General features: G+C 59.2%; 46 protein-coding genes, 2 tRNA genes and 2 pseudogenes (1 of these 50 running past the window's edge). 9 read left to right on the top strand and 41 right to left on the bottom strand.

Annotation, left to right across the window (positions count from 1 at the left end):
• From HMPREF1494_RS05965 to HMPREF1494_RS05930, 8 genes are all read right to left on the bottom strand, one after another.
• Window positions 1-359 carry the start of a LacI family DNA-binding transcriptional regulator gene (locus tag HMPREF1494_RS05965; RefSeq protein ID WP_034520890.1) on the bottom strand. The gene continues 703 nt to the left of window position 1, outside the view, so only the first 359 of its 1,062 coding nucleotides appear in the window; the start codon lies at window positions 357-359; its stop codon lies off the left edge, out of view.
• A gap of 248 nt (window positions 360-607) precedes the next feature.
• On the bottom strand, window positions 608-2,710 hold the full coding sequence (locus HMPREF1494_RS05960; protein WP_034520888.1) for a beta-galactosidase: 2,103 nt from the start codon (window positions 2,708-2,710) through the stop codon (window positions 608-610).
• Between the two features lie 140 nt (window positions 2,711-2,850).
• Window positions 2,851-3,843 (bottom strand): carbohydrate ABC transporter permease, encoded by a 993-nt coding sequence (locus HMPREF1494_RS05955; RefSeq protein WP_034520878.1) that lies wholly within the window; start codon window positions 3,841-3,843, stop codon window positions 2,851-2,853.
• A gap of 49 nt (window positions 3,844-3,892) precedes the next feature.
• Window positions 3,893-4,828: a carbohydrate ABC transporter permease gene (locus tag HMPREF1494_RS05950; protein ID WP_171843666.1), complete on the bottom strand. Its 936-nt coding sequence runs from the start codon at window positions 4,826-4,828 to the stop codon at window positions 3,893-3,895.
• A gap of 187 nt (window positions 4,829-5,015) precedes the next feature.
• A complete protein-coding gene (locus HMPREF1494_RS05945; RefSeq protein WP_034520937.1) occupies window positions 5,016-6,368 on the bottom strand; it encodes an ABC transporter substrate-binding protein in 1,353 nt (450 codons plus the stop codon).
• A 631-nt stretch (window positions 6,369-6,999) separates the two neighbouring features.
• Window positions 7,000-7,704 carry a pyridoxal 5'-phosphate synthase glutaminase subunit PdxT gene (pdxT, locus tag HMPREF1494_RS05940; protein WP_003838782.1) on the bottom strand — a complete coding sequence of 235 codons (705 nt, stop codon included), beginning with the start codon at window positions 7,702-7,704 and terminating at the stop codon, window positions 7,000-7,002.
• Window positions 7,705-7,856: 152 nt separating this feature from the next.
• Entirely contained in the window at window positions 7,857-8,732 is an 876-nt protein-coding gene (pdxS, locus tag HMPREF1494_RS05935) for a pyridoxal 5'-phosphate synthase lyase subunit PdxS (RefSeq protein WP_003840954.1), read from the bottom strand.
• A 287-nt stretch (window positions 8,733-9,019) separates the two neighbouring features.
• Window positions 9,020-12,934 (bottom strand): ABC transporter ATP-binding protein/permease, encoded by a 3,915-nt coding sequence (locus HMPREF1494_RS05930; RefSeq protein WP_034520876.1) that lies wholly within the window; start codon window positions 12,932-12,934, stop codon window positions 9,020-9,022.
• A 735-nt stretch (window positions 12,935-13,669) separates the two neighbouring features.
• Between HMPREF1494_RS05930 and HMPREF1494_RS05925 the strand changes: the two genes are divergently transcribed.
• Window positions 13,670-15,493, top strand: coding sequence for an AMP-dependent synthetase/ligase (locus tag HMPREF1494_RS05925; RefSeq protein ID WP_012902497.1), 1,824 nt, complete (start codon window positions 13,670-13,672; stop codon window positions 15,491-15,493).
• A gap of 245 nt (window positions 15,494-15,738) precedes the next feature.
• Here the strand turns inward: HMPREF1494_RS05925 and uriT are convergent, their stop codons facing one another.
• A complete protein-coding gene (gene uriT / locus HMPREF1494_RS05920) occupies window positions 15,739-17,172 on the bottom strand; it encodes a uridine transporter UriT (protein ID WP_034520873.1) in 1,434 nt (477 codons plus the stop codon).
• A gap of 288 nt (window positions 17,173-17,460) precedes the next feature.
• Complete coding sequence (locus tag HMPREF1494_RS05915; protein WP_034520869.1) at window positions 17,461-18,471, bottom strand: LacI family DNA-binding transcriptional regulator; 1,011 nt, start codon at window positions 18,469-18,471, stop codon at window positions 17,461-17,463.
• Window positions 18,472-18,589: 118 nt separating this feature from the next.
• On the opposite strand from HMPREF1494_RS05915, the gene HMPREF1494_RS05910 reads away from it, so the two are divergent.
• Window positions 18,590-19,525: a nucleoside hydrolase gene (locus tag HMPREF1494_RS05910; protein WP_012902498.1), complete on the top strand. Its 936-nt coding sequence runs from the start codon at window positions 18,590-18,592 to the stop codon at window positions 19,523-19,525.
• 447 nt (window positions 19,526-19,972) lie between these two features.
• On the opposite strand, the gene araA is transcribed toward HMPREF1494_RS05910, so the two are convergent.
• The 8 genes and pseudogenes from araA to HMPREF1494_RS05875 all read right to left on the bottom strand — a co-directional run bounded on the left by araA (window position 19,973) and on the right by HMPREF1494_RS05875 (window position 29,407).
• Window positions 19,973-21,490 (bottom strand): L-arabinose isomerase, encoded by a 1,518-nt coding sequence (araA, locus tag HMPREF1494_RS05905; RefSeq protein ID WP_034520865.1) that lies wholly within the window; start codon window positions 21,488-21,490, stop codon window positions 19,973-19,975.
• Window positions 21,491-21,577: 87 nt separating this feature from the next.
• Window positions 21,578-22,270 (bottom strand): L-ribulose-5-phosphate 4-epimerase, encoded by a 693-nt coding sequence (locus HMPREF1494_RS05900; protein WP_003838764.1) that lies wholly within the window; start codon window positions 22,268-22,270, stop codon window positions 21,578-21,580.
• 40 nt (window positions 22,271-22,310) lie between these two features.
• Window positions 22,311-23,933, bottom strand: a complete 1,623-nt coding sequence (locus tag HMPREF1494_RS05895) for a xylulokinase (protein WP_034520863.1) — start codon at window positions 23,931-23,933, stop codon at window positions 22,311-22,313.
• Window positions 23,934-24,230: 297 nt separating this feature from the next.
• Window positions 24,231-25,349 (bottom strand): LacI family DNA-binding transcriptional regulator, encoded by a 1,119-nt coding sequence (locus tag HMPREF1494_RS05890; RefSeq protein WP_003838761.1) that lies wholly within the window; start codon window positions 25,347-25,349, stop codon window positions 24,231-24,233.
• A 135-nt stretch (window positions 25,350-25,484) separates the two neighbouring features.
• Window positions 25,485-26,552, bottom strand: a pseudogene (locus HMPREF1494_RS05885) (Maf family protein); the annotation flags it as partial.
• 92 nt (window positions 26,553-26,644) lie between these two features.
• A pseudogene (locus HMPREF1494_RS11975) lies at window positions 26,645-26,945 on the bottom strand (Maf family protein); the annotation flags it as partial.
• Complete coding sequence (gene thrB / locus HMPREF1494_RS05880; protein WP_034520858.1) at window positions 26,942-27,946, bottom strand: homoserine kinase; 1,005 nt, start codon at window positions 27,944-27,946, stop codon at window positions 26,942-26,944. The gene thrB and the pseudogene HMPREF1494_RS11975, both read right to left, overlap by 4 nt.
• Window positions 27,947-28,090: 144 nt before the next feature.
• Window positions 28,091-29,407: a homoserine dehydrogenase gene (locus HMPREF1494_RS05875; protein ID WP_034520855.1), complete on the bottom strand. Its 1,317-nt coding sequence runs from the start codon at window positions 29,405-29,407 to the stop codon at window positions 28,091-28,093.
• Window positions 29,408-29,633: 226 nt separating this feature from the next.
• Here HMPREF1494_RS05875 and HMPREF1494_RS05870 point away from each other — a divergent pair, with 226 nt between their 5' ends.
• Entirely contained in the window at window positions 29,634-30,224 is a 591-nt protein-coding gene (locus HMPREF1494_RS05870; RefSeq protein WP_003840941.1) for a PTS sugar transporter subunit IIA, read from the top strand.
• A 20-nt stretch (window positions 30,225-30,244) separates the two neighbouring features.
• Here the strand turns inward: HMPREF1494_RS05870 and HMPREF1494_RS05865 are convergent, their stop codons facing one another.
• The 5 genes from HMPREF1494_RS05865 to HMPREF1494_RS05845 form a co-directional block, all read right to left on the bottom strand.
• On the bottom strand, window positions 30,245-31,819 hold the full coding sequence (locus HMPREF1494_RS05865; protein ID WP_034520853.1) for a diaminopimelate decarboxylase family protein: 1,575 nt from the start codon (window positions 31,817-31,819) through the stop codon (window positions 30,245-30,247).
• Between the two features lie 8 nt (window positions 31,820-31,827).
• Entirely contained in the window at window positions 31,828-33,618 is a 1,791-nt protein-coding gene (gene argS, locus HMPREF1494_RS05860; protein ID WP_034520851.1) for an arginine--tRNA ligase, read from the bottom strand.
• Between the two features lie 63 nt (window positions 33,619-33,681).
• The gene (locus HMPREF1494_RS05855) at window positions 33,682-35,100 is read right to left on the bottom strand and encodes an amino acid permease (RefSeq protein ID WP_192917643.1); all 1,419 of its coding nucleotides are present in this window, start codon (window positions 35,098-35,100) and stop codon (window positions 33,682-33,684) included.
• Between the two features lie 237 nt (window positions 35,101-35,337).
• Window positions 35,338-35,727, bottom strand: a complete 390-nt coding sequence (locus HMPREF1494_RS05850) for a Rid family detoxifying hydrolase (protein WP_003838747.1) — start codon at window positions 35,725-35,727, stop codon at window positions 35,338-35,340.
• Window positions 35,728-35,771: 44 nt separating this feature from the next.
• Window positions 35,772-35,844: transfer RNA gene (locus HMPREF1494_RS05845), tRNA-Arg, on the bottom strand.
• 137 nt (window positions 35,845-35,981) lie between these two features.
• Between HMPREF1494_RS05845 and HMPREF1494_RS05840 the strand changes: the two genes are divergently transcribed.
• Window positions 35,982-36,608 carry a hypothetical protein gene (locus tag HMPREF1494_RS05840; protein WP_034520846.1) on the top strand — a complete coding sequence of 209 codons (627 nt, stop codon included), beginning with the start codon at window positions 35,982-35,984 and terminating at the stop codon, window positions 36,606-36,608.
• Between the two features lie 40 nt (window positions 36,609-36,648).
• On the opposite strand, the gene HMPREF1494_RS05835 is transcribed toward HMPREF1494_RS05840, so the two are convergent.
• The 3 genes from HMPREF1494_RS05835 to HMPREF1494_RS05825 all read right to left on the bottom strand — a co-directional run bounded on the left by HMPREF1494_RS05835 (window position 36,649) and on the right by HMPREF1494_RS05825 (window position 39,862).
• The gene (locus tag HMPREF1494_RS05835) at window positions 36,649-37,617 is read right to left on the bottom strand and encodes a tetratricopeptide repeat protein (protein ID WP_003838741.1); all 969 of its coding nucleotides are present in this window, start codon (window positions 37,615-37,617) and stop codon (window positions 36,649-36,651) included.
• 104 nt (window positions 37,618-37,721) lie between these two features.
• Window positions 37,722-38,729, bottom strand: a complete 1,008-nt coding sequence (locus tag HMPREF1494_RS05830; protein ID WP_034520843.1) for a hypothetical protein — start codon at window positions 38,727-38,729, stop codon at window positions 37,722-37,724.
• Window positions 38,729-39,862 (bottom strand): hypothetical protein, encoded by a 1,134-nt coding sequence (locus HMPREF1494_RS05825; protein WP_034520840.1) that lies wholly within the window; start codon window positions 39,860-39,862, stop codon window positions 38,729-38,731. The genes HMPREF1494_RS05830 and HMPREF1494_RS05825 overlap by 1 nt, the downstream gene beginning before the upstream one ends.
• Before the next feature lie 68 nt (window positions 39,863-39,930).
• On the opposite strand from HMPREF1494_RS05825, the gene HMPREF1494_RS05815 reads away from it, so the two are divergent.
• Window positions 39,931-40,899 carry an FKBP-type peptidyl-prolyl cis-trans isomerase gene (locus HMPREF1494_RS05815; RefSeq protein WP_192917642.1) on the top strand — a complete coding sequence of 323 codons (969 nt, stop codon included), beginning with the start codon at window positions 39,931-39,933 and terminating at the stop codon, window positions 40,897-40,899.
• Window positions 40,900-41,731: 832 nt separating this feature from the next.
• Here HMPREF1494_RS05815 and HMPREF1494_RS05810 read toward each other — a convergent pair.
• From HMPREF1494_RS05810 to HMPREF1494_RS05790, 5 genes are read right to left on the bottom strand one after another with little or no spacing between them, the layout of a single operon-like run.
• A complete protein-coding gene (locus tag HMPREF1494_RS05810) occupies window positions 41,732-42,367 on the bottom strand; it encodes an ABC transporter ATP-binding protein (protein ID WP_034520833.1) in 636 nt (211 codons plus the stop codon).
• A 27-nt stretch (window positions 42,368-42,394) separates the two neighbouring features.
• Window positions 42,395-43,057 carry a hypothetical protein gene (locus HMPREF1494_RS05805; protein WP_034520829.1) on the bottom strand — a complete coding sequence of 221 codons (663 nt, stop codon included), beginning with the start codon at window positions 43,055-43,057 and terminating at the stop codon, window positions 42,395-42,397.
• Window positions 43,054-43,746, bottom strand: a complete 693-nt coding sequence (locus tag HMPREF1494_RS05800) for a hypothetical protein (RefSeq protein WP_034520826.1) — start codon at window positions 43,744-43,746, stop codon at window positions 43,054-43,056. Before HMPREF1494_RS05800 ends, HMPREF1494_RS05805 begins: the two co-directional genes overlap by 4 nt.
• A complete protein-coding gene (locus HMPREF1494_RS05795; protein ID WP_231495350.1) occupies window positions 43,739-44,665 on the bottom strand; it encodes an ABC transporter permease in 927 nt (308 codons plus the stop codon). The genes HMPREF1494_RS05800 and HMPREF1494_RS05795 overlap by 8 nt, the downstream gene beginning before the upstream one ends.
• A 15-nt stretch (window positions 44,666-44,680) precedes the next feature.
• Complete coding sequence (locus HMPREF1494_RS05790) at window positions 44,681-45,073, bottom strand: hypothetical protein (RefSeq protein ID WP_231495349.1); 393 nt, start codon at window positions 45,071-45,073, stop codon at window positions 44,681-44,683.
• Between the two features lie 215 nt (window positions 45,074-45,288).
• Here HMPREF1494_RS05790 and HMPREF1494_RS05785 point away from each other — a divergent pair, with 215 nt between their 5' ends.
• Together HMPREF1494_RS05785 and HMPREF1494_RS05780 are read left to right on the top strand one after the other, a co-directional pair.
• Window positions 45,289-45,936, top strand: a complete 648-nt coding sequence (locus tag HMPREF1494_RS05785; protein WP_231495348.1) for a response regulator transcription factor — start codon at window positions 45,289-45,291, stop codon at window positions 45,934-45,936.
• 33 nt (window positions 45,937-45,969) lie between these two features.
• Window positions 45,970-47,166, top strand: coding sequence for a hypothetical protein (locus HMPREF1494_RS05780; RefSeq protein WP_034520819.1), 1,197 nt, complete (start codon window positions 45,970-45,972; stop codon window positions 47,164-47,166).
• 149 nt (window positions 47,167-47,315) lie between these two features.
• Here the strand turns inward: HMPREF1494_RS05780 and nucS are convergent, their stop codons facing one another.
• The 10 genes from nucS to HMPREF1494_RS05730 form a co-directional block, all read right to left on the bottom strand.
• Window positions 47,316-48,020, bottom strand: coding sequence for an endonuclease NucS (gene nucS, locus HMPREF1494_RS05775; RefSeq protein WP_034520816.1), 705 nt, complete (start codon window positions 48,018-48,020; stop codon window positions 47,316-47,318).
• A 114-nt stretch (window positions 48,021-48,134) separates the two neighbouring features.
• On the bottom strand, window positions 48,135-48,413 hold the full coding sequence (locus HMPREF1494_RS05770) for a F0F1 ATP synthase subunit epsilon (RefSeq protein ID WP_003838708.1): 279 nt from the start codon (window positions 48,411-48,413) through the stop codon (window positions 48,135-48,137).
• A complete protein-coding gene (atpD, locus tag HMPREF1494_RS05765) occupies window positions 48,413-49,897 on the bottom strand; it encodes a F0F1 ATP synthase subunit beta (protein ID WP_003838706.1) in 1,485 nt (494 codons plus the stop codon). Before atpD ends, HMPREF1494_RS05770 begins: the two co-directional genes overlap by 1 nt.
• Window positions 49,898-49,905: 8 nt before the next feature.
• Window positions 49,906-50,826 (bottom strand): F0F1 ATP synthase subunit gamma, encoded by a 921-nt coding sequence (locus HMPREF1494_RS05760; RefSeq protein WP_003838704.1) that lies wholly within the window; start codon window positions 50,824-50,826, stop codon window positions 49,906-49,908.
• A 3-nt stretch (window positions 50,827-50,829) separates the two neighbouring features.
• Entirely contained in the window at window positions 50,830-52,458 is a 1,629-nt protein-coding gene (atpA, locus tag HMPREF1494_RS05755) for a F0F1 ATP synthase subunit alpha (RefSeq protein WP_003838702.1), read from the bottom strand.
• A gap of 73 nt (window positions 52,459-52,531) precedes the next feature.
• The gene (locus tag HMPREF1494_RS05750) at window positions 52,532-53,359 is read right to left on the bottom strand and encodes a F0F1 ATP synthase subunit delta (protein WP_003838701.1); all 828 of its coding nucleotides are present in this window, start codon (window positions 53,357-53,359) and stop codon (window positions 52,532-52,534) included.
• Between the two features lie 30 nt (window positions 53,360-53,389).
• A complete protein-coding gene (locus HMPREF1494_RS05745; RefSeq protein ID WP_003838699.1) occupies window positions 53,390-53,911 on the bottom strand; it encodes a F0F1 ATP synthase subunit B in 522 nt (173 codons plus the stop codon).
• 56 nt (window positions 53,912-53,967) lie between these two features.
• Entirely contained in the window at window positions 53,968-54,195 is a 228-nt protein-coding gene (atpE, locus tag HMPREF1494_RS05740; protein ID WP_003809874.1) for an ATP synthase F0 subunit C, read from the bottom strand.
• A gap of 54 nt (window positions 54,196-54,249) precedes the next feature.
• Complete coding sequence (gene atpB, locus HMPREF1494_RS05735; protein WP_003838697.1) at window positions 54,250-55,059, bottom strand: F0F1 ATP synthase subunit A; 810 nt, start codon at window positions 55,057-55,059, stop codon at window positions 54,250-54,252.
• Between the two features lie 423 nt (window positions 55,060-55,482).
• The gene (locus tag HMPREF1494_RS05730) at window positions 55,483-56,517 is read right to left on the bottom strand and encodes a homoserine O-succinyltransferase (RefSeq protein WP_034520811.1); all 1,035 of its coding nucleotides are present in this window, start codon (window positions 56,515-56,517) and stop codon (window positions 55,483-55,485) included.
• 180 nt (window positions 56,518-56,697) lie between these two features.
• Between HMPREF1494_RS05730 and HMPREF1494_RS05725 the strand changes: the two genes are divergently transcribed.
• Together HMPREF1494_RS05725 and HMPREF1494_RS10995 are read left to right on the top strand one after the other, a co-directional pair.
• Window positions 56,698-56,774: transfer RNA gene (locus tag HMPREF1494_RS05725), tRNA-Met, on the top strand.
• 77 nt (window positions 56,775-56,851) lie between these two features.
• Window positions 56,852-57,671 (top strand): tyrosine-type recombinase/integrase (locus HMPREF1494_RS10995; protein WP_081724122.1); only part of this gene is annotated, 820 nt, incomplete at its 3' end.

The raw sequence follows: 57,671 nt of genomic DNA, 5'->3' as shown, positions 1-57,671 counted from the left end.
CCTTCGAGCAGTGCACGAGCGCCACTGGCAGAGCCTTCCGCATAAGTGGTGACGTAAACGGAGTAGTCGTGCAGTCGCGCCGCGTCAATCACGCGATTGGCTAATTCGGCCAGGTATGGCGCGGTGAGGCTTGGCACGGCGAGCGTGATGAACCCCGTATTGCCACGATTGAGATTACGGGCGGCCACGTTCACACGATAGCCAAGCCGATCGATAACCCCTTGCACTTTCTCTCGCGTGCTTTCGGTCATGCGGCCGCTGTTGTTGATCACGTTGGAGGCGGTTTTCAGCGAAACGCCGGCCTCTTCGGCCACATCGCGCAGTGTGATGCGCTTCTTGTCCTGCTTCGTTTCGCTCATATCAGGGCTCCTTGCCTGCCTTTTGGCCTATATGTGGCAGATGTATCGGTTCTTCCGCAGTTTTCTGGCTTATGTATAGCAGGTATTCAACGAAAACCGAGATATTACCGTTGCCATGATAAGGCTCGGATTCCGAGATTCACGATTCACCTGCCATATATAGGACGGATAAAGACGAAAGAAACCGGTAATCCGCCACATGTAAGCGAGATGCCCTCGAATCATGCCGGCGTGCCGACTGATTTCGATTATCGTCTGGTAATCAGCATGCCATTGCGATGAATGACGTAGGAACCCGGCCCTTCCGGACCAGCCTCGCTGTGGAATTGGCAGATCGGTTCGCCTTCGATGCCACGCAATGTAACCTCCTGCTTGCCGCGGGGCATGTAGAAGTCGAAGGTCGCATCAGCGGATTTACGCACGGTATGCAGTACGTCGCCGTATCGGGGATCGTCTTCGCCACCTGAAGTAGTGAGATTGGCGCGGACGAACCTGCTTAGATCGGCCACGTTCAGGTCGCAGCCCACAAAATAGGCGGCGCCGGCACCGTACGGGTTACGGGTGATGGCGGCGGTGCCGTCCAATTCCCATTCGTCCGCGGACTTTCCCGAATAGGTGGCGAGCACTTCGGTGTCAGGGCCTTCCACGTTCACATCGTTCTGCCACAGGCGGGTCACGGCACCGTCCATGCCGCCTCCCAATTCGATTTCACATGGCTCGCCTTCCGCTTCGCATCCGAGAATGTTGAACTCTTCGCCACGGATGCCAAGCATCTTGCGGAGCAAACCATTACCGGCACCCGGATATCCGCCGAGCCAAGTGTGGAAATGCTCGTCGATCAGGCCGGTCGCATAGCCGATCACCACCTGACCGCCGGCAGCCGTGAAGTCGGCAAGCCGTTGCGTATCGGCGGCGCTCAGCATCAGCACGCTCGGCAGCACCACCACGGAATATGCGCTCCAATCGTACTTGAGCGGCACTACGTCGGCCCGCTGCCCTGCGTCCAGAAACGCGCGATACCAGTCACGCACGTCATGCCAATGGCTGAGTTTCATGCTCGGCAGGGTTTCACTGCGCGTGGCCCATTCGGATTCGGCACTGAACAGAATCGCCGTATCGGAACGTTCGAGCGTGCTTCCCTGCATGCCTGCGGCGCTCAAATCCTTGAGCACCGACCCGAGTTCGCACACCTGACGGAACACCCTGGTGTCTTCACCGGCGTGTGGCAGCATGGCGGAGTGGAAGGCCTCCGATCCGAATGCGGAAGCCCGCCATTGGAAAAAGTTGATGGCGTCGGCGCCCATGGCCACGTGCGCAAGGGAGTCGCGCACGATTTCACCCTTACGTTTGCGGATATTGAGCGGCTTCCACTGTACCGCCGAAGTGGAGTGCTCCATCACATACCAAGGCCTGCCGAGCGCCAACGAATCCATGAGCGCATCGGAACAGGCGAGCTCGTCGAGATGCGATTCGCCTTCATGGAAGTAATGATCGTTGGAGACGAAATCCACTTCTTCAGCCCAATCGGCATAGTCCATGCAGCACTGGTCGGTGGAGACCATGAAGTTCGTGGTGAATGGCTTGTCGGGGCAGATTTCGGCGATGGCGTCACGCTCGGCCTTGTAGAAGTCGAGCAGCATATCGTTGCCGAATCGCTCGAAATCCAGTTTCTGTCCGGGATTGACCATGCTGTCGGTGCCCATGAAGCGCGGAATGAGCACTTCGTCGAAGCCGTTCATCTCCTGCCCCCAGAAGGTGGTGCCCCAAGCCGCGTTGAGCGCGTCGATGGTGCCGTATTTGCGCTCACACCACTTGCGGAAGGCAGCCAGGGCGTTGTCGGAGTAGTCTTCGCGGTTGTTCCAGCCATATTCGTTGCCCATGTGCCAAGCCGTCACATATGGATTGTCGCCATAGCGTTCGGCGAGTTTACGACACATGGTAAGCGCATATGTTTTGAATACCGGGCTGGTCGGACTCCACGACTGACGCGAGCCGGCGTTGACCTGATGACCGTATTTGTCTCGCGGAAGGACCTCCGGATGGCTTTCGTACAGCCAAAGCGGAGCGGTGGCGGTGGCGGAAGCAAGATCGACCGCGATGCCCGCTTTGCCGAGCTTGTCGATGATGCGGTCGAGCCAGCCGAAGTTCCAGCGGTCCTCGGTGGGCTGGATGCGATCCCAGCTAAAAATCGCCAGGGCCACGGTGTTGACACCGGCCTGCTTCATCAGGCGGATGTCGTCGTCCCAGATTTCCTCAGACCATTGGTCGGGATTGTAGTCGCCACCGAACGCTATGCCACCTCCATTGCGAGTCAGCAGTCTCGGCCAAGAAAAGGTTCTTCTTGTCGTCATTCAAGCCTCCTGAAAAATGCGTTTGCCGCTTTCCGATTCTTTGATATCCCATATGATACAACGGTGTAGCAACGCTTTCTAAATCGATATTTCGCACAGCATGGCGAGCCACGTCTCCGCCAGGCGCGGCCCGCCCCAGCTCATTCCTTGACGGCGCCGGCGGACAGGCCGGACTGCCAATACCTCTGCAAACACAGGAACGCGATCACCAACGGCACGATCGTGACCAACGAACCCGTGATCACCAGGTTCTGGATCGCCTGCCCACCCGCCGTGGAGGCCTGGTCCTTCCACTGGTTCAACCCGATCGTGAGCGGATACCAATCCGAATCCTTGAGCATGATCAACGGCAGGAAATAGTTGTTCCACGTCGCCACGATCGCGAACAGGGCCGTGGTCACGATGCCCGGCGCCAGCAAGGGCAGCGACACCTGGAAGAACGTACGGAACTCGCCCGCCCCGTCCACGCGCGCCGCCTCGAGCAACTCGGTCGGCACGGCCTGGTCCGAGAAGATCCACATCAGGTACAGGCCGAACGTGGACACCAGGCTCGGGATGACCATGGCCCACGGCGTGTTCGTCAGGTTCAGCTTGGCGAACAGCAGGAACTGCGGCACCGCCAACGCGATGCCCGGCACGCTGATCGCGCCGATGACCACCACGAACACGGCCCTGCGCCCCGGGAAACGGAACTTCGCCAGACCGTAGCCGCCCATGATCGCCAGCAGCGTGGCCCCTCCCGCGCCGGCCACCACGTACAGGACGGTGTTGAGGAACCAGCGTCCGAAGATCCCGCCGTCATAGGTGAACACGGTGACGACGTTGTCCCACAGGGCGAACGTCTTGCCGAACCCCAGACCGAAGGTCGACGTGAAGTCCGCCTGCGTCTTGGTCGCGTTGACCAGCAGATAGAAGAACGGGAACAGGCAGTAGACGGCGAAGACCGCGCATACCAGGGTCAGCAGGGCGCTGCGCCTGGGGTTCGCGACGTTCGCGAACCCCGACCTCGCGGCCCTCGCCCGCTCCGCCCTCTCGTCCCTGGCCACACGCCTGCGGCGTGCCCTCTCCGCCTTCCCGGCGGCCTTCTCCCGCCCCTTCGGACCCGCCGCGGCGGCGCTGCTTGCATTGCTCATCTTGATGCTCCTTGAATCCTCGTGCCCGTGAGGCGACGCGCCCGCGCGCCTACCTCATCTGCTCTTTCATGCTCCTGAGCTGCACCGCGTACGCGATCGCCATCGTGATCACCGCCATCGTGATCGCCAGGGCGGCCGCGTAGTTGCTCTGGTTGCCCGCGAAGCTCAGGTTGTACGCGTACATGTTCGGCGTGTAGTACGTGCCGATCGCGTTGCCCGGCACCATGTTCTGCATGATGCTCGGCTCGTTGAACAGCTGGAACGAGCCGATGATCGAGAAGATCACCGTGATCGCCAGGCTGCCGCGCAGCTCGGGCAGCTTGATGGACCTGACGATCTGCCATTCGCTCGCGCCGTCGATCGACGCGGCCTCGTACAGCGAATGCGGGATCGTGGACAGCGAACTGTAGAAGATCAGCATGTTGTAGCCCGTGAACTCCCAGGTCACGATGTTGCCGATCGAGGCGAGCAGCACACCCGGGGCCAGCACGTCCAGATGCGTGCCGAAGAAGCCGTTGAACGAGCCCACCAGCCCGTACTTCGCGCCGTACATGAACCCCCAGATCAGCGTGGAGACCACGGCCGGCACCGCGTACGGCAGGAACGTGGAGATACGGAAGAACCTGGTGCCGTGCAATTTCATGGAATCCAGGGCCAACGCCATCGCCGCGGCCAGGAACAGCATGACCGGCACCTGCACCACCGTGAACAGCGCCACCCGGCCCACCGCGCTCCAGAACTGCCGGTCGTGCAGCAGACGGACGTAATTGTCGAATCCCACGAACCGCGTGCCCCCGATCATCCTGTTCTGGAAGAAACTGATGTACACCGCGTACATGATCGGGATGACGAACACGAACACGAACACCAACGCGAACGGCCACATGAACTTCCAACCACGCCAATCCGCATGATGCCTATTGACACGGACCTGGTCGGGAGGTGTGTGCAACTGCGTCGGAACGTTTGCTGTTGCTTGGGTCATGATTGCTTCTTTCTGTTGCGCTGCAACTGCTGACGCCAACCGCTTCGTCGGCCGTTCAATCGCAGATGGTTGCGATTCGGGCATACGGAAGGCGAGGATCCGCACGGGACGTCTCCCCGCCTTGCCTTACCCTGTGCTTGGTTATGCGGTTGGAAGTATGGACGGTCGGCAGATACCGGACCGGAACTCAACCCTTATTGGTGACGGTGTAGCCCTGCTGGGTGCCATGTTCCGCGAGCACCTTGCCGTAGTTGGCGAAGGCTTCCTTCAAGGTGATCTCCTTGTTGTACGCCTTGGAAATCTGATCGCCGAAAGATGACTGCGCAAACGGATTGTACGGTAGGTAGGAGAACTCGGAGACCTTGCGCTGGGCGGCTTCGGAAAGCACCTCGTTCACATTCTGGCCGCCGAAGTAATCGTTGACCTTCTTGTTGGCCTCGGTGGTCGGGTCGGTGAAGTCCTCGGAGGTGAGAATGCTCTTGAGGCTCGGGAAAGTACCGGTGTCGGCCATGGTCTTGGCGCCCTCGCCGTGGGTCAGGTATTCCACGAACTTGTAGGCGGCGGCCTGCTGCTTGGACTGGGAGACGACGGCGAGCGCAGAGCCACCATCCTCGGCGGAGGCCTCTTCGCCTTCCTCCCACTGCGGCAGCTGGGCCACGCGCCAGTTGCCGGCCTGGTCAGGAGCGCCGTTCATAAGATTGATCGGCATCCAGCCTCCGATGGTCAGCGAGGCGATGGTGCCGTCGTTGAGCTCGCGGTTCCAGTCGTCGGACCAGTTGGCGGTCTTGGTGTCGATAAGGTCTTCGTCGATGAGCTTCTGCTGGAACTCGATGTACTTCTTCATGCCGGAATCCTTGGTCATGTCAATGGTGAGGTTTTCGCCGTCGACCTTCCAAGGCTGGGCGCCGGCCTGCCAGGCTTGCGCGGTGAAGGGCTGGTATTCCATGCTGGAGCCGGAATTGTTGGTCATGTAGGAGCCGATGGCCCTGACCTTCTTGGCCGCCTCGTAGTAGTCGTCCCAGGTCTTGATTTGAGTGCCATCGACACCGGCCTTCTTGAATACCGCATCGTTATAGAAGAACATTTCCGGACCGGAATCGATTGGCAGCGCGTACGGCTTGCCGCCGTACTGCAGCTTGTTCCATGGACCGGCGGAGAAATCGTCGGCGAGCTTATCGGCACCGAATTGGCTCAGATCCGCCAAATCTCCGGTTACCGCGAATTGCGTGACGGTCGGGTCCTCGAGCATGACCACGTCGGGGGCGCCCTTCCCCGCCGCGATGGCATTGCTCAGTGCGGTCTGCGTGTCAGATGCGGTGCCGGTGTTGTTGAACTTCACGGTAATGCCGGGATTTGCCTTCTGGAAGTCTTTGATGAGGTCGCTCATGGTATGGCCGGTATCCCAGCCCCAGAACACGAGTTCCGCCTTGTCGGCGTCACCGGCGTTGCCATTGCTGGCGTTTGCATTGCCACAAGCGGCCAGACCGGTGAGGGTCATCACCGTGGCCAGAGCCGCAAGAACCTTCTGAGAGTTACGCATGTTTCCTCCTTCGAGAGCCAGCATCAGACCGTCTTCGTCCGATACGATCAGGAGCCTCATCCCACTCTGCCGCCCGTTTTGATATACCGCTGTACCAATGATGATGACAGTCGGTACGCCCTCTTACGGACAGCCTTGGGATTGCTTCTGTTTGACTCTGTTTCCTTCCTGATACAGCTGTGTATCATTGACTCTTATGATACACAGCTGTATCAACATGTCAAATCCAGTCGAACATCCCCTTTCCGATATCCGTTCGTCAATCGATTGACTCTTGATTTTCCAGGCGTTTCGCATTCACTTCGTGACAGACGACTTTCCTGCAGTCGTATCCTCAGGCATCTGACCGACCGAAGATTTCAGCTCCACCCTGAGCAAACTCTCATACTTAGAAATCATCAATCAAGGGAAACATCATTCCAATGTGGCGCGTCCGACAGCGCACGATCCCCTAAAAAAACCGGTTCGCCGGCAGAGCGTGCACCAGGGATAAGTCCGAAGTCAAATATTAGGGGGCATCAATCCGAAGTTTCCCCCTCCATCTGAAATCATCCCCGGCAATCCTCCGTATGCAGGCCCTCACCCCGATCGAGCAACCGGAAGTGAAGGCCCAAGCATACGGTCGGTTTCGCTACAAACTCAGGAAAAGCTCGTGAATGCGGGTATCGTCGGTAAGCTCGGGATGGAAGGCCGTGGCGAGCATGTTGCCTTGGCGCAGGCCGACCACATTGCCGTTCACTTCGGTCTCGACCGTCGCCGCCGAACCGACTTCGGCCACGAACGGCCCACGGATGAACACCAGCGGAACATCCTTGAGTATGACATCGGACGAGACGCCTTGGGGAACATGCTCGCCCGGTGCGACCACGACGGCGTTTTCGCCGGGAGCGGAGCCAAAGTCGGCAGTGGCGGCAAAGGAACCGAGCTGACGCCCATAAGCGTTACGGCGCACGATGGCGTCAAGCGCACCGAAGTAGACGTTCGGATCATTATCCAGCCGTCGCGCCAACAGAATCATGCCGGCGCAGGTGCCGAACACCGGCTTGCCCGCGGCGATATGCGCCGCAATCGGATCAAACAGCCCGGTCGACCGCAAAAGCTTGCCCTGCGTGGTGCTTTCACCACCCGGCAGGATTACACGGTCGATGGAGTCATCGAAATCCTCGACGGCACGCAGCAGCTTCCACGGGGCGCCAAGACGGTCCAGCATGGCGGCATGCTCGGCGAATGCACCCTGCACTGCGAGAATGCCGGTCACGCCGTGACGGGCGGATTCGGCACCTGCGGCCACATCGGCCGACTCTTCCTTTGCGATATACTCAACGGCTACAACCATCGGATCTCCTTATGCGACGGCAAGCGGGAGCCGAGAATCCTACGATTCCCGGCTCGCCGCGTTTGTTCAGCATGATGGGCGCACCCATCCGGAACGACGAGGCCGGCATGCGCCCCGTCAGAACGACATGTCAAAACGATATGGGCGAGAAATCACTCACCCCTGGCGGCCATGATGGTCTCGATCTCGTCCTCATTGATGCCGACCATGGCCTCGCCGAGATTCTCGGACAGGCGCGCAAGCAGGTCGGCGTCCTGCCAGTTGGCGGTGGCCTGCACGATGGCGGCGGCGCGCTTGGCCGGGTCGCCGGACTTGAAGATGCCGGAGCCCACGAACACACCTTCCGCGCCAAGCTCCATCATGAGGGCCGCGTCAGCCGGGGTCGCGACACCGCCGGCGGCGAAGTTGACGACCGGCAGGCGGCCGTTGTCATGCACATACTTGGCCAAGTCATACGGCACGGCCAGCTGCTTGGCCGCCTCGTACACCTCGTCGTCGCGCAGGGAGACGAGCTCGCGAATCTGCTTGTTCATGGTGCGCATATGGCGTACGGCCTGGATGACGTCGCCCGTGCCCGGTTCGCCCTTGGTACGGATCATGGATGCACCCTCGGCGATACGTCGCAACGCTTCACCCAGATTCTTCGCACCGCACACGAATGGCACGTCGAACTGATTCTTATCGATGTGATACACGTCATCGGCCGGGCTGAGCACTTCGGATTCGTCGATATAGTCGATTTCGATGGCCTGCAGAATGCGCGCCTCGGCGATGTGGCCGATGCGCACCTTGGCCATGACCGGAATGGACACGGCTTCCTGAATGCCTTTGATCATGGCCGGATCGCTCATGCGGGAGACGCCACCGGCGGCGCGGATGTCAGCCGGGATGCGCTCGAGCGCCATCACCGCGCACGCGCCGGCATCCTGCGCGATCCTCGCCTGCTCCGGAGTGGTGACGTCCATGATCACGCCACCCTTGAGCATCTGCGCCAGATTCTTATTCAGTTCATTTCTGTTGTTGGCCATCGCCAGCCTTTCGTCGGTAGTCTTACTCACGATACAGATACTAACGATTTGTAATTAACAAATTACATAAACTGAATATCACAGTGGTTCAAAAAGTTGGTTTCACTAAATTTTTGACCTCATTTTCACCATCTCGCCATTCCCTGCGATTTCGATTCAGGTGACAATCATACGATTTCGCCCGATTTTCTTGCCTCACCCGCCGATCACGCTTTCGAATCGTCGGTTACGCACGATATCAGAAAAACGAATAATCAACGGTTGCCATACGACCACATTGCGGACGCCTACATGTGCACGATCGCATCGGCGATACGCATGGTGGAATCACGATGCGAAACGAGTACGACCATGCTCCCCTGCTCCGCAAGACCGTTGATTGACTGCAGGATCACCGATTCGTTATAGGCGTCGAGACGGCTGGTCGGCTCGTCGAACAACACCAGATCGGCATGACGAAGGAACATGCGTGCGAGTCCGATACGCTGACGCTCCCCCTCAGACAGCCGGCCACCAAGCTCGCCGACCGGAGTGTCAAGACCTTGCGGAAGCGAATCGACCAATTCGAGTGCGGAGGCCCTGTCAAGCGCGTCGCGAAGCACGCGGTCAAGACCCGCGCCGTCTTGTGGTCCGGAGTCAGCGACGGCACCTGTGCCGGATTCGGATTCGGCATTCGCGCGGTCGGCATCGGGACTGACGGACGGCTTGCCGGTGGCGGAATCGTCTCCGCACACTCCCTGAGGCAATGCGATCATCAGATTCTCACGAATCGTGCCATCGAACAGATACGTCTCCTGACTCATCATGGTCTGCACCCGCCGACGCCAGCCGGCATCGACCCGAGGCAGCGGCATTCCAGACAATTCGACCACGCCGGACCGCGGATCCCAGTAGCGCATGAGCAACTTGAGCAACGTGGACTTGCCTCGACCGGACGGGCCTTGAACGCCAAGAATTCCATGCTCCGGCACGTCAAGCGAAACGTGCGAAAGAACGGGAGCCGAGGAATCCGCCGGCCCATATCCGAACGTTACGTCACGTACAGTCATGCCATGGTATTCCGGACGCGCGGATCCGGTCTCGACCACGGCAGGAGCTTCGTCCATCAACGAGAACAGGCGGCGCGCAGAAGCGAAAGTCTGCGTCAGGTTCGCAGGCAGCGCGCTCAACGCAAGCGTCGGACCAAACGAACTGGCAACCAGCACGAACGCGGCGACAAGCTGCGGTACGGTCAGTCGCACGACAATCGGCATGACAGCATCCGGGCCGGCATACGCCGCGAAATTCGGCATGACCATCGCCAGGAAAACGACCAACACGGTGAACAACATCACCAGCACCGCGCCAAGTCCTGCAAAATCGCCATTGCGCGCACTCAAACGAGCACGATGCGACCACAGGGAACGAGTGCGGGCAACGATACCGGCAAGCCGCGATTCGCCCTGACCAAAACGGATGATCTCGTCGAGACCACGCATGTCATCAAGCATCTCATCATCAAGTGCGGCGGATTCCCCGCGAATCCCGGAACCCAGGCCGCGCACTGCGAGCGCGAACAGCTTCGGCAGCACGACACCGACCATGAGATGAGCCACAATCAGCAGGATGGCGAAGACCGGGCTCAGCGCAAGCAATGCGATGGCATAGATGACGGTGGTCGCAACGGCGATTACGACCGGCGAAATGGTGTGAGCGAAGAAAATCTCAAGCAATTCCACGTCGGTGGTGACCAGCGCGATCAAGTCGCCCTTGCCTTTGCCTGCGAGCTTGGCGGGCGCAAGGCGACGCAATGCGGAGAACGCCTTGGCGCGAAACAGCGCAAGCAGGCGGAAAGCCACATTATGGTTCATGTACTGTTCGGCGTAGCGCATACCGCCACGGATCAGCGCGCAGACGATCATGGCCGCAATCGCAACGGTCAGATTCATATGCCAGATCGGCAGATTGATCGCAGCGAATGCCGCAGCCACGCCGAAAACCGGTAGGAAAGTGGCCGCGAGATGGCCAAGTGTGCCGCAGGTGCAAGCGATGATCATGCATTTGCGCAGAGGGCCGACCTCATGCAGAAGTCGCCTCACAAGCCGCCAATCGGACATGGCACCATTGGTGGAAGGTACCTGAACTTGCGGCTCGCGACTTGCGAGGTCAGGGTTCGCCTCCGCAGTTTCGTTCGTGTCGGATTCGGCGGAATCGGACATCCGGAGCCCCTGAGCGGACATTCCATAACCCGCCTCCTTTCGCTTTCCGACTCGTTCCACACTGTCCTGAGCACGAAACAGCTTGGCATACACGCCGTCGGCCGCCATGAGCTCGGCGTGCGTGCCGGTTTCCACGGTTCTGCCGTTTTCGAACACCGCCACTTGATCCGCATCGACCGCATTAGCCATGCGATGCGTGACCATGATGACGGTCCTGCCACTGCCGGCAAGTTCACGAATCGTCTGCAGGATCAAGGTCTCGCTTTCCATGTCGACGCTACTGGCCGCCTCATCGAACACATAGACGGCACTACCGCGCAGGAGCGCCCGAGCGATGGCGATGCGCTGACGTTGACCGCCCGATAGGTTCGCCGCGCCTTGGTCGATGCGTAGATCGAGACCCCGTGGATCGGCCCGTACGAATTCCGCGATTCGCGCCGCATCAAGGGCGCTCCACAGGTCGCCGTCGGTGGCGTCGGGGCGTGCCATCAGCAGATTCTCGCGCAACGTTCCGGCAAACAGGTGACTGTTGGCTCCGACCAGGGTGACGTTGCCTGTCAATGATTCGCAGGTCAAGTCGCGCAATTCGCATATGGACCCGTCATCTCCGCCAGATGGGTTCGAGATCGCCGAAGGCGAACCAGACAAAGCGATGGAGCCCTCATACCCGACTAGAGAGCCGGCGAGAAGATTGGCCGCAGTGGATTTGCCGGAACCGGAAGGGCCTACGATCACGGTTAGATTGCCGGGGGTTGCGGTGAGGGAGACACCTTGAAGGGCACCACCTTTGGCCGTGCCGCGCGCGGCGTTTTCCGATTGCGGAGGATTGGACGGTGAGGCGTAGCGGAAGGCGACGTCTCGGAAGTCGACGGTGACACCATTGCCATAGACGGGTAGACTGACCGTGCCGCGGGTCGGCTCGGGCGCATCCAACAAAGCGAAAATACGTTTTGTGGACGTCATGCCGTTCATGGCGACGTGGAAGAAGGAACCCAACTGTCGCAACGGAATGAAGAAGTCGGCGGACAGCAGGATCACAATCAGCACTCCGGCGAGCGGCAACGATCCCAAGTCGGCGAAACGGAAAAAGTTCGGCAGCCAATCGTATATGCCGGCCGGATACCGTCCGCCAACCATGTATTGCCAGATCGCGACGATGATGCCGGCTGCCGATCCACCATAGGCGACCACGTCCATCGCGGTAAGCGAACGTAGCTGAATCTGCAGTACATTCATGGTCATCACGCGGAATTGCTCGGCCTTTTCGTCCATCTCCTGCGCAGCGCTGGCGTCGGCGTCGAAGGTCTTCAATGTTTCCAGCCCCTGCAGATTATCAAGGAATGCGGAGCCCATGTCAGTGTACTTGCCCCAATATTGTTTGAATACGCGGGCGGCACGCATCGCCACCAGTCCCACGATCAACACGATGAGCGGCGCGCAGACGAGCAACGTCACAGCGGTCGGCACATTGATCGGTGCCACAACAAGGAACAACGTAATCGGCGCCAATACGGCATAGAACAACTGGGGCAGGAACAGTTCGAAGAAGCTTTGAATCTGCTCGACGCCCTCGCCGGCGGACTGCACCACGTCGGCGGTGCCCACACGTTGCGAATACGAGGGGCCGAGTGCAAGCATCTTATTGAACAGTTTTTCACGCAATGCAAGTTTGACCCGTTCGGCAGCCTCGGTGCCGAAGTGGGCTGCGGAACGCAGCATGAGGAAACGGACCACCATGGCGAAGACGATGACGATCGCATAGGCCGCAATCGCCCCTCCCGGCAGTCCAGCGGCAAACGTCGAAGTACCCACATGGGCGGCGAAGCCACTGAGCTGACCATTGAGTACGGTGATCTCCGTATCGAGCAGCAGGTACTCAAGCATGTGCGCTAACGTGAAAACAAAGACGACGTTCGCGAGCAGGCCTATCCACTGGCATAGCACTTTCGCCGCCACCAACCGACCGACGCCGGGAGCCATGGAGAACAGTCGTCTATCGAACATCGCGCCTCTTTCATAAGCCTCACGCCGCAAACGCGGCATACGCAAATCCACATCTCAGGCTACAGACCACGTGCCGAATGCACAATGACTTCTTCTTAGAGCCAGTCACCGCCGGCACGCATACCCCCCCTAATTCGCTATCTCGCCGCCGTGCGAGCACTCTGCGAAACTCTCCATAGTTCATGAATTTGGGAATGGCTATTTTTCAGTGCCATCACATTGGCGCAATGCCGAAAGACGAGACGGAGTGCTCGCACGGCGGCGAGATAGCAAGTTAGGAGGTAGTGGCAGGAATCCCGTACGGCCTCAAGAGAGGCTGGATGTTCGCCATTGAGCAGGCAGCCTTGACGCAAGGGGTAATTGCGTCAATCGTGAGTGTACACGGATAACACGGTGATATTCAACAACATTTCAGCAGATTCTGATGCATTCCGTTCAGACGACACCCCCTTGCTGACGGCTCCCATTCCATTCAGATTTACGTCGGCGCCATGTCAATCCTTTTTCAGAACGATTGTCACGCGATTGCAACACCGTGTTTGACGATTTCAATTCATTTGTCAGTTCATACAAAGTGAATCGAAGTGTTCTTGTCGCTTCTCACAATGCAGACTCATATCGTTACCACGTATGATGTGCAAGGCGTTTCAAGGGGTAAACCTCCCTTGTGCAGAGGATTACGCGGCAGTACCGCACCGCTACGCGGCCGATTCCCGCGAGAAAAGAGAACACTTCATGCTCACCGAGTACACGACTCCAGGCACATCCGCTGAGGTACGCGACGACGAATCCATCTACTCCCTGCTCACGGAGCGCATTGAGCGCACCGGCGAAGACACGATAATCGCCGCCCGCAAAATCGGCCCAGGCCGATGGGCGAATGTAACCACAGGAGAATTCCGACAGGCCGTGGTCGCCGCCGCGAAAGGCCTGATCGCCTTTGGAGTCAAACAGGGTGACGCGGTGACCATCTTCTCCACCACCCGTTACGAATGGGGCGTGCTCGATTTTGCGCTTGCCGCCATCGGCGCCGTCAGCGTACCGATCTACGATACCGATTCCGCAGCACAGGCCGAGCGCATTCTCAACGATTCCGAAGTGAAACTGGCCATCGCGGACAATCGCGAACGATTCGACCGTCTTGATTCAGTCATCGACCACTGCCCTTCGTTGAAGCACATTCTCATGCTTGATTCCAATGCCATGGGCGCGCTGGAAGGCATGGGCGTGGCCGTATCCGATGAAGAGCTTTCCGCGCGCATGGGTGCGGTGAAGGCCGACGATCTGGCGACCATCGTATACACGTCCGGTTCCACCGGAGCTCCGAAGGGCGCGGAACTCTCTCATCGCAATTTCGTTGCGATCACGCGTGCCGCAAGCATGGCCCTGCATGAGATGATCACTGACGACCATCCGCGCCTGCTGCTGTTCCTGCCGTTGGCACACTGTTTCGCACGTTTCATCCAATATTGTTCGATCGCCTCCGATGACGGCGTCGTCGGCTATCTGCCGGATACCAAGACGCTGCTTCCGGACGTACGTTCTTTCGAACCGACCTATCTTCTGGGCGTGCCACGCGTGTTCGAGAAGGTCTACAACGCCGCTTCCCGCAAGGCCGGCACCGGCTGGAAGGGTCGCCTGTTCTTCAAAGCCGCCGAAGCCGCACGCGATTGGTCGCGCATGGAGCAGGCCGGCGAGAAACCGACCATGAAGCAGACTGCGCAACACCTGTCGTATGAGGCCTCCGTGTACCGCACCGTCCGTGGCGCTTTGGGACCGAGGATTCGTTATGTCGCCTGCGGCGGCGCTCCGCTGGATGCATCGTTGGCGCATTTCTTTGCCGGCATCGGCCTGCCGATGATTCAGGGTTACGGCATGACGGAAACCGCGGCACCGTTCGCCGCAACCCGCGTCACCGACAATGTGATCGGCACCGTCGGCCAGCCGGCACCGGGTTCGTCCGTGCGCATTTCCACGGACGGCGAGTTGCAGGTGAAGGGCCCGAACGTCTTTCTGGGCTACCACAATCTACCCGATAAGACCGCTGAAGTGTTCACTGAGGACGGATGGCTATGCACCGGAGATCTTGCCTCGATTGACGATGAGGGGCGCATCACGATCACCGGCCGCAAGAAGGACATCATCATTACGGCCGGAGGTAAGAACGTCTCCCCCATTCCAATGGAACAGGAGATTGCGAAGTGCCCGATCGTGGAGCATGCGGTGGTCGTCGGCGACAATCGTCCGTTCATCGGGGCGTTGGTTACGTTGGATCCGGAGGGGCTGGCGGCGTGGTTGCCGACCGTCGGTCTGTCGGCGGATACGCCGCTGGATCGCGTAGCCACCACCGCTGCCGTGCATGATGAAATTCAGCAGTATGTGGATAAGGCGAACGCCACGGTGTCACGTGCCGAATCCGTGCGCAAATTCGTGGTTCTGGACACGCAATTCACGCAGGGAAACAAGTGCCTGACGCCGTCGCTGAAGGTGGTGCGCCCGGCGGTGAACCGCATCTTCGCCGATGTGATCGACCAGCAGCTTTACAACGGCAAGCGCTGAAGCCTGCGTTCACCAGCCGCACATGCAGTAGGCGTCGGTGGATTGGGAATCTGCTCAATCCACCGACGCCTAAGTATGTCTGAGTGTCGGCAGTTTGCGACACTTGCCCAATCTGCCGACGCTCAGCACATTTCAACGTTGGTGGTTTGAACATAAACATCACCCAAACCACCAACTCCTTTCGTCCTCTGAGCTACCGAGTCGCAATCGGCCCAAACCTTCATCAACCTAGGATGACGGCTGCATCAGTCGTTCAAAGTTTCCGGCCGGGGAATCAGGAACGAGCATCCGAGGGCGAGCAGCAGCACTACCGCACCTCCAATCATACTGGCGACATATCCGGCGGAAGTACCGTTCGATTGGGAGAATGCGTCCATGACGCCATACAGCACTGTGTAGCTTATGCCTGCGCCAAGGTTGAATGCGCCCGCATTGAAGCCGGTCAAATAACCAGTGTTGTCCTTTGGCGAAAGCACCACCCCAAGTCCATTTAGCATAATATTGACGGTACCGGCGTAGCTGATACCAAGCAGCAGAGAGAGACCAAGCAGTCCAGCCACGGTCGGTGTGTGCACAACGAAGGTGCCAATTGCAGCGGCGGCTACACTGATGCCGAGTCCGCAACGCAACACTTTCAGATAACCGAACTTGGTGGCCAGAATACCGGCGATTGGACCAAATATTAGACCGATGATGGCGTATGGCGTTAGCGTAAAGAACGATGAGATGCTCGCGGAGACACCCGCACCGCATTCACTATCCTGGGCGATAGCCGGCACCACGCCATTCATAATGGCGAACACACCGGTTAAAGACAGCAGGGTGGTAAGCAGCAGACCCCAAGTACGGCGCTGCTTGAGATAGTGCACGGGAGATAGCGGATGGCTACTCTTTCTTTCAACGGCCCAGAATGTCACAAATGCAGCCAAGGCAATCGCTAGCAAAATACCAACGAACATCCAATTGACTTCCGCGATATGTTGCATGGAATTGACTGCAGTCAGCGCCGTTCCAACAGCGACAACCAGGAAGATCACACCCAGCCAATCCATCCTCTCGTTCTGAGATCCTTCCGCGACACTTTCGTCTGCGAAAATGCCGACCAGGATGGTGGAGGCGATGCCAATCACAGCCATGGTCCAGAAAATCGGACGGTAGCCCCACGTTCCCGCAATCCAACCACCGGCAATAGCGTCAACGCCTGCGATACCGCCATTCACGGATGTGATGACGGCCATCAACTTGGTGTATTGCTTTTCGTCGGGCACGCGGACATGCAACATGATGATGCATAGCGTCACAATCGGTCCAGCAGCACCTTGTAGCAAACGACCGACAAGCAGTACGGTGACGTTCGGGGCAAGCGCGGAGACCGTGCAGCCGGCGACGGTGAACAGTAGCATACCCATAAGCACCTTTTTGCGCCCCATCAGGTCGGCCAAGCGCGGCAGAAACAGTGAGAATAATGCCGCTGAGGTAAAGAAAACTGTCTGTGACAAGCCGATTTGGGTGGCCGTCGTGTTCAGCTCGCTCTGCATAGTCACCAAAGCTGGAGATAACATGGAGGCGTTGAGCTGAAAAGCGAACGTGGCCGTCAAAAATGCGACCATCAGAAACGCAATTGATGTACCGCCCTTCCGCAACGGCATGGAAACTTCAGGCTGCATTGTCCTGCTCATTTTCAAACTTCTTTCCTGTGATGATGCTTGGCATCGTGAAACTCCTTTGTTTTGCCCGAGAAAATATCGCTGGATCAGGCAAATCCACGACTTTGTCAACGCGATACTTTAAAGATAAATCGATTTGGCAAAGATGTCAAAGACGAGAGGATGACTCTAGCCTACAGAGACGGCTCTGTTATGAGATTCCCTTGAAAACTGCCCATTGTTGACATCACCAAAAAACGACACGCCGAACACATACCTGCCCACATATCCTCGGAAAAGAGTCAGTGAAATCCGAATAACCTATCGCAACGGAGCAGTGCTGGAACGGACAATAAGCTGCGGAGTATAGGTCTTCACCTCACGCTTACGATTTGGATGATCGATGCGATCCATCAACATTTTGGCCGCATCGGCGCCCATTTGACGCGTCGGCTGACCCATGGTAGTCAACTCCGGATTCATCAACCCCGCGAACAACACGTCGTCATAACCAATCACGGAACGATCGTCAGGCACCCTGTACCCCATTTCCGCCGCCACTTTGCACACCGCGAGCGCCGTAAGGTCGTTGGCAGCCACCACCGCAGTAAAATCTCCCCAATTCATCATTCGTGCGAGGTTAAGCGCCGTTTCATAGGTGTAGTCGCCCTCGCGCACAATACTCGAATTGTACTTGGCACCATCCTCTTCAAGCGCCTGACGATATCCTTCGAAACGACTGCGCGCCCCTTCGAGAAACAGCGGGCCAGTGATGCATGCAATGTGTCTATGTCCGAGACGAATCAAGTATTCCGTAGCTGTTTTACCTCCGAACAAATGATTGCCGGCAACCACGTCACCACTGTCGGCGCTCGTGAAATCAAGCAACACATGAGGCATACTTCGTTCCTTCAGGATATCGACACACACCGCATCTCGGCTTTTATCGCTGGTAGTTCTAGCCAAAATCACGCCTTCGACGTTCTTCTGGTACATCAGCTCAATGTACCCGCTTTCGCGATCAGGCTGATTGTCGGAATCGTTGAGTATAAGACTCCAACCGGCTTCATGACAGGCGCGCTCAACCCCCTTGGCGAACGTCGCATAGAAATCGTTACTGATATCGGGAACAATTAACGCCATGGTGTTGTTGCTGCCCTTACGCAGGTCGCTAGCAGCCTGATTACGCACGTAATGCATGTCCTCGGCAGCTCTAAGCACCTTCTGTCGCGTTTCCTCCGAGACTCTAAACGGTTTGCCATTCAGAATCAACGAAACCGTAGGCACCGAGGTTCCCGTCGCCTCGGCGATGTCTTTCATGGTCACTCGCATCACATGCACCTCCCTCAATATTGTACGTGCCGTTCCGGCGTGTCGTTGTTTGACATGAATTTTGCTAAATGTTTAATATGTATTTGCCAAATCGATTTATCAACAAAGGAGTTATATCATGGCAAAGCAGAAGATCATTCTCGATTGTGATCCGGGGCATGATGATGCCGTCGCCATCATGATGGCCGGCAAACACCCAAACATTGATTTGCTTGGTATCACCACTGTTCGCGGTAACCAAACCTTGGAGAAGACCACCCGCAACGCTTTGAACGTCTGCCAGTATCTCGACCTTGATGTGCCGGTATATCAGGGTATGAGCCGTCCGATGGTCATCGAGCCGCGTCAGGGCGAAGAACGCGTGCATGGCAAGTCTGGCCTTGACGGCCCACAGTTTGATGAACTAACCAAGCCTCTCGAAAAGAAACATGCATTACAGTATCTGATTGAGACGCTGATGGCCTCCGACGGCGACATCACACTGGTGCCTACAGGTCCGCTAACCAACATCGCCATGGCCATGCGTATCGAGCCACGCATCTGCGAGAAGATTCAACAGATCGTACTCATGGGCGGCAGTTATCAACATGGCAATGTCACCCCATCCGCCGAATTCAACATCTGGGCCGATGCGGAAGCGGCGCACGTAGTGTTCTCCAGTGGGGTGAAGGTGACCATGATGGGACTTGACGTGACCCGCAAAGTGCTGTGCACCCCGGAAATCGTTAAGCGAATGAGCGTACACACGAACAATGCGGGCAGGTTGTTCTGCGATCTGATGACCTTCTTCGGTCAAGCCCAGAAGCGTACCTACGGATGGGAGGGAGGCCCTCTACATGATCCGACCACTGTGGCTTATCTAATCGACCCATCCATCGTGACCGTCAAGAACATGCATACCGATATCGAAATCCGCAGTGAGCAAAGCTACGGCCGCACCAACTGCGACTACTTCCTACTTACCGACAAGCCTAAGAATACCAACGTCGCTATCGACATCGACGTGGAAAAGTTCTGGAATCTCGTGGAGCACTGCATCTCACTGTATGACTAATCCCTTGAAAACAATCACGATGTATGGGGGTGGTCGTAATGAGCGTTCCGAACATACGGATTTGCGATTCCTATGTAATCGCCATTGCATGGCACACATACATTACCGGCCTTGGCTATACCGCCAAGCTACAACGATGGGGAAATAAGTGGCGCGTAATCACCATTGACTAACCTCATCACATTACGAAATCCAAGATTCCTCATGTATCTGAGGTCGATCAGCCACCACAGGAATGGAATCCGAACATTATTCCGGGTTCTATGCTACCGGTCGACCATAATCACCTGAGCGTCGGCGGTCCGGGGCCATGCCCAATCTGCCGACGCTCAGCGCCTCTCAGTGTCGGTAGATTGAGGCACCTCCCAGTCTGCCGACGCCTAGAGTGCCGTAAGCGTCGGCAGGTTGGGCATGGCCCCGGACTGCCGACGCTTACGGCACATCGACTCAGTGACGATTGTTGAGACGGTGGTACATCTCACTGATCTCGAGGTCACGCTCGAATTCGCGGGCGGTGGTGTTCTCGTCAATGGTGGCGAGCTCGACGCCGGCAATGCGGGCGAAGTCCTCCCAAGCCTCACGGCCGACGGAAGTGGTCATGCAGGTGTGGTGCGAAGCACCGGAGCGCAGCCAGCACTCGGCGGAGGTCTTCAGGTTCGGACGCGGAACCCACAGGGCACGGGCGCACGGCAGCTCCTTGAGGGAACCGTCCGGCTCGACGATATCGACCACGTTCATGGTCAGGCGGAAGCGTTCGCGCACATCAGACATGGACACGACCACGGCATCCTTCTTCGGGGCGCCGGTGAAGACCAGACGCACCGGATCGGCCTTGCCGCCGATGCCGAGCGGATGAATCTCCAGTTTCGGCTTGGCGATGGTGCCAATGGACGGAGAGGTTTCAAGCATGTGGGAGCCCATGATCTTCTCACGGCCCGGCACGAAGTTGTAGGAGTAGTCCTCCATGAGGGACGCGCCACCGTCAAGGCCATGCCCCATCACGGCGCCGATACGCACGAGCACGGCGGTCTTCCAATCGCCCTCGGCGGAGAAGCCGAAACCGTACTCGGATGGGAAGCGCTGCGGGCCGACGCCCGGCAGCTGCGGCAGGGAGCCGAGGTCCTCGAAGTTGTCGACGCCGGCGGTGCAGCCGTTGGCACGCATCATGTTGACCATGGCGGCCTCTTCCTTGGCCGCGATGAACAGGGAGTCGTACTTGGCGTCAAGCAGTTCCGGATCGACGTCGTACTTGGCCTTGTAGTCTTCGATGATCTCCTTGACCTGATCGTCCTTGACGGCGTCGTAGGCGGCGCACAGTTCGTTGACGGCCCAAGTGTTGATGGAGGCGCCGAACACGCGCTCGGCTTCGGTCTTGTCGCCTTCGGTGACAGCCACGTTACGCATGTTGTCGCCCCAGCGCATGACCTTCATGTTGTTGGAGGCATCCCAGCCGGCACAGGCGCGGGTCCAGGTGGCGATCTGCTCGGCGACTTCCGGATCGGTGTAGTGGCCGACGACGATCTTACGATTGATGCCCAGACGGGTCAGAATGTAACCGAACTCGCGGTCGCCGTGGGCGGCCTGGTTCAGGTTCATGAAGTCCATGTCGATGGTTTCCCACGGAATCTCGAAGTGATGCTGGGTGTTGAGCTGCAGCAGCGGCTTGGTGAGCACTTCGAGGCCGCGAATCCACATCTTGGCCGGAGAGAAGGTGTGGCACCAGGTGATCACGCCGATGACGTTCGGATTTGCGGAAGCTTCGACCATGAAGGCTTTGACGCCGTCGGAGGACTTCAGGGTGGGCTTCAGCACGATCTTGACCGGAATCTTGCCGGTGGCGTTGAGCGCGTCGACGATTTCGCCGGACTGTTCGGCCACCTGGCGCAGGGCTTCTTCGCCATAAAGATCCTGGGAGCCGACGCCGAACCAGACTTCCTTGCCTTCGAACGGGTTTTCCATTGTCATGTTGTTTCCTTTACTTCGTTGTTGTTGCGATCGTTGATTGTGCTTTGTCGATTATGTTGCGCTGCCATCTCTGGCGAAGGAGCGTCGTCAGTGCTGTCCGTAAACGTTCTGGTAGCGGTCGTTCAGCTTGTCGATGTCCTCCTGCGGAATCGGAATGATATCGCCCAGCTGTTTGGCCGCCCACATGGTGTGAGCCACCTCCTCGGTCATGGCGGCGGCCTTGACGGCGCCTTCCGCATCCTTGCCGATGGTGAACGGGCCATGATTCTGCATGAGCACGGCCGGAGACTTCGGATACTTCTTCAGAGTCTCCACCACGCCCTCGCCAATGGCCTCGGAACCGATCAGTCGGAACGGTCCGACCGGTACCGGCCCGCCGAACTCGTCACCCATCATGGTCAGGCCGCACGGAATGTTCTGGCCGGTCGCCGCCCATGCGGTCGCGTAGGTGGAGTGGGTGTGCACCACACCATACACGTCGGGCATGTGGCGGTAGATGTAGGCATGGGAAGCGGTGTCGGAGCTCGGCGACTCGGAGCCGTCGACCACGTTGCCGTCAAGGTCGCACACGACCATGCTCGACGGAGTCAGGTACTCGTAGCGCAGGCCGGACGGCTTGATGACCATCAGGTCGGCGGTGTGCAGACGCTGGGACACGTTGCCGGCCGTCCATACGACCAGATTCCATTTGATCAACTGCTCGTGCAGGGTTGCGACGACTTCGCGCACCTGCTTGACTTCGGCGCGGACCTCGGGGCCGTAATCAGCCAGAGTTGCCATGATGTGTTTTCCTTTCGTCAGGTCTTGATTTGGTTTACGATTATTTGGTTTCCAGAGGGATGCTTGCGATTGCGGCGTGCTCCATCGGCAGTCCCTTGCGGAAGCGGTCGAAGAATTCCTCGAAACCGGCCACGTCGTCGGCGTCTGGCTCTTCCGTGGTGGAGACCGCGTCCGAGAAGACGCGCGAATCGAGGTATTCGTCAAGCGGCTGGTCGGCATGCCATAGGTAGTCGGCGAGCACGGCCATACCCCACGCTCCGCCTTCAGCGGCGGTGGCCATGACCTTGATCGGAGTGTCGAACGCGGCCGCGAGGATTTTCTGCGCGACCTTCGGCGTGGTGAAGATGCCACCATGCCCGACGAGTGAATCGACTGCGACGCCTTCGTCCTTGGTCATGACGTCCATGCCGATCTTCACCGGCGAGAATGCGCCGAACAGTTGGGCCCGCATGAAATTGCCAAGGCTCATCCGAGCTTCCGGACCGCGGGCGAACAGCGGTCGGCCTTCCGACAGGCCGGCCAGGAATTCGCCGGAGCGGAACGGATAGTTGATGAGTCCTCCGCAATTGGAGTCGACGTCATCCGCGATCGCGGAACGGAAGAGCGTGCCATACAGCGTGCCGGCGTCGAGCGGCTGTCCGATGGCAGCCGCGAACTGGCCGAACAGGCCGACCCATGCATTGAGATCGGAGGTGAAGTTGTTGGCGTGGCTCATACCGGCCAAATCACCGGCCGGAGTGGTGACGAGATCCACTTCCGGATGCAGTCGTGCCAGCTTGTGTTCGAGCACCACCATGGCGAAGATCGAAGTGCCGGCGGAAACGTTGCCGGTGCGCACGCGCACGGAATTGGTGGCCACCATTCCGGTGCCGGCGTCACCTTCAGGCGGGGCGAGGGTGATGCCCGGCTGGAGGGTGCCGGTCGGGTCGAGCAGCTTGGCGCCTTCGGCGGTGAGTTCGCCTGCCGGAGCACCGGCCACCAGCGGTTCGGGAAGTAGGTCTTCAAGCTTCCATGGCTGGGCCGCGACTTCCGGCAGCGCATCGAACTTGTCGATGAACGTGGTTTCGTAGGTGTGAGTGGTCGGGTCGATGGGGAACATGCCGGAGGCATCTCCCACGCCGAGCACCTTCCTGCCGGTGAGCTTCCAGTGCACATAGCCAGCGAGCGTGGTGAAATAAGCCACCTTGCCGACGTGCTCCTCCTTGTTGAGCACGGACTGGTAGAGGTGGGCGATGGACCAGCGTTCCGGAATGTTGTATTGGAAGAGTTCCGAGAGCTTCTCATGAGCTTCGGATGTGTTGGTGTTCTGCCAGGTGCGGAATGGGACAAGCAGCTCGCCGTTCTCGTCAAAGGCGAGGTAGCCGTGCATCATGGCGGAGAAGCCGATGTGCCCCACATGGGTCAGTTTCTCGCCGTAAGCGGTTTCCACGTCGCCGGCCATCTTGGCGTATGCGGTCTGCAGGCCCGTCCAGATCTCCTCCTGGGTGTAGCTCCACAGGCCGTCTTCCAGATGGCTGGCCCAGCCGTAATCGCCGGCGGCGATGGTGTGGTATTCGTCATCGATAAGTACCGCCTTGATTCGGGTAGATCCGAATTCGATGCCCAAGCTCGTCTTGCCTGCGCGGATTTTCTCGGCGGTCAACGCAACCGGCTCTTGCGACATAGTTCCAAACTCCTTGCGTCCGAGCACCTCGTAACCACTCTGTCAACCGAATGTTAGCGCTCACTGTTAACGCTCACTATTCTAAACGGAAAGCATCGACCACACAAGTCCGTCGTGTCCTGCCACTCCATGCAATTCGCCTGATCCCAGGAAACGGGGGACATCCAAACCATCCTCGGCAGACCTCATCCGTCCGATTCACCAAAATCGGACAACCAGGGAACGGCAAACGGCTTGTGGGTGTCCGAATTTGAAGATTCGGACACCCACAGGCCAAAGAGTCACGGGCAACGGAACTCAGCGGTGGCGTACAGGCCCCAAAGAACTGCGATTCATGACTTTGGCGGGGATAAGACCCACACCATGCTGCGAGATGGAGAACGAGTTCTCGTCGCCCTCCCCAAGCAGATACAGCGCCTCACGCATGGCTGCGGTACCAAGTCGTTCGAAGTCCGGGTGAATCGTGGTCAGGGGCGGGAACATATTGTCCATCGCCGGCATGTCATCAAAACCGACGACGCTGACATCCTGCGGAATGCGCACACCGTGCTCGTGCAACGCGCGAGCCACGCCCACGGACTGGCTGTCGTTCGCGCACACCACACAGGTCGGCAGTTCACCGCCGGTGCGTCCGATATTGTCAAGCACATGATTCATTTTGCCGTACGCTTCCGTGGCATCCCACGATTCACATTGCACGGTCACGGAACTGATCGCGTTCGCCCCGCATAGCTTGTTCCAAGCGAGCAAACGGGTCGCCGCATCCCGCCATTCCTTCGGACCGGCGAAATACAACACCGAACGGTGGCCATATTCGCTGACCATTCGCATCACGTCAGCCATGGCACCCCACTGATCCACGCCCACCACGGAAACATGACGGCGGTCGGTGGACGTCATCAGCCGCAAACCGTCCTGCACGCTTACGCCTCCGTGAGTGGAAGTGACGATCACACGCGGCTGCGAAATCTGCGCACGGCATGCGGCGGAGAACATCACATCGGTCGGCGTCAGGAAAATGAACGCGTCCACGTTCTGTTCGTCGAAGGTGCGGCATAAATCGTCAAAATCACCTTGCGTACACAACGCCTCGTGCACCATGCTCACCGACATGAACAAACCATGCGACCGAGCCATGGACTCGATGGCGGAAATCGCGGAAATCGGGCCATAGAAACGCTGGCCGCCGGCAATCAATCCGATGGTGCGCGAGCGGCGCGAAGCCAGAGCGCGCGCGGAATTGCTCGGTCGATAGCCAAGTTCGTCGATGGCCTTCTGCACTCTCTCCCGCGTGGCGTCCGACACATCAGGCGAATGATTGATGACGCGCGACACCGTCTGATGACTCACTCCGGCAAGCTTGGCGACCTCGAACATGGAAGGACGCTTGTTCGCCGTTTTACGCCTGACTGCCATGCCTCATTGCCCTCCACACGCGACCATTGTTGCCTTCGACCATTCTACACGCAACTTCAGTTAGCGCTAACAGGCGTTCTCTCGCGTTCACTTAGTGCAGCATTCGTGCATGCCGGCAACCACCGGCGAACTTACTTACCGAGCTGCCAGACGGGCAAGTCGAGCCGCAAAATTCGGCCAGTCGGTACGCATGGCGGTCAGGAGCCTGCGATTGGGGACCTCGTCGATCGGAACCCATTCGACTTCCATGCTTTCGTCGTCATTCGCGGCCGGATGCACATGATGCCCGGGCTTCTCGAAGGCGAAGACGGTGGTATATGCCCACGGTCCGTGATCCTCACGGTAGGAGCCGACCACTTCAATGTCTTCCGGAGTGATGTTGGCTTCCTCGTAGGATTCCCGCAACGCACCTTCGATCGGGCTCTCGCCGTCGGCGGTGGCGCCTCCCGGAATGCCCCACGTGCCGCCTTCCGCGCTCCAGACCGCACGATGCTGCATGACGATATGTGTCACCTTGCCGGTCTCTTCATCGCGTCGGGCCAGTAGCACGCCGGAAGCGCCGTTGATGCCCCAATGCTTACGTCCGCAGGCGCAGTCCACCCAGCCGTCGCCTGGCTGATGCACATTTTCTTTGGGCGGCAACGGTTTCGCCGCTCCCGTTTTCGCATCATGAGTCACGCGCGGATATTGGTCCTCACGCGTCACATTCCACAGATCGGTCCATTCCACACCCAGTTCGGCCGCCAGTCGGCGCACCAATGGCAGGCTCAATCCGATGATGCCGTGTGGATCGCCCTCGATGGAATCGATGAACGCGCCACCGAAACCTTCCAGCGTAAAGGATCCGGCAACCTCCAGCGGCTCACCGGTGGCAATGTAACGCTCGATGTCAAGGTCGGAATATTCGCAGAAATGCAATGTGGCCTTACTCGCGCCACGGACCATGCGACCAGTGGCGAAATCAATCAGGCAGTGGCCGGTCCACAGTTCGCCGGTGGCGCCTCGCATGGCGCGCAACCGCTCACGAGCGACGGCTTCGCTGTGCGGCTTGCCATAGCATTCGCCATCAAGCAGAAACATGGAGTCGCAGCCGAGAATCAGCGGGCCGACGGTGGCGCGGGTAAGTCCCGGCTGGCCTTCGACCGCATCGGTGATCGGCTCGGTGACGGTCGGAATGGCGACATCGGAAAAATCACGGGTCTGCACATCGTCGGAATCCTGCACGACTTCCGGTCGCAACGTAACGACATCGGCCGCGGATCCGGTCTCAAAACCGGCGACGGCCGTATCTCCCGCAATCTCACGGGACTTCAGCGGATATCCGATGATCCTCTCGCCCGAAGCGGCGGCTGCGGTCGCCGCGACGTTACGGTACGCCTCATGTACGGCCTCGGCCTTGGCGGAAGCCAGAATCATCACTCGCCGCTCGACCGACAGATCGGCGACGCGAACCCCGGCTTCGGCGGCGGCACGTTCCAGCGCAGCCGGCTCGTCGACGTTCGAAACGCGGATGGTCGGGCAGATGCCGGCTGAGAACAGCACGTCGCGACGTGGCTTGGATTTCGAGGCGAGAATCAGCGGAATGGAAGTACTCATGCGCGCTCCACCTGCACGCCCTTGGTGTCGACGCCGAGATGCAGCACGCGCCAATGGCCGGAGGAAAGCTCTTCCGCCGCAATCCGTTCGAGTTCCTCGCGGGCGTCGCCATGATGCAGCACCAACACGCACGGTCCGGCGCCGGAAACGGTGGAGGCGAACCCGTAGGAGCGCATCTTCTCGATCAGGGCCCAGGACGGTTCCATCAGCGATGCACGATACGGTTGGTGCAATCGATCCTGCGTGGCGGCGTACAGCAACGCATTGGCGTTCTTCTTCTGGCCAAGGGCGAGCATGCCCGGATTCATGGCGGCCGGCAACAGGCTCACACGGGACACATTGTGCACGGCATCCTTGAAGGAGACCTTGCCCGGCAGGGCCTGACGGGCCTTTTCGGTGGACAGCTCGTAATCCGGAACGAACACGGCGGCGGTCAAGTCATCGGCCACACGGTAGTTGATGGTGTGGAAGCCATTGTGGAGCGGATCACCGCCCGGAATCGGCACGGAGCCGACACCTTCCGCGGTCTCCATATCCCACGACATGGTCAGGCCTCCGTACACGGCCGGCGCCACATTGTCGGGATGGCCTTCGATGGCGGCGGCCAGCTCGAACACGGCGTCACGATTGAGTTCGTCATCCTGCGCGAAAGCGGCCGCTGCGGCGATGCCGGCCACGATGGCTTCGGCAGAGGATCCCATGCCCCGTGCCTGCGGAATGCGGTTGTTCGCCTGAAGGATGAAGCCCATGCGCCCCAGCCCGAAGGTCTGGCATGCACGGCGGAAGGTGGAGACCACCAAGTGGGTTTCGTCGCGCGGCAGGGTGTCGGCGCCCTCGCCTTCGATCATCACCTGCGCCGCGGTGTTCACCGGGTCGGTGCACAACGTGAATTCAAGTTCGTCGTGGTAGTCCAGGGCCAGTCCGACCGTATCGAAGCCGGAGCCGAGGTTGGCGCTGGTGGCCGGAACGCTTACACGCACCTTGCGAGTAACTGGAGTCATGTCTCGTCGTCCTTCGTCACATCTTCATTACAAATCATGCACCGTATACCCGAACCGGTACAACGGTCAAATCATGGCACGCAATCATCATCGAAGTCGGGGCCCACGTTTGCCTTGCCTGCAATCGTGGGCCCCGCATCGCAATCAGTTCAATACGCGCAAAATCGACGGCTCGCCGACCACGCAATCGAGCTCGCACACATCTTCGACGGTCTTGCGCAGGGTGAGCTCGTCGGTCATATGCGTGACCAGACGCAGCTGCTGCAGCTCGCCGTCATAGCCCGGATCCTTGAGGGTGGGCTTCAGATCCTGATTCACACCGTTGATGGACACGCCATGCTCGGCGAACTTGGCCGCGATGGCGGCGAGCACGCCCGGATTGTCGTGAATCACGAAACGTACGGCGAACTCGGCCTTGGACGCTTCGATCGGCGCCTTCTTCAAGTCGTTATACAGCGGAATGACCGGGCCCGTGCAGCCTTGCGCGATATGACGCGCCTCGGTGACCACGTCGCCGACCACCGCAGAGGCGGTCGGAGCGCCGCCCGCGCCACGACCGTAGAACATGAGGTCGTCGGCAGCCTCGGCCTTGACGAACACGGCGTTGAAGGAACCGTGAACGGATGCCAGCGGATGGTTGTTGGAGATCAGCGCCGGATACACTCGCGCGGAAACGCCGGCTTCGGTATTCTCCACGACGGCCAGCAGTTTGATGACCTTGTCTTCGGCGGTGGCCGCGGCGATGTCATCGGCGGTGATCTTGGTGATGCCTTCGACGGACACGTCGTCGATGGTCACATTGGTGTGGAAGCCCAGGGTGGCCATGATGGCGGCCTTGTTGGCGGCGTCATAGCCTTCGATGTCGCCGGTCGGGTCGGCTTCGGCATAGCCCTTGGCCTGAGCGTCCTTGAGCACGTCGTCGAAGTCGAGGCCCTTGGTGGTCATCTCGTCGAGAATGTAGTTGGTGGTGCCGTTGACGATGCCGAGCATGCTCGTCACCTTGTCGCCCACCAGCGATTCGCGCAACGGCTTGAGGAACGGAATGGCACCGCCTACGGAGGCCTCGAAGTAGATGTCGACGCCCTTGGCTTCGGCGGCCGCGTAAATCTCCGGACCGTACTTGGCGAGCAGAGCCTTGTTGGCGGTGACCACGGAAGCACCGGATTCGATGGCGGCGAGCACGAACTTGCGGGCTACGCCGGTACCACCGATCAACTCGATGACGATGTCCGAACCGGTGGCCACGCTCATGGTGTCGGTGGTGACCACGGACTTGTCGATCCATGGGAACGGGTCGGTTTCGGCGGGGTCGAGGCAAGCGACGCCGGTCAGTTCGATCGGTCGGCCGATGCGCGCTGCGAGTTCATCCTTCTGCTCCACCAGCAGACGTGCGGTCTGGGAGCCGACGGTACCTGCACCCAGCAATCCAACGCGAATCGGTGCAACATCTTCCTGTGCCAAGGCATCCTCCCTCGAATGTGAAATATTGGTATAACGTTGCTCATTGTACGGGGCCGATATGACGAACAGCGGCGAAATTCCAAGAAAGAAATCGCTATTTGCGACAATTCTGCCGTGAACGTCCCCATACGTGACGTACCATGTTCAGTAGAAGGTAACCACGAACGCGTTCGTGCCGGCTTCAACGTTGAGCGCCCGCCGAACAAAGTCCACGAAAGGACATGCAATGGCAGGATTCTTCGCCTCTCTGTTCCACAAGAAGGCCGACGCCTCCGTCTCGAATCCCGATGAGGGGGCCTTTGTCGAGTCGCCCGCCGACGATTCCCGCACGGCATCGTCGCAGGAGGAACATCTGCCGACGCGAATCGCACTCTGCTCGCCTGCCGACGGCGCCGCGAAATCGTTGGAGGAAGTGGCCGACGACGTATTCTCCACAAAGGTGCTCGGCGACGGTTTCGCCGTAACGCCGAGCAATGGGCTGATCGTGGCACCGGTCAGCGGCACCATCTCGACCATCGCCAATGCGAGGCATGCCGTGGGCATCACGATGGAGAACGGCATTGAAGCGCTGGTGCACATCGGCATCGATACGGTGCAGCTCAAGGGCGGGCCGTTCACCTTGCTGGTACAGCCCGGGCAGAAGGTCAACGCCGGTGAGCCGATCGACGAAGTCGATCTGGCGGCCGTGCATGCGGCCGGAAAGCTCACCGACGTGATCGTGGTGTTCACGAACGCCGACGACATCGATGCAATCGACATCACCGCCCACGGTGCCGTACTTGCCGGCGGTCCGGTGGGCACGTTGATTGCGCGCTGACGTTCCGTCGATACGCGCCGTTACCGGCTGACGTCCCAGCTGAGGAGATCGTCGATGCTCTGACGGCGAATCATCACATGCGCATCGGTCTCGCCGATGCCGACGACCGCCGGAATCAACGCCTGATTGTAGTTGCTGGCCATGGTGCGCCCATACGCGCCGGTGACCGGCACCGCGAGAATGTCGCCGCGCGTGATGTCGGCCGGCAGCCGCACTTCGTTCACGACGATGTCGCCGGATTCGCAGTGCATGCCCACCACACGACACAGTTTGGTGTCGTCCGAACCCTTACGGTTGGCAAGCCGTGCGGTGTAGTCGGAGCCGTACAGGGCGGGACGGATGTTGTCGCTCATGCCGCCGTCGACGGATACGTACACACGTTCATGCACCGGATTGCCGGCCTTGTCGGTGGCGTCGCCATTCAGCCGCACCGGTTTGACGGTGCCTACACGGTAGAGCGTCACGCCGGTCGGCGCGACCGTCCAACGACCCGGTTCGAAGGAGATGACCGGGGCGGGCATGCCGAGCGCACGGTTCACGGTGGTGACCGCGTCGGCGAGACGGCCGAGTTCCACGTCGATGTCCATGGCATCCTCGCCATCGGTGTAGGCCACGGAATAGCCGCCGCCCAGATCGACCTCCGGCAACGTGTACGCATCGGTGGCGTAGAAGGTCTTGCGTAGGAGCATCATGCGTTTCGCGGCCTGAATGAAGGCATCCGCATCATGGATGTTGGAGCCGATATGCGAGTGCACGCCGACCAGTTCAAGTACGTCCTGATGGCGTTGGATATCCTTCAGCACGGCGAGCGCCGGTCCGTCGGCCACCATGGTCATGGCTTCGGCAAGTTTGCGATCGCCTTCCGAAACCTTCTCGTGGCTCATGTCATAGGGGTACTTGATGTCATACCGCAGGGCACGGTCGGAACCGGCCTCGCCCGACTGCTCCCCCAGCCTTGCATTGCTTCCTGCCGGAGTCACGTCGGTCAGATCGTCCAGCACGCTCAGCTTGCTCGCGTCGGCGTCCACCGGCAGCAACGCCACGCCGAATTTCTGATCCTCGTGCGCGGTCGAAACGAATTCGTGACCGCCCGCATGGATGCCGGAGGTGACGCGCAGCATCACCCGTGCTCGCTTGCCAAGACGTTTGGCGATGTCGGCGATGCGAGCGGGCTCGTTCGGCTCGTCCACCACGATTTTGGCGAATCCCTGTTCGATGGCGAGCGCGATTTCCTCATCGGATTTGTTGTTGCCGTGCAATACGAGCCTACGGCCCGGAACGCCTGCGGCGAGCGCGATGCGCATCTCGCCCATGGTGCAGGTGTCGATGAGCATGCCTGCTTCGGTGACGATGCGGCAGATCTCCTTGGACAGCAATGCCTTGCCGGCGAAGCTTACGTGCGTGACGGTGTTGTTGAACGCATTGCCTGCGGATGTTACGAATTTCGAGGCGCGCGCACGCACTTCATCGGTGTCGATGACGTAGAGCGGCGAGCCGAATTCGTCGAGCAGGCTTTCGGCGGTGCGACCGTGGAAGGTGATTTCACCGTTGTCGTTCACGGCCGACCCGGCCGGCCAAATCGGGGTGATGGGCATGTTCGGCCTCACATCCTGTCGGGGGCGGTGACGCCGAGTAGGTCAAGACCTTCGGCGATTACGGTCCGGACGGCGTCGTTGAGCTTCAGGCGTGCGGCGGCGCGGGCCGGTTCCGGAGCCTTGGCGATGCGCACGGCCTCGGCGTCCTCTCCACGGGCTTCCGGGTCGGTGAGTGCCATCGGCACCACGCGTTCCACGTTGTACCACTTGTGGTAGGTGGCGGCAAGGTCCTCAAGGTAGTGGGCCACGCGGTGCGGCGCGCGCAGATCGCCGGCTTCCCGAAGCAGGGCCGGCCACTGGGCCAAGGCGGCGAGCACTTCGCCATCGGCCACGGTGTCGAGCAGGCTCACGTCGGCGCCATCGTAGGTGATGCCGGCCGCGGCCGCGTTGCGGTCCACGTTGCAGGAACGGGCATGCGCATATTGCACGTAGTACACCGGATTTTCGTTGGAATGCGATGCAAGCAGGTTCAGGTCGATGTCGACCGGGGAGTTGTAGTCGGTGCGGGCCAGCGAGTAGCGGGAGGCGTCCACGCCGATGGCCTCGGTCAGATCGTCGATGGTCACGACGTTGCCGGCGCGCTTCGACATACGTACGGCCTTGCCGTCCTTCATCACGTTGACGAGCTGGCCGATGAGAATCTGCATGTTCCTGCCCGGTTCGTCACCGAATGCGGCGCACATGGCCATCATGCGGCCGATGTAGCCGTGGTGGTCGGCGCCGAGCATGTAGATGGCCACGTCCGCCGGATCGGCTTCGCGATGGCGCTTGTTGCGATAGTAGGCGATGTCGGCGGCGAAGTAGGCGTAGTTGCCGTCGGACTTGATGATCACACGATCCTTGTCGTCGCCATGCTTGGTGGATTCGAACCAGGTGGCGCCGTCCTTTTCGTAGATGTCGCCGCGTTCGCGCAGGTCGGCGATGGCCTTGTCGACCTCGCCGTCCGAGTACAGGCTGTTCTCGTGGAACCACACGTCGAAGTTCACGCGGAAGTTCTTCATGGATCTGCGGATTTCGTCGAACATCATCGGCACTGCGCGCTTGCGGAATTCCTCACGCTGTTCGGAGTCACCTTCGCCGAGCGGTTCGCCCTTGTCGTCCTTGCCGCCGTCGATGCGCGGCAGATCGAGGATGTCGATGCCGTCGGACTTGGCTTCATCGATGACGCGCTGCGCGATTTCATCGATATAGGCACCCCTGTAGCCGTCGATCGGGGTCTCTTCGCCGTGGGCGGCCGCCACGAGGGATTTGGCGAAACGGTTGATCTGCTCGCCATGGTCATTGAAGTAGTATTCGCGCACGACCTTGGCGCCATTGGCTTCGAGCACGCGGGCCATGGAGTCGCCGACGGCGGCCCAGCGAGTGCCGCCGATATGGATGGGGCCGGTCGGGTTGGCGGAGACGAATTCGAGATTCAGGGTCTCACCGCCGAGATGGTCGTTCTTGCCGTAGGCGTTGCCTGCTTCAAGCACGGCATCGACCACGGCCGCTGCGGAAGCGGAGTCGAGCACGATGTTGATGAAGCCGGGACCGGCCACTTCCACGGACTTGATACCGTCGGACTGGGCCAGTTCGGCCGCGAACAGCTCAGCCAGATCGTGAGGTTTCATACCGGCTTTTTTAGCCAGCTGCATGGCCGCATTGGAGGCCCAGTCGCCGTGTGCGCGGTCCTTCGGGCGCATCACGGTGAGCTTGGACACCGGGGGGATCAGCTCGTCGGTCAGGGTGCCTGCCTTACCGGCGGCAACGAGAGCATGGGCAATCTTGGAAATCAGTTCACTTAACGCTTCTGGGCTCATTCTCCCCAGTCTACCGAGCGCGCCGACAGAACCCCGGCCCGAGCCCGCACGCCTCTTCCTCTCCTAGTCGGAATCGGAGGAATCGAATCTGGTCTTGAGGTAGTAGCCGGCATAGCAGAGGGCCACAAACGGAATCATGTACAGCAGCGTGGAACGCTGGGAGGGGTCGAGTACGACCAATGCCAGAGCCCCGACGCACATCACGATCGCGGCGATCGGCACGAACGGATAGCCGGGCGCCCGGTACCTGAGTTCGTCAACCGCATGCCCTTCCGCCAGCCATTGACGGCGGAAGCGAATATGGCACACGGATACCGACGCCCACACCACCAGCGTAGCCAGACCCGACACGGCCACCAACGCCAGATACACGGTGGAGGCGGCCACTACGGAGGAAAGCAGCGCCAGCAGGCTTCCCGCCATGCTGAACATCACCGCGAACACCGGCACGCCATGGAAGTTCGTTCTGCCCAGCACACGTGGAATCATGCCCTCCCTGGCCAGAGACCACACCATGCGCGAACACACATACAGACCGGAATTCGCAGCGGACAGCACGGCCGTCAACACCACGAAATTCATCACGTCACCGGCAAACGGCATGCCTATCGACTGGAACACCAGCACGAACGGACTGGTGTCGACACCCGACTTGTGCCACGGAATCAATGCGGCCATCACCGCAATCGAGCCGATGAAGAAAATCGCCAGACGCAACACCGTCGTATGTACGGCCTTCGGAATCGCCCTCGACGGATCTTTCGTCTCTCCGGCCGCAACACCGACGACTTCGGTTCCCGAAAACGCGAACACAACCGTCAGCAGCGTCGAGAAAATCGGCAGCACACCGTTCGGCAGCCATCCGTCGGCGGAATAGTTCCCGAACAACGGCGCATGCGTATAGCCGGCGATCGGAATCACGCCGAATATCGCCAGCAAACCGATCACGATGAACGCAATGATCGCGAAGACCTTGATCGACGCGAACCAGAATTCCGATTCACCATACAACCGTACCGACAGTACGTTGAGCAACAAGACGACCGCGATGAACATGGCCGACCATGCCCAAGCGGGAGAATGCGGAAACCACCGTTGCATCAACAGACCGGCGGCCGTGAATTCCGAAGCGAGCGCCACCGCCCAATTGAGCCAGTACAGCACGGCGATGGTGAAGGCGGTGCCGGGGCCGATGAACCGCTTCGCATACAGGTGGAAGCTGCCGGCATACGGCATGGCCACCGACAGTTCGCCGAGGCTGAGCATGATGAAATATACGAGCACGGAGCCGATGCCGTATGCGATGATCGCGCCAAGCGGCCCCGCCTGATGAATCGTGTAGCCGGAGCTCAGGAACAGGCCCGTGCCGATTACGCCGCCCAGCGAGATCATGGTCAGATGACGGGTCTCCATCTTGCGTTCGAGCCCGCCCTGCTCGCGTTCGACCGCGGTTTCGTCGCCGCTTCCGGACTGCATGGTCATTCGTTCCAACTCCTTGCCTGCCTCCGCATGTGCGCCATGGCCGGGCGCATCCATCATGACATTACACGGCATGTCTGAAGTCGGCCGGGACGAATCGGCACGAACGAATGGAAGAGTAAGAGCGCCATACGCCGTTGTACGGCACCCGATTGGTGAGGAATCCCGCCTTACACGATGCCTCGGGCAATATGCGCGAGGCATTCCCATGCGGCGGGATTCGGCATACCGTCTGATGGATCAGAGAACCGCGATGGCGTCGATCTCAACAAGAGCGCCCTTCGGAATCATATTGTTGCCGAAGGCGACTCGTGCCGGCTTCACGGAGCCGATGAACGCCTGCGCATAAACGGCGTCGACCTCTTTGAAGTCCTCGACGTCCTTCAGGTAGATGGTGGCGCGGCACACATGTTCGATGCCGGTTCCGGCGGTGTCGAGAATGTGCTTGATGTTCTTCAGGGCCTGTGCCGCCTGCTCGCCCGCGGTGTCACCCGCCAGTTCGCCAGTGGTCGGATCGATGCCCAGCTGACCGGAGACGAATACGAATCCATTGGCCTTGACCGCCTGGCTGTATGCTCCTAGGGCGGCAGGCGCTTCGGAAGTCGCCACCGCTTCCATCTTCTCGCTCATATTTTCTCTCCTTTGAACGCACACCGTTGCGCGGCGAACGCGAGTGGGCTTGATGGGGATCGAACCCACGACCTTCTGTTCCGGAGACAGACGCTCTATCCACTGAGCTACAAACCCGTGCGTCACCCTACTTTACACGCTCTTTTCCGCAATATGCGCAATCGTGAGCAAATTCCGTTGAAAAAACCTGTGATTCGGCCGAAAAACATTACGTTCTCGCCGTTTTCCAAGAATGTCGACATTACACTGGGGCTATGGGAGAGCATATGAACGATTTCGAGTACACGCGCCGTTTCTTCTGCCGCGCGATGCCCACCGAATTGGATGATGGGGACAATCCCACTCTGATCGTGCAAAGCTATTACGTGCACGAAGGCGGCTACGCGCTGCGCGTACGGCTGAAGACGCGTTCCGTGCGTCTTGACATGTCGCCTGACGTTCAACCGTTGCAGATTCTGGAACGGTATCGCGACGACTTTCGTTCCGGCTCAATCAGCGTGAAGGGCCCTTCCGTCGGCGGCACGCGTTATGAAGCCAGCCGCGACATCGACGCCCGCATCGCCGGCGAACTGATCCGTCGTGGCGGCGAGGTGACCATCAAGAACCGGTTCAGCGATTGGATCGACGAGGATGGCTGGAACATCGACGTATTCGGCGGGGCCAACGCTCCCCTGATCATCGCCGAAGCGCAACGCATCGGACCGGTCACGAACCTGGTGATTCCGAAATTCTGCACCACCGAAATCACCGATCAGCCCCGCTTCAGCAACGAGGGACTGGCCGTGAAGCCATACTCGCTGTGGCAGTCGGAGTTCGAGCGGGAACTGGAGGCGCAGGGGCCCCGGTTCCTTGAACTGTTCGGCAAGAACCGCATGGAATAGCGGTCCGACCGCCATTGAGCGCCGGCCGCGATCAGTACGATCAGTACATGAGCGTGGCCAGACGGCGCCGCGCACGCTTCAGACGCTCATCGGACGGTTCCGGAATGGTGAAATATTCAAGCAGACGCTGGCGTACCGGCTCGATATCGGCCTTGTGCCCGGCGGCCACGAAATCCAGCAGACGATCGAAGGCGTCCTGAATCTGGCCGCCGATCATGTCGATGTCGGCCACGGCAAGCTGCGCATCCACATCATTCGGATGCTCGGCGGCCGCAGCACGCACCTCACGCACGTTGGCGGAGCCGGAACGGGCCAGCAGCAGCGCCTTCGCGCGTTCGCGAGCCGCGCGGGAGTCGTTCGGATCGGATTCCAGCACCTTTCCGTATGCGGCCGCGGCACCTGCATAATCGCCTTGCTGGGCCAACATGTAGGCCTCCTGATGTTCCGGCGGTATCTGGTCCTGGGCGGAAGCGGCGGATGCGGAATTGGCCGCATCGGAATCCGGATCGCCCGAATACGGCGCGGAACCGGTCACACCGGCCTGCTGGGCCGCAGCGATCAGCTTCGGCACCACGACTTCGGTGATCTGCTGCAGCTCCTCATCGGACGGCAGGCCCTGCAGAATCGGCATCGGACGACCGCCGATCAGTGCGAAAAGCGCCGGCGCTCCCTGCACTTGGAAGGCCTGCGCAATCGAAGGATTGGATGCGATGTCGATACGGGACAACTGGATCTGGCCGTTGAGCTGGTTCACGGCATCGCCCAGTTTGCGGGCCATGTCGAACAGACGGTCGTCGGTCGGCACCCACAGCAATAGCAGAATCGGGAACGTGGTCGAAGTCTGCACCATGGCCTGGAACGTGCCCTCCGTGGTGTCGATCACGTAGCCGCCCGCAGCCGGAGCACCGCCGGCCTGCCCGGGCTCGGCCTTCACCTGATGCTTGAGCGCCTCCAAATCAACGGCTCCAGCCAATGAAACTCCCGGATTGAACGGCCTTTGTTCTGCCATGATGCCTCCCAAGACACAAAAATCGTTGCTGGCACCCACTATAGGTACCAGCAACGATTTCAGTTCGGAGGTAGGGCCGCTTTCAGTTCCGGCCCGTCATGGCATCATTCAGACGCTTCGACCTTGATGGGCTGGCGTTCCGAGCCCACGGCGGTAACCTGCTTGCCCGTGTTCGCCTTCGGAATATACAGCGCCACGACGTTCACATACGTGGTCTTCATGATGCTGGTGGCCTTGCCGTCGCCGAACAACGCCTTTTCGGCGTCGGAGGCCGGCTGCGATTCGCGGCCTTCGCCGGCGGAACGCGTCCATTCGGAATTGATCTGAGCCACCACCAGATCACCGCCGTCGGAGGAGCGCATCACGCATATCGCGTCGTCCACCGGGGTGAAGGTCTGTTCCTGGGTGCCCTTGTTGAGTTCCATGGCCTTCTGCACCTGATCGGTCAGTTCCGATAGCTTCGTGCGCAGATCATCGTCGGCGAACTGCGAGGCATACTTGCTGTTCGCGCCGTGCTGCAACACGTCGGCGTATTCTTTGACCGCTTCCTTCGGCGTCATCAGCAGGCCGGAATCCTTGTCGGTGCCCTGCTGGCTGCCGAGGCTCGCAATCTCGAACTTCGGCATCTTCACACCGGAGAACAGGCGCGCCACACCCCACAGCTTGTAGTTCTGATGCGCGGAATCCTGCTTGAGCACCAGAAGACGCTTGGACTGCTGGTCTTCGGTGGTGGTGGTGATGGAGAACACTGTACGCGGCCAGCCGCTCTCGGTGGAGATGACGGTCTGCGCCAAATCGGTCGGAATGGTGGTCTTGCGGTCCAGATTGTCGGTGGCACGCGCCACTTCAAGCTCGCTGGTGCGAATGGTCAGTTCCGGGCCTGACAGGATCGTGCCGAGTTCATCGGTATTGCGATCCTGATTGTACTGGTCGAGTGTTTTGAGGATCTGCGTACGGATCTTCTTTTCCTGTTCCGCAGTCAGATTCGGTGCCGCGGAGGACGACGACGTGGACGACGACGCTTTCGGTAACTGGCCTTCGCAGCCGCCCATGCCGATCATCAGTCCGACGGCGAGTACGGCCGCCGCGATTTTGCTGAAACGCTTACTCATCACTTGGCCTCTTCCGTTTGATCGTTGCCGTCGGCACCGTCGTCGGTATTCGACTGTACCTGCTCCTGCGCGAGTCGCGCGAAATACGCCTGCAGCTCATCCGCCGAAATTACGGAGGTAGCCTCGCCGTCACTGTTGCCGGCGGTATCCGTGGTTGCGCCGCCATCGGACGGCACGGCGTTCGCCTGCTGATCGGCGACCAGATTGCGCGCCGCCGGATCGATGATGGTCGGCTGCTGATCGTCTGGTTCCTGAGTGCGTGCGCCGGAACGATGCGACGCATGGCGACGGCGCTTGCGCTTGGCCGTCGAGGCCTTTTCATTACGGGAGGCGCTGGTTTCGGCGTTCTTCACCCATGTCGACACCGCTTCGCTGTCGCCCTGTTCGGAGCCGACGCCGGCAACGGCCGCGGCCGCCCGATGACGGCGCTTGTGCGGAGGCATGGCGAAGACCGAGGCGGCAAGTATCGCCAGGATCACGAACAGACCGCCCGCGAAATACAACGGCATGGCGAAATCGGGAAGCGTCTGTCTGGTCCAATCCAATGAAACGGTGGCGTTCTTCGCATCACCGAAATCAATCAGTGCAACGGCATTGGTGCCGTCATCGGTCGAGGTGCCCTTGATCTGCAGATTGGCGGTTCCGTTTCCGCATGAGGTCTTCGTCCACATATCGGAGTCCTGCACCGCCACCTGGTTGTCGGATTGGTCCGCGGTTCCCTGGGCCGCGGCCTTTTGCGTGGATAGCGCGGACCAGTCGGACAGTCCGGTGATACGCGTGTATGGCGTGCCTGCAATCCAGCCGGCGACATCGCGGGCCGACCCGATGACGATGCATACGTTCGCGGATGCATCCGAGGCCTTTGCCGTGATGTTCACGCGCTTGTCGATCAGGGAAAGCACACCAGGATCGGTCACGACATAGCGTGAACCGTTCACCGACGAACTGGCGGTGATCCGCGCGCTCGGCTTCCACATGGTGGCGTTCAATACGCCGAGAACGATGCACGCGACGGCGAGCAAACCAAGAATGGGCGTAACGATGCCACGCATGATCTTGGCATGGCGCGTGGGGCCTGCCTTGACCTGTGGCTGTTCTTGTTCTTCTTGCGGTAAAGTCATAGCACCAACCATTCTACAGTCTCCCCATATAAAGCCCCCTGAACCGAGGAAAATCAAGGTTTGCCGGTATGGTTGAACCCATGCGCAGAACTACTTTCCTGAAAGCCGCAGCGGCAGCCTGCACCATGATCATGTGCCTGGGCGTCTCAGCCTGCGGCAATGGCTCCGATTCGAAGGCCTCGTCCTCCTCATCGGCCTCGTCATCCGCGTCTTCCTCCAGCTCATCATCGACCAAAATGCATCAGGTCGCGGGCGTGACCGCCACCGGCGAGCTCGGCAAGAAGCCGACCGTCGCCTTCAAAACCCCGATGACCGTCGAGAACAACAGCTACGCCATCCTGCAGAAGGGTGACGGCGCCGTCATCGAAGACGGCGACCGCGTATGCTCGCAGGGCATCGCCATCAATGTAAAGGACGGCTCGGAACTCATGAGCACGTGGGAGAAGAACACTCCGGATTGCTCCACCGTGGTCTCCTCCGACACCAGCCAGATGACCGCGGCCTACTACAATCTGATCAAGGGCCAGAAGCTCAACTCCACCATCGCCATCGGCGTCAATGATTCGAATTCCTCGGGCACCTCGTATCTGATGGTGCTCACCTTCGTGTCCAAATCGAAGGATCTGACAAAGGCCGAAGGCACCAAGGTCATGGATGTGCCATCCGACCTGCCGAAGGTGACGCTCGACAAGGACGGCAAGCCGTCGATCGACATGAACGGCTACAAGGGCTCCGATTCGCTGGTGTCGCAGGACCTGATCAAGGGCAACGGCGCGGAGGTCAAGGACACGCAGACCGTTGTGGCGAATTACACCGGCTGGCTGCTTGACGGCACCCAGTTCGATTCCTCCTGGGACCGTGGCGAATCCAGCTCCTTCTCGCTGGACAGCGTAATCAAGGGATGGAAGCAAGGTCTGGCAGGCCATACCGTAGGCTCGCAGGTGCTGCTGGTCGTGCCGCCGGATCTCGGCTATGGGAACAAGAAGCAAAGCTCCATTCCGGCCAACTCCACGCTGGTGTTCGTGGTCGACATCCTCGCCGCGTACTGATCCGCCGTTCAGGTGCATCATCCGATAGTGGGGGCCTTCCCGTTTTGCCGGGAAGACCCCCACTCGTCATCCACGCACTCCGCACATACGTGCCCCTACCCATACACCCCATACATATTCCCGCCCCGTCCATCGCCAGCGAATCAGTCACCCCAATCTACCGACACTCAGCACACCCCCACCGTCGGCAGATTGGGAGATACCCAAACAAGTACGGGAATACCCAGACATACCCGTGTAGACAGGGATATACCCAAACTGCCGACGCTCACGGGGTACTCACCGTCGGCAGATTGGGGAACACCCATGCAGAAAAGGGACATACCCAATCTACCGACGCTCACAGGACTCACACCATCGATAGTTTGGGAGAAATCCAAACCACCGACGCTCACAGGGTACTCACCGTCGGCAGATTGGGAGGTAACCGAACAAAGTAGGGGAAATACCAGAAATACCCGTGTAGACAGGGACATACCCAAACTGCCGACGCTCACAGGACTCTCACCGTCGGCAGATTGGGAGATAACCGAGTAAGTATTAGGAGAAATCAGAAATACCCAAACTACCGATGCTTACGGGGTGCTCAGTGTCGGTAGTTTGGGAAAATGCCCATACGATTTGGGAAATATCCCTACGAAAAGGGGATACCGGACTGGGGATGTTCCGGAATCTCCGTGAGAACAATCCGAAGGAGTCGTCGAATAGGGTCTCACGACGTCTGAAGAGCCTCTTCAAAGGCAGTGGCGGATTCGTTCGCAGTCATATTCCCGGCATAAATCGAATTCCCTCGATTCCTAGTATGGAACCTGACACTTATCCTGAAAGCTCCCTAGTCGTCAACGCTCAGCATGCCTTCACGCATCGTGTAGATATGGTCGGCGATCTGGTTGAGCTCGTCGCTATGGTGGGATGCGATGATGACGGTATTGCCCTTGTCGCGCTGATGCCGCATCTCCGCAAGGAACATCGCCACCGATTCCTGATCCAATCCGTTCGTCGGCTCATCCAGCACAATCAGATGCTGATGCTCCATCAGCGCCTGTACGATGGCCAGTTTCTGACGCATGCCCAGCGAATACGATTTCACCGTGCTGTCGGCATGCTCCAACAGGTCGAACAGTCTCAACAGCCGTTCCGTTTCCTCCGGGTCGAAATCCCTGTTGATGCCGGCCAGATACTTCAGATTCTGCATACCGGTCTCCTGCAACACGAACCCGGGATTCTCGATGATCACGCCCACGGAATCCGGCAGTTTCCGGTTGAATTCCACTGCTTTGCCATTGATGGTCACCGTACCCGCATCAAGCCGGATAAACCCGCAGATCGCACGAAGCAGCATGGTCTTGCCTGACCCGTTCGGCCCTACCACGCCATAGATCCGCCCACGCTCGAAACCTACGCTCACATCACGCAGCACGGCCTTGCCCTTGATGGTTTTCGACACGTGATCAAGATCGACATACATGATTGCTCTCCTTACGAGATGAATGATTCAAATGATTTCCAGCCGATCGAACAGCACGTAATTGGCCGTGACCAGCACAATGGTCAGAATGCCCAGCACCGCACCCCAATTCGGCACAAGCAGTGAGGATTTCACAAGCCAACGCATCACCGGCGCGCAAGACAACGGCGCAAGGACCATCATCAATGCCGCAAGATAGCCATAGGCGCGATTCCCACCGAGATAGCCAAGATTGATGGTCAGAACCAGCACCAACAACGTCCACCCCGCGCACACGGCACCAAGCGCCAACGGCGCACGCGACGCGTAGACCACACGAAACGCCACGATCAGCTGCACGCCTGTGTAGGCGAGACAGTACGCCAACACTATGGCGCAGTATCCAAGGAATCTTGACAGTCCGCGGCGGCGACGCACATACACCATCGTCTCGGGAACGCTGAGGTACGTCGAAGGCTGTTCCAGCAGCAACGCCACGCCGAACACCATGAATCCGATGGCATACATGTTGCCTTCCAAATGGGAGGACGCCAGGTCAAAATCAGGAACGCGGAACATACCCATGAAGACCCGGTAATCCTGACCGCTCGTATAGAAGCGGTACATCATCACCGCGTATACAAGTGCAAGCATCAGGCGAATGCCGTTGCCTTCGCGCACTATCTGGACTATCCGCTTCCAAGCCATCATGACAGCTCCAATCTGTCGCTACGGTCGAACGCGGCCACGTTTGCCATCGTTAGCAGTATGCAGTAACCGATGAAAGGCGCTACTTGCTGGACAAGCACCGCCACCAGGGAATCGCCGATCGGATACCAGAAGTAGAAGGCATATCGGGTCAGGTCGCCGGGCATCGGCTTCAGACAGAAATCGGCGATGATGGGTATGGCGATGACTGGCGGCAGAATCTGCCCCCACGCTATACCCAGGTTCATCAACAGCCATACCAGCAGTGCGACCGATGCATTCATCATGAGCAGTTGCAGCAGCATGATCGTGCATAACGACCATTGCCCAAGATCGTTCATGCCCTCTTTGAGCATATTCGCCACGACAAAAAAACCCCAAGCGGCTACGGACACGACACCTGAAACGAATACCAGCCAGAAGGCGTTCAGATGGAATTCATCTCGCGGGTTCCGACGCACCCGTTCGAACGCGCCGAAACGCGCGCAACCCATGCAGAACAATATGAGATTCGCAGGCAGAACCACACGCTCCGCAATCTCCACCATGCAACCCCGGTACAACACCGGCAACGGCATGGACTGCTGCAGCACCGACAGATAGTATGCCGATCCACAGGCCACCGCAATCCACATGAGACGTCTCGCACGCACGGAAACACGCCTGATCGGCACAAACAGGTCGTTAATCATGGCGTTTCCTTTGCAACCAGCACAATGCGGCGACCATCGCCGGAAGGCCGACCAGGGTCATGGCGATGCCGATAAGATTCGCAACGTTGGCTCCGGGTGTTTCGAAGCCATCAAAGCCGAGATAGAGGATAGGATTCAGCTCCTCCACATGGCTTGAGAAAGGACATATGGAGGGAAGCCGGATTATCCCCGGAAGCATCCACCACAGCAGCAGGAAGGCGACCGGCACCAGCACTTCCACGTTCCGATGCCTCACAAACGGCGAAATAGCAACGGCCATGCATGCGAACAAGCCTGACAGCACCGTCATCAGCAGACCGGCAACAGCTATACATAGCAACTGGTTGAACCGGTATATCGGATAGATCCAGCCTTCAGACGAAATCAGAATGAATTGGAAGCTCGCGACATCGACGTCCGTGCTTTCCACCCCATCGATGAATGAGAGATGAGGGTTCCCGGCAGCGGCGAGAAGAACACTCATGACGTAGGGAAGCACCCCTCCAAGAGCTCCCAAGAAAAAGCCCGAGCACAAGGAGGTACGTTCCACGACGCCGTAGCTTGAACGAGCTTGCAGGAACGTCAATCTGCCGCTGCGACGTTCCACGGCCAGCGTGCTTCCTCCGGCCAACGCAGCCAGGAATGGGAACAGAAACTGATATAGCGTGGTCCCGCTGCCATATGTCGAGAACAATAATGTCTCGTCCAAAAACGTCGGCTGATGATATGGCAGCCTGTATCCCGCATGCCGCATCGTCCACCACTGGAACACGGCCATGAATACCGCCAGCGCCAACACCAGCAGGAAACGGATGCTCAATAACCCGCGTCTGATCTGCCCACGAAGCAAAGCACCATTGACCATTCTCACACAACCTTCTCCAACGATTCGACGGTTGGAGGTGCAAACATCACGCACCTCCAACCGTCGACTTCAGACAGAATCCGGGCTCCAAACGCCCCAGGCCTGAGTCACGTCGTTGTACTTAGCCGTATTCTGCAGCCTGAGATGAATCTGGCACGGCTTATATCCATTATTTTCAAAAGCATACTGACTGATTTTTCTTGACTGGCCAGTTGTGAAGTTCACCGTACTCGATTTCACATCGTTATTTGAATAGCCTGGTGCCCAAGCCCGAATCGTACGATTCTTTGTAACGAAGTCAGCTTTGATATACGCATAGGATGAATCCTGCTTCTGCCGATTTGGAGTATCTGATGTCTCCCAATTTTTTAAGTATGCGCTCCATGCGGTATCGCCATGATTGTTGGCCATGGCAGGAGCCGCGAAACAGCACATAGAGGCAACAGCAGCGAAAAGCGCCACACAGCATCTCATTATTCTGCTCATACGTAACGATTTCATCATCGGAACCTTCCTTCTGCGATGTCTTGCAAAGCCGAGTGCCTTGCGGAATCCACTGTAGAGAAACTGCATTGGGAGCCATAGGTCGTCTGCAGATAACTGCAGAAACCGCTGCACCACGAAACGGCCGACCGACGCAACCTCGAGCGACGCGATACACTGCAACCATGGCACTCATGGGGAATACGAACATTCGCAGCATACGCATCGGTGTGCTCGACAACGATGCCTGCGCATTGAATTACATCATGCTGATGCTCAAGCGGCTGGACCATCGAAATGGCATGAAGCTGGATCTTTGGTCTACGACCTTTCCAACGCGTGCACTGCAGGAATGCCGGCATGGCTTGCAGCACACAGACATCCTATTGCTCGACATGGCCTTGAATGGCGTCACAGGTCCGCAGATCGCGCAATTGCTCCGTCGCGCTTCACCCACCACAGCGGTCATCGGCATGACCTCATACGAACCGGAACTGTACCAGGCAGAGGCAACGCAAGCCGGCATCACAACGATATTGGACAAGACGACGATTGCCGACGATCTTCCCGAGGCAATCGCCGCCGTATTGAATGCTCCCCCGGAATCTTGCGAAACCTCACCCGCATCATACGGAACCGAAGCTCCGCTGCCGAAACTCACCGACGCCGAGCAGCGGATTCTTATGCTCAGCGCATCGGGCCTGAATGCGAAACAGATCGCGGCACGTCTGGGCATCTCCGTCGACACCGTCTTTTCGCATCGACGAAACATCAAGACGAAATTCCACATCTCCGATTGGCATGACGTCGTCGCGCAATGCCGGAACAGGCATATCATCTGAATGATGCTGCCAGCGGCCCGAATCGAGGAACCTATGAAGCAACCCACCACGCTCCGCCTTCCTTGCCGCACTCCAATGCCACGTACCGCACTCGCCGCGTTCACCTGCCTGTTCGGCCTCGCCGCCGTCATCGTTATGGGCGTCGACTGGTCTCTCGATGCCGCACAATGGCCGAAATACCTGTGCTGCGTCATTATCGCCGTCCTAAGTACGGCATGGTTCGCGTTCGTGCCGGATCATGGCTGCTATCTGGTCATAGCCATGAGCGTGGGCGATTTTCTTGTCGGCGGAACAGCTTTCGCTCCGGTTCTGCTATTGGCCTTGCTCGCCATGGGCTCGATCGGATATGCGAACCTTATCGAAGGCGTTTTGGCGGGCATCGCGCTGCTCGCCGCCGTTTTCTTCTCCCCCTATGCCGTTGCTTTTCCCACAATCGACAATAATCTGCTCTCCTTCCCCTGCCTCATCGCGTTGACGCTATGCATCAGCATGCTCATTCGCAGGAATGGGGAACGGCAACGCCAACTGCAGCGGGAACAGGCTCTGCTGGCCAACGCGGGAATCGCTCAACGCCTGCACGACTATACGACGAATGATCTGGGAGATATCGTCATGATGGCCGATCACCAGCTCACAACATGTGACGACGGGCAACGGGAAGTGTGGACGAATGTCAGGAAGCTTGCGCTTGATGCGCTGGCGCATACCAGAAAAGCCATCCTCACGCTCGAAAGCAACAGGCCGGCGGCCGGGCAGAACGACGGCACCAATCAAGACGACCATGAATGGCGGACTCTGCAACAACAGGCCAACGACATGTCTACCGAATCCAGTGGGCTCTCCGAACTCGACGAACTCATCACCGTATGCCGAGGCAATCTGGCGGCGAACGGGTGTGCCGGAGAGGTGCTCCGTCTCGGCGTGGAGCCTACGTCAATCGATGGCAAGACTGCACCGCTTATCATCGGTCTCGCCCGCGAACTGTTCGGCAACATCGCCAAACATGCCCGGGCATATGCCGGCTATACCATGCTGATCAGTTGGACCGACGCCGCTTTCGTGATCGAGCTTTCCGACGTTCCGAAACCGAGTGCCGATGCCGGTCTGCGGTCCGGCCTGGAACGATACCGTCGGACCATCGAGTCGATGCAGGGGCAATGGAACGTCGAGAGTGCGGACGACCATTGGAGCATCCATGCAGAGGTTCCGTATCGGCGCACAATCTGTTGACACCCATAGAACACGATTGAGAAAGTCCTGGAAGTCGCCCGACACTCAAACTGGGCCAATTGCCCCAATCTACCGACGCTTACGGGGCGCTCACCGTCGGTGGTTTGAGAACGCCGGCTTGGGATTGGGGAAACTTCCCGGAATCTTTGTCAGAACAGACGCAGGGAGTCGTCCTCCACGCCCTTCATCTCCTCGTAATCGAGGATCAGGCAGCGGAAGCCACGGTCCTCGGCGAGTACGCGGGCCTGCGGGGTGATGGTCTGCGCGGCGAAGATGCCACGGACCGGAGCAAGCAGCGGATCGCGGTTGAGCAGTTCGCAATATCTGGTGAGCTGCTCGACGCCGTCGATACCGCCGTTGCGTTTGATCTCGATGGCCACATGCGTGCCTTCGGCGTCGGTGGCCATGATGTCGACCGGGCCGATGGCGGTCGGATATTCACGACGCACGAGCTTCGCTCCCTTGCCGATACGTTCGATCTGTTCGGCCAGATAGCGTTGCAGATGATCCTCGACGCCATCCTTGGTAAGTCCCGGGTCCTCGCCCAGATCGTAGGATTCGTCGGAATAGATGTGCTGCAACGTCACCTCGAGCACGTCGTTCGACTTGTCGGCCGAGGCTCGGATGACTTTCTGTGGCACGGCGGTGTCGACGTCATCGTCGGCATTGTCGGGCGTGATGTCCTTGATGGTGCAGGGCGCGGCCATCCAGTTCAGCGGCTTGTAGGAGCCGAGTTCGGAGAAGATCAGCAGGCTGTTGTCCGCCTTGATCAGCAGCACGCGTTTGGCAAGCGGCAGGAAGGCGTTCAGTCGTCCGGAATATTCGGCGGAGCAGTCAGCAACAATAATTCGCACGAGGCACTACCCTACCATGACCGGATGTGGGCGAGCGGGATCCCGTATACGCAAAGCGGCCTCCCGCCTCGATTGAGGAGGAAGGCCGCTTGCAATCGCGCTGCCTGAAAGGGATTACTCGGCGCGCTTGACGTCACGTCCACGCTCGACCGCAACGGTGAGCTTGTTCGAGTCGAAGGAGATGAAGCCGTCGGTCACTTCGAAGGAGTGACGTTCGCCTTCCGGATCCACCACTACGATGGTTCCTTCCTTGATCACGGTCAGCACAGGCTCGTGGTCGGGCAGGATGCCCATTCCGCCCTCAGAGGCCGGAATGGTAACGGACTTCGCCGTACCGTGCCACACGGGGTGGTCGGCGGCGACGATGTTCACCTGCATGATCGATCCGGCCATCACGCACCGAATTCCTTCTGCATGTCGTGCCACTTCTTCTCGAGATCCTCGATGCCGCCGATGCCGGAGAACGCCTGCTCCGGAACGTCGTCATACACACCGTCGCAGATGCGGGTGAAGGCTTCGATGGTCTCGTCAGCCGGCACGTAGGAGCCCGGACGACCGGTGAACTTTTCGGCGACGTAGAAGTTCTGGCCAAGGAACTGCTCGATCTTACGGGCGCGGTTCACGGTGGTCTTGTCTTCTTCGCCGAGCTCGTCGATGCCGATCAGGGCGATGATGTCCTGCAGCTCCTTGTTACGCTGCAGAATCGCCTTGACGCGGTTCGCGCAGTCGTAGTGGGCCTGGCCCACGTAACGCGGATCGAGGATTCGCGAGGTGGAGCTCAGCGGGTCCACTGCCGGATAGATGCCCTTGGAGGCGATGTCACGGGACAGCTCGGTGGTTGCATCCAGATGGGCGAAGGTCGTTGCAGGGGCCGGGTCGGTGTAATCATCGGCCGGCACGTAGATGGCCTGCAGCGAGGTGATGGAGTGGCCGCGGGTCGACGTGATTCGCTCCTGCAGCGAGCCCATCTCATCGGCCAGGTTCGGCTGGTAGCCCACTGCGGACGGCATACGGCCGAGCAGGGTGGACACCTCGGAACCAGCCTGGGTGAAGCGGAAGATGTTGTCGATGAACAGCAGCACGTCCTGGTTCTGCACGTCACGGAAGTACTCCGCCATGGTCAGTGCGGTCAGCGGCACACGCAGACGGGTACCTGGCTGCTCATCCATCTGGCCGAAGACCAGTGCGGTCTTCTCGAGCACGCCGGCCTCGTCCATTTCGCCGATCAGATCGTTGCCCTCACGGGTACGCTCGCCGACGCCGGCGAACACGGACACACCGCCGTGGTTCTGGGCGACTCGCTGGATCATTTCCTGGATCAGCACGGTCTTGCCCACGCCTGCGCCACCGAACAGACCGATCTTGCCGCCCTGCACGTACGGGGTCAGCAGGTCGATGACCTTGATGCCGGTCTCGAACATCTGGGTCTTGGACTCCAGCTGGTCGAATGCCGGCGGGTTGCGGTGAATCGGCCAGCGCTCGGACACGGTGATGGTCTCGCCGGGCTTCTTGTTGAGGATGTTGCCGGACACGTCGAACACGTGGCCCTTGGTGACGTCACCGACCGGCACGGAGATCGGACCGCCGGTGTCGTGTACGGTGGCGCCGCGCACCAGGCCATCGGTCGGCTTGAGTGCCACGGTGCGCACGGTGGAGTCGCCGAGGTGCTGTTCGACCTCGAGGGTGATCTTGTGCGTGGTCTCGCCCTCTTCGTGAGCGCCGGTGTTGGTCAGCTCAACGGTAAGTGCGTTGTAAATGTCGGGCAGGTGGCCCACCGGGAATTCGACGTCGATGACCGAGCCCTGGATGCGCGTAACGCGTCCAGCGGTCGGCTCTGCAGCCGTCTCGGGAGCCGCTGTGGTCTGATTGTCAGCCATATGCGTTCCTACTCTTCCTTCTTATTCAGCGCGTCGGCGCTGCCGATGATTTCGGTAAGTTCCTGGGTAATCGAAGCCTGGCGGGAAGCGTTGAGCTTGCGGGTCAGGTCGTCGATTAGGCTGCGGGCGTTGTCTGTGGCCGTATGCATGGCGTTCTGTCGGCTTGCAGTCTCGGATGCCGCCGCGGTGAGCAGGCATTCATGGATGCGGGACTGAATGTACTTCGGCAGGATCGCGTCAAGTACTTCGTCGACGTTCGGTTCGAACGCATAGAGCGGGGTCGCGGCGTCGGCATCGGATTCGGACACAGGACCGGAGCCCTGCTGTTCCGGAAGCACGAGCTCAACGGGCAGCATACGCAGCACACGCACCTTCTGGACCACCATATTCACGAATTCGGTGAACACGATGTAGAGTTCGGAAACCCCACCCTGGTCCGCCGGCTTCATATAGGCGTCCATCAGTGCCTTCGAGATGGATTCTGCGACTTCCACGCCGGGCTGGTCGGTATCGCCCTCCCAAGTACCGGCAACATCACGGTTGCGGTACTTGTAGTACGTCACACCGCGGCGACCATACACATACAGTTCCGGCTGCTTGCCTGCCGCGTCGAGGCGGGCGAGCAGCGATTCCGTTTCGCGGATGATCGAGGAGGTGTACGGGCCTGCCATACCACGGTCCGAGGTGAGGGCGAGGACAGCCACGCGAGGGTTGTCCTCGTCCTTCTTCACGATCGGATGATCGATATGGGTGTGCGCCACCAGCGCTTGCACGGCGTCGAAAATCGCATCGGTATACGGCTTCGCGTTCAGGGCCACGTCACGTGCCTTGGCGATATGCGAAGACGCGATCATCTCCTGCGCGTTGAAGATTTTCTCCAGCGACGCAGTGGAGGCGATCCTAGATTTCAATGCGAGTTGCGAGCCCATGAATCACTTCTCTCCTGCGACGATCTTTTCCTGCTCAACCGGAGTGGCGTTCTTGACGTCAGGCTTCTTCTCGACCAGCGGTTTGCCCGCGCTGGTCACGAAGGTCTCACGGAACGCTTCCACGGCCTTGTCGAGGGCTGCCTCGGTGTCGGCGGTGAAGTCTTCGGTCTCACGGATGGTCTTGAGGATATCGGTGTTGTGATCCAGATAATCCAGCATGGCCTTCTCGAACGGCAGCACGTCGCCCAACGGCAGGTCATCCATCTTGCCATGGGTGCCGGCCCACACGGAGACGACCTCCTGCTCCATCGAGTACGGGGAGAACTGAGGCTGCTTCAACAGCTCGGTCAGATGCGAACCACGGTTCAACTGAGCCTTCGAAGCCGCATCCAGATCGGAGGCGAACATGGCGAAGGATTCCAGCGAACGGTACTGTGCCAGCGAAATCTTCAGCGTGCCGGAGACCTTCTTCAAAGCCTTGGTCTGGGCGGCGCCACCGACTCGAGACACGGAGATGCCGACGTCCACTGCAGGACGCTGGTTCGCGTTGAACAGGTCGGACTGCAGGAAGATCTGGCCATCCGTGATGGAGATGACGTTGGTCGGAATGTACGCGGACACGTCGTTCGCCTTGGTCTCGACGATCGGCAGACCGGTCATCGAGCCGCCGCCGAGGTCATCGGAAACCTTGGCGCAACGTTCGAGCAGACGGGAGTGCAGGTAGAACACATCGCCCGGGTAAGCCTCACGTCCCGGCGGGCGGCGCAGCAGCAGGGAGATCGAACGGTAGGCTTCGGCCTGCTTCGACAGATCGTCGAAAACGATGAGCACGTGCTTGCCGTTGTACATCCAGTGCTGTCCGATGGCGGAACCGGTGTACGGTGCGATGTACTTGAAGCCTGCGGAATCGGATGCCGGGGAGGCCACGATGGTGGTGTACTCCATGGCGCCGGCCTCTTCGAGGGACTGCTTCACCGATGCGATGGTGGAGCCCTTCTGGCCGATGGCGACGTAGATGCAGCGGACCTGCTTCTTCGGATCGCCGGATTCCCAGTTACGCTTCTGGTTGATGATCGTATCGATTGCGATAGCGGTCTTACCGGTCTGGCGGTCGCCGATGATGAGCTGGCGCTGGCCACGGCCGATCGGCGTCATTGCGTCGATGGCCTTCAGGCCGGTGGACATAGGCTCGTCAACCGGATGACGATGCATAACGTCAGGTGCCTGGGCCTCGAGAATACGACGGCCTTCGGTCTTGATTTCGCCAAGACCGTCAATCGGGTTGCCTAGCGGGTCCACGACGCGGCCGAGATAGCCGTCGCCGACGGGCACGGAGAGCACTTCGCCGGTACGACGCACTTCCTGGCCCTCCTCGATACCTGCGAAATCGCCGAGGATAACCACACCGATCTCGCGGGCGTCAAGGTTGAACGCCAGGCCAAGCGTGCCGTCTTCGAAGGTCAGCAGCTCATTGGCCATGCAACCAGGCAGTCCCGTCACGTGCGCAATGCCGTCGCCAGCAGTCGCGACGTAACCGACCTCCTGGGTCGGCGTATCCGACGGCTTGTACGACTCGACGAAATCATCGAGCGCCTTGCGTATCGTGGTGGGATCAATGGTAAGTTCTGCCATGATCACTCCTTATTGTTGTTTTTAAATTCAGTCAAGTCTTGTTTCAGGCTTGTTCACCGTGCGGCGAACCGCGTCAGGCGGTTGCCTTCACCGTGCGCTGAAGATGCTGCAGTTGTGCGACCACCGTGTTGTCGGTGACCTCGTCGCCCACCTGGATGCGCATACCACCCATGACGGTCGGATCGACCACCGAGTTGATATGCACCGGATGGCCGGTCTTGGCCGAGTAGACGGCGACGAGCTTGTCGACCTGCTCATCGGTCAGTGGCTTTGCCGTGGTGACGGTGACCATGGACTCGCCCATATGACGGGAGAGCTTGTTGATCAGCCACTGAATGGTCTGCAGATAGCGACGATTGCGCAGATTGCAGGTCGCATGCTCCGCCAGACGCTTGGTCACCTGATTGAAGTCCGCATCGCCAATCAGGCTGTACAGCAGCTTGATGCGGGCTTCGGCGGGGACGGTTGCGTCATAGAGCTTGGATCGTACGACCGGAAGGTTGAGCAGTGCGGAATGCAGCTGGGCAAGTTCAATGGAAACCTGCAGCGTGGCATTGGTGTAATCCGCGTAGTACATCATGCCGTCAACGCCGAAATCCTCCACGGCGTTGGCGATGTCGGACACGCGGCTCCAACGGCGGGATACCAAATCGCTCATGATCTCCATCGTGAGCGGATGGGACTGTTCGCCGATCAGGGTCTTCAGCACTGCGACCTTGTCTTCGACAGGGCGCGACGGGTCGGTGAGGGCACGTTCAAGCTGGATGTTGTGGTCGAGCACGCTGGTGATCGTGAACAGCTCGTTCCCGATACGCCATGCATCCTCGCCGGAGCCACGCAGCTTGGGGGCCAGCGAGTCACGCGAAACGCGATCTGCGATGCGCGATGCCTCTCCTCGCATTGGTCACCTCCCTTTCTTGAAGGTCTTCAATCACTTCTTGTCGCTGTCCATGTCGGCGATCATCCGGTCGATCATCGACGACTGCACATCATCATTCTCGAGCTTGCTGCCCAGGATCTTGCCGGCCAGTGCCGTTGCCAGCACGCCGACCTCACCCTTCAGGCTGACCAGCGCCTGCTGCTGCTGAGATTCGATGGAGCGCTGGGCGGTGGCGGTGATCTGCGCGGCGTCGCTCTCGGCACGGGAGCGTGCGTCAGCGATGATGTGCGATGCCTCCGCACGTGCATCATCACGGATCTTGGAAGCCTCGACGCGGGCGGTGCTCAGCTGGGCCTCGTACTTCGCCTTGGCTTCATCGGCATCCTTCTGGGCCTGCTCGGCCTTGGCGATGCCACCCTCGATCTTCGCGGCGCGCTCATCGAACACGGCCTGGAACTTCGGCAGGAAGAACTTGTAGAAGAACACGGCGACGATGATCAGAATGACCAACGACCAGAAAATGTCGTAGCTTTTCGGAAGGAACAGTTCCATCTCGCTAGCTGCGGTCACCATAGTGTCTTCCTCCTTTCACGTTCGTTTGCGTCTTCGGTGTTACCTTGGGTCAAGGCTTACTTGATGAAGGCGAGCACGAAGCCGAGCAGTGCCAGCACCTCGACGAATGCCAGGCCCAGGAACATGAGGGTCTGCAGACGGCTACCGAGCTCAGGCTGACGGGCGGTGCCTTCGATGGTCTTGCCGATCAGGATGCCCAGACCGATGCCAGGGCCGATTGCGGCGAGGCCGTAGCCAACGACGTTCAGGTTGCCGGCAACCTCAGCGAGGGTAACGATATCCATGATTGTTTCCTTTCTGGTTATTGCTTAGCAAAGCAACACTTACAAAGCCGGCGATCAGTCAATCTCCGGATAGCTCATATTGATGTAGGCGGTGGTCAGGATGGCAAAGATGTAAGCCTGCAGGCAGGCGACCAGCGCCTCGAACAGGAACATGAACATGCCAGCGGCAAACGTGATGATGCCGAACGGCATCATGAGCTTGTTCACCACATCAATAAGGAAGAACTGCGTGGCCGAGAGGCACAGCGCAAGGATCAAATGGCCCGAAACCATGTTGGCGAACAGTCGAATCGTCAACGAGAACGGGCGGATAATCAGCAGCTCAAGCAGCTGAATCGGGGACAGCAGAATGTAGATCGGAGCCGGCACGCCCTTCGGGAAGATCTCATCCCTCAGGAAGTGGCCAAGGCCCTTTTCACGGATGCCGGCAATCCAGTACTGGCAGAAGCACCACATGGCAAACACCAACGGCAACGTGATGGACGCGCTTGCCGCGATATTGAAGCCCGGAATGATGCCGCACAGATTGAAGATCAGCAGCGTGCAGAACACGGTGGTGATCATCGGCACATAACGTTTGCCGCGCAACTCGCCCATCACCTGATAGACGATGTTGTCGCGGACGAATTCGATCAGCCATTCGACTGCGCCCTGCCAGCGGCCGGGAATGAGCTTTGCACGGCTAGCCGTGATACCGAGAACCAGCATCATGATGACGGTCGCGAGAATACGGACCAGAATGATGCGGTTGATGGCGAACGGCGTGCCCTGGAATACGAACGGATCGGGAAGGAAGTCATTGATACTCGGCATCTCGGGACCATCAGCAATGGTCAGCATGCCCTCTCCCAATGCACCAATCATTCACGCCTCCTGCTCTTGTGTCAGCTGTTAGTTTAGCCCAACAACCGAGTCGAATGTGACGTTCTGGTTACTAAACCAGTTCGTCCTTCGAAGCATGTGCCAACGTGACCGGAGCCGCATCGACACATTCAACTCCGAATGGCTGGAAAGGATTATTAGCCTGTGTCTCGACAACATCTCCACGCACGGCTCCTCCTTTACTGCCATCTGACGTTTCCGGCGTTTCGCACGGAGCTGCGACAACTAGACACGGCTTCATGTTCTGTCGGTGGCGTCAACGTTTCGTCGTTAACCATCATTAATGATAAAACGCTTTATCGAAGTCTATCCCACCTTTGGAATACCAAGATAAACACTAGCAGACGTATCGCAATCGGAAAAATTCCGAATACGACATGGCCGGCCTGGAAGACGCGACCTGAATCAGCCCCGAATCACACCGTATCCATCGCGCGAGAACGGCGTGAACGCGTCGACGCGCGGACTTCCGGGCTCATGCCGAATGGAGCGATCCGTACCAAGGCGTTTCTCGGCGCGCAACTGCGGCACCTCGCCCAAATCGTACGGCGTGGTCTGATAAACCCAATTCAGCCAGTTGCGCCACAGCAGATTCGCATGGGCGCGCCAGGCGAACACCGGCTCGAGCTGCGGATCGTCATGCGGGAAGTAGTTCTCGGGGAATGGCACATTGGTCATGCCCTTCTTCATATCACGCTCATACTCTTCGGAGAGCGTATATTTACCGTATTCCCAGTGACCCAGCGCGAACACCTCGGAGAAATCTCGCGTGGCGATCAGCCCCGGACCGGACTTCGGCCCCCAGGTAAGCACCTGCAGATCCGGATTGCGCGCGATGTCGCCCTCATCCACACCGGCAAGACGAGAATGCGGCTGCAGGCTGATCTCATCGAAACCGTTCGTCAGAAAGCAGTACTCATCCTGCAGATACTGCGAGAACACTCCGAAGATCTTCTCGGGAAGATTCACCTTGCGCACGCCGTAACGGTAGTTGAGCGCACCCATCGCACCCCAGCACAGATACATGGTGGAGAAGACGTGACTGCCCGCCCAGTCAAGAATCCGCTTGAACTCGTCCCAATAATCAACCTGTTCGAAGTCAAGATGCTCCACCGGCGCGCCCGTCACCACGAAGCCGTCATAATAATTGTCTTCGAAAGTATCGAGCGTCTCGTAGAACTTCACCAGATGGTCGGCGCTCACGTGCGTGGCCTCATGCGTAGAGGTCTTCATGAAGTCGATCTCGACCTGCAGCGGACTCTTCGAAATCAGGCGCAGCAGCTGCGTCTCCGTCTCGATCTTCTTCGGCATGAGATTCAGGATCACCAGTTTCAGCGGGCGCACACGCTGACGCTCCGCTTCTGGCTTTTCAAGCGCGAAGATTCGTTCCGAATCGAGGATGGCTCTGGCCGGCAGGCCGCTGGGGATCTTGATAGGCATAGTCCCTATTATGGTGCGGGCACGGATATGGAACGCTCCCCTAACGGGCCTACCGATATAGGAAATATTGATAATGCGTTATCCGACGGGGGTTCACGACATCAACCAATCACGACACGCCGACTTGACATTTATTCGCTCATTCGTAAAGTAGATAGAGCTGTCACGAAGACAAGCCGTCGCGGGGTGGAGCAGCTCGGTAGCTCGCTGGGCTCATAACCCAGAGGTCCTAGGTTCAAATCCTAGCCCCGCTACCAATCGGGGTGGCCGTCAGATCATTCATCTGACGGCCTTTTCTCTTATCCGAACAACATCAAGAGCACAATGGTGTGCCATGCACAGGTCACAGGCAACGCCCCTATGGGCGGAATACATCAACGGCTGGCTCGACTCGCTCAAAGCCGCCGGATACTCCACGGCGACACTGCATACGAGACGATGCCAGATGACGACCATGGGCAACGCGCTCGGCGGATCGCCTCTTGACGTGGGCGGCAACGGACTGGTCGGATACTTCGCCTCCAAGGAATGGAAACCAGAAACGAGGAAGAGCGCGCGTAACGCTACGGTGAGCTTCTTCCGGTGGATCAGAGCGCACGATCTGCGCGATGACGACCCCAGTCGGGAACTACCGAGCGTGCGCAGGCCGCAGGCACATCCACGCCCATGCCCCGACAAGGTCATCCTCTCCGCCCTCTCCAAGGCCAACGACGAGGAGCAGCTGATGTTGCGACTCGGTGCCGAATGCGGATTGAGACGCTCGGAGATCGCCTCGGTGAGTTCCACCGACGTGATGGACGATCTGGTGGGCCGCAGCCTGATAGTCCGAGGCAAGAACGACAAACAGCGTCTGGTGCCCCTACCGGACGATCTAGCCGACCTGATTATTGAACATCACGGCTATCTGTTCCCCGGCAGATGGCAAGGACACGTCGAAGCCAGCTACATCGGCAAGCACCTGTCCCGGCTCCTTGATGGCTGGACGACGCACAGTTTGCGCCACCGGTACGCCACCCGCACCTACGAAGCCACCCACGATCTGTTGCTCGTTTCCAAGTTGCTCGGTCACGCGAGCGTGGAGACCACGCAACGCTACGTGGCGATGCCCGACGAACGGCTGCGCGCCGGACTGGAGGCGGTCTCCCTCGGCGCAT

The sequence above is a fragment of the Bifidobacterium sp. MSTE12 genome (assembly GCF_000513015.1).
Taxonomy (GTDB): Bacteria; Actinomycetota; Actinomycetes; order Actinomycetales; family Bifidobacteriaceae; genus Bifidobacterium; species Bifidobacterium dentium.
The sequence above is the reverse complement of the archived record's forward strand: the minus strand, read 5'-3'. Positions and strand labels throughout refer to the sequence as shown.

Bases quoted from the DNA above. Each gene is read 5' to 3' on its own strand.
- HMPREF1494_RS05960 (WP_034520888.1), bottom strand. From the start codon at position 2,710: ATGACGACAAGAAGAACCTTTTCTTGGCCGAGACTGCTGACTCGCAAT.
- HMPREF1494_RS05955 (WP_034520878.1), bottom strand. From the start codon at position 3,843: ATGAGCAATGCAAGCAGCGCCGCCGCGGCGGGTCCGAAGGGGCGGGAG.
- HMPREF1494_RS05950 (WP_171843666.1), bottom strand. From the start codon at position 4,828: ATGACCCAAGCAACAGCAAACGTTCCGACGCAGTTGCACACACCTCCC.
- HMPREF1494_RS05945 (WP_034520937.1), bottom strand. From the start codon at position 6,368: ATGCGTAACTCTCAGAAGGTTCTTGCGGCTCTGGCCACGGTGATGACC.
- pdxT (WP_003838782.1), bottom strand. From the start codon at position 7,704: ATGGTTGTAGCCGTTGAGTATATCGCAAAGGAAGAGTCGGCCGATGTG.
- pdxS (WP_003840954.1), bottom strand. From the start codon at position 8,732: ATGGCCAACAACAGAAATGAACTGAATAAGAATCTGGCGCAGATGCTC.
- HMPREF1494_RS05930 (WP_034520876.1), bottom strand. From the start codon at position 12,934: ATGTTCGATAGACGACTGTTCTCCATGGCTCCCGGCGTCGGTCGGTTG.
- HMPREF1494_RS05925 (WP_012902497.1), top strand. From the start codon at position 13,670: ATGCTCACCGAGTACACGACTCCAGGCACATCCGCTGAGGTACGCGAC.
- uriT (WP_034520873.1), bottom strand. From the start codon at position 17,172: ATGAGCAGGACAATGCAGCCTGAAGTTTCCATGCCGTTGCGGAAGGGC.
- HMPREF1494_RS05915 (WP_034520869.1), bottom strand. From the start codon at position 18,471: ATGCGAGTGACCATGAAAGACATCGCCGAGGCGACGGGAACCTCGGTG.
- HMPREF1494_RS05910 (WP_012902498.1), top strand. From the start codon at position 18,590: ATGGCAAAGCAGAAGATCATTCTCGATTGTGATCCGGGGCATGATGAT.
- araA (WP_034520865.1), bottom strand. From the start codon at position 21,490: ATGACAATGGAAAACCCGTTCGAAGGCAAGGAAGTCTGGTTCGGCGTC.
- HMPREF1494_RS05900 (WP_003838764.1), bottom strand. From the start codon at position 22,270: ATGGCAACTCTGGCTGATTACGGCCCCGAGGTCCGCGCCGAAGTCAAG.
- HMPREF1494_RS05895 (WP_034520863.1), bottom strand. From the start codon at position 23,933: ATGTCGCAAGAGCCGGTTGCGTTGACCGCCGAGAAAATCCGCGCAGGC.
- HMPREF1494_RS05890 (WP_003838761.1), bottom strand. From the start codon at position 25,349: ATGGCAGTCAGGCGTAAAACGGCGAACAAGCGTCCTTCCATGTTCGAG.
- thrB (WP_034520858.1), bottom strand. From the start codon at position 27,946: ATGACTCCAGTTACTCGCAAGGTGCGTGTAAGCGTTCCGGCCACCAGC.
- HMPREF1494_RS05870 (WP_003840941.1), top strand. From the start codon at position 29,634: ATGGCAGGATTCTTCGCCTCTCTGTTCCACAAGAAGGCCGACGCCTCC.
- HMPREF1494_RS05865 (WP_034520853.1), bottom strand. From the start codon at position 31,819: ATGCCCATCACCCCGATTTGGCCGGCCGGGTCGGCCGTGAACGACAAC.
- argS (WP_034520851.1), bottom strand. From the start codon at position 33,618: ATGAGCCCAGAAGCGTTAAGTGAACTGATTTCCAAGATTGCCCATGCT.
- HMPREF1494_RS05855 (WP_192917643.1), bottom strand. From the start codon at position 35,100: ATGACCATGCAGTCCGGAAGCGGCGACGAAACCGCGGTCGAACGCGAG.
- HMPREF1494_RS05850 (WP_003838747.1), bottom strand. From the start codon at position 35,727: ATGAGCGAGAAGATGGAAGCGGTGGCGACTTCCGAAGCGCCTGCCGCC.
- HMPREF1494_RS05840 (WP_034520846.1), top strand. From the start codon at position 35,982: ATGGGAGAGCATATGAACGATTTCGAGTACACGCGCCGTTTCTTCTGC.
- HMPREF1494_RS05835 (WP_003838741.1), bottom strand. From the start codon at position 37,617: ATGGCAGAACAAAGGCCGTTCAATCCGGGAGTTTCATTGGCTGGAGCC.
- HMPREF1494_RS05830 (WP_034520843.1), bottom strand. From the start codon at position 38,729: ATGAGTAAGCGTTTCAGCAAAATCGCGGCGGCCGTACTCGCCGTCGGA.
- HMPREF1494_RS05825 (WP_034520840.1), bottom strand. From the start codon at position 39,862: ATGGTTGGTGCTATGACTTTACCGCAAGAAGAACAAGAACAGCCACAG.
- HMPREF1494_RS05815 (WP_192917642.1), top strand. From the start codon at position 39,931: ATGCGCAGAACTACTTTCCTGAAAGCCGCAGCGGCAGCCTGCACCATG.
- HMPREF1494_RS05810 (WP_034520833.1), bottom strand. From the start codon at position 42,367: ATGTATGTCGATCTTGATCACGTGTCGAAAACCATCAAGGGCAAGGCC.
- HMPREF1494_RS05805 (WP_034520829.1), bottom strand. From the start codon at position 43,057: ATGATGGCTTGGAAGCGGATAGTCCAGATAGTGCGCGAAGGCAACGGC.
- HMPREF1494_RS05800 (WP_034520826.1), bottom strand. From the start codon at position 43,746: ATGATTAACGACCTGTTTGTGCCGATCAGGCGTGTTTCCGTGCGTGCG.
- HMPREF1494_RS05785 (WP_231495348.1), top strand. From the start codon at position 45,289: ATGGGGAATACGAACATTCGCAGCATACGCATCGGTGTGCTCGACAAC.
- HMPREF1494_RS05780 (WP_034520819.1), top strand. From the start codon at position 45,970: ATGAAGCAACCCACCACGCTCCGCCTTCCTTGCCGCACTCCAATGCCA.
- HMPREF1494_RS05770 (WP_003838708.1), bottom strand. From the start codon at position 48,413: ATGGCCGGATCGATCATGCAGGTGAACATCGTCGCCGCCGACCACCCC.
- atpD (WP_003838706.1), bottom strand. From the start codon at position 49,897: ATGGCTGACAATCAGACCACAGCGGCTCCCGAGACGGCTGCAGAGCCG.
- HMPREF1494_RS05760 (WP_003838704.1), bottom strand. From the start codon at position 50,826: ATGGGCTCGCAACTCGCATTGAAATCTAGGATCGCCTCCACTGCGTCG.
- atpA (WP_003838702.1), bottom strand. From the start codon at position 52,458: ATGGCAGAACTTACCATTGATCCCACCACGATACGCAAGGCGCTCGAT.
- HMPREF1494_RS05750 (WP_003838701.1), bottom strand. From the start codon at position 53,359: ATGCGAGGAGAGGCATCGCGCATCGCAGATCGCGTTTCGCGTGACTCG.
- HMPREF1494_RS05745 (WP_003838699.1), bottom strand. From the start codon at position 53,911: ATGGTGACCGCAGCTAGCGAGATGGAACTGTTCCTTCCGAAAAGCTAC.
- atpE (WP_003809874.1), bottom strand. From the start codon at position 54,195: ATGGATATCGTTACCCTCGCTGAGGTTGCCGGCAACCTGAACGTCGTT.
- atpB (WP_003838697.1), bottom strand. From the start codon at position 55,059: ATGATTGGTGCATTGGGAGAGGGCATGCTGACCATTGCTGATGGTCCC.
- HMPREF1494_RS05730 (WP_034520811.1), bottom strand. From the start codon at position 56,517: ATGCCTATCAAGATCCCCAGCGGCCTGCCGGCCAGAGCCATCCTCGAT.